The organism is Bifidobacterium choerinum (assembly GCF_002761235.1).
Taxonomy (GTDB): domain Bacteria; phylum Actinomycetota; class Actinomycetes; order Actinomycetales; family Bifidobacteriaceae; genus Bifidobacterium; species Bifidobacterium choerinum.
Genome location: NZ_CP018044.1, coordinates 288,357 through 346,027, shown reverse-complemented (window position 1 = coordinate 346,027; position 57,671 = coordinate 288,357). Strand labels below are relative to the sequence as shown.

The following is a 57,671-nucleotide window of genomic DNA, read 5'->3' as shown; positions in this document are numbered from 1 at the left end:
GATGATGCGCCCGACGCGACGACCAAGGATGGGTCGGCAGACAGGGACGGCGAGACGTCCGCCGACGCGCAGAACAAGGAGAACGACTGATGACACGACGTGCACTGACCGCAGCCACGGCTGTCGCGCTCGCGTTCGGCATGACGTGCGCGCTCGGCGCATGCGAGGGAACGGTGCCGACGGTGAACGCGCCCACATCGGCCGCGTCCGCGACACCCGACCTGACCGAGGCACAGGAGCAGCGCATCCGCGCCGACCTGCTCGCCACGATCAAGGAATGCAACGACACGAAGGATCCGACGAATCTCGCGCAGGCGATGAGCGGGCCGGAACTGCAGATCCGCACGAGCGAACTCAAGGTCGCGCAGAAGAACGGCAAGCTCGATCCGAAGACGACGATCCCGGACGACCTGACGCAAACCGTCATCCCGACCGACAACGGCTGGCCGCGCGCCGTCTTCTCGATCACGACGACGACCGAGGACCAGCAGTCGGAGCGTCTGCTCGTGTTCACGCAGGGCGACGCGCGCGAGAACTACCGCCTGTGGGCCGTCACGCGCCTGTTCCAAGGCGCGAAGATGCCGAAGTTCACGGTGCCGTCAATCGGCTCGCAGATGGGCCATGAGGACGACGGCAACCTCGTCATGACGCCGAAGGAGGCTGTGACGCGCTACGCCGACGTGTTGCAGAACGGCACGAAGAGCCAATACGCGAGCGATTTCGGCGACGACTACTTCCGCGACAACCTGGCGCAGCTGTCCGCGACGGTGCAGCAGGGCATGGAACGCAACAAGGGCACGCAGCGGCAGACCTTCACGCCGGTCGACGGACAGATGCAGATCATGCGCTCGTCGGATGGCGGCGACCTCGTCGTCGCGCAGATCGATTCGGTGTGGACGCGCGCCGCCGGCGAAGGCCGCGAATCGCAGCCGGCCTCGGACGCCGAACGTGCGATCTTCGCGGACGGCAAGGCGACGAGCACGATGAAGGCGACCTACGTCAACGTCGTCGCCATCTACATCCCGCCGGCCAAATCGGGACAGAAGGTGCAGGCGGTCGGCGCCGAACGTCAGGTCGTCAAAGTCGAGGCCGTCTGACGTCCGTCATGGACGCGCGGTTACAGCAGGACATACGAAAAGAGGCAAACAATCATGGCACAGGATTTCAAGCCGGGCATCTCGCTCGCCGGGGCGGTCGACCTCGAAGGGCTCAAGCATCAGACGAAGGCGGAACCGGGACAGGCGGGCGGCGCGCCTGCGGCCGGCGGCTACGTCATCGATGTGACCGAGAACAACTTCCAGGCGATGGTCGAATCGTCGACGACGTTCCCGATCGTGCTGCTCATGTGGGTCGAGACGGACGACCGCTGCTTCCCGATGGCGCGCGCGCTCGGCGACGCGATCGACGGCATGAACGGCCAGCTGCAGCTTGCGCGCGTCGACGTCGCGAAGGATCCGGCGATCGCACAGGCCTTCGGCGTGCAGGGCGCACCGGCGCTGTTCGCGCTCATCGCGGGACGTCCGATGCCGATTCTGCAGGGCATACCGACCGACGAGGAGCTTCAGCAGATCACGACGCATGTGCTGCCGCAGCTCGTGCAGGTGGCCGCACAGGCCGGCGTGACCGGCACGGCCCCGCACATCGAGCCGGCCGCCGGTGCCGACGACGCGCTGCCGGCGAAGACGCAGGTGCCGCCGGCGCATGCCGAAGCGCACCGCCTTGCGCAGGAAGGCGACTACGCCGGCGCGGCGGCCGCCTACGAGCAGGTGCTCGAAGCCGACCCGTCCGACGAACTCGCGCGCCGTGAACGCGCGAAGGCGCTGCTGCTCGCCCGTTCCGCCGATGCCGACGTGCGCGCCGTGCGCCAGGCGGCCGCCGACGCCCCGGACGACCTCGAGGCGCAGCTCGCCGTCGCCGATGTCGACATGATCGGCGGACAGATCGACGACGCCTTCGGTCGCCTGCTCGACTTCGCCGCCGCGCACCGCGACCAGATGGACCCGGTGCGCGAACGACTGCTCGAATACTTCCTGATCCCCGACGCCGGCGACGAACGCGTCTCGCGTGCACGCCGCCGCCTCGCGACGATGATGTACTGAGTCGATATACGGAAAATCGCATTGCCTGCAGGCCGTCATTCCATCGTGTTCGTGCCGAACGACTGTTGGAACGACGGCCCGTTGCGTGCGAGCTCGTCTTCGTAATCGTCGGCCCATCGCGTGAACGGCCGCCATGAGAGCTCATCGTTGCTGAACCGCGGCTCGTCGGTGATCTCGGTGACGCAGAAGCGCGGGATGATCAGATTCGTCACTGGCGTGCTGCGTTGCGCGGCCGCGACGACGAGGGGTGCGTTCGCGCCGCCGAAGACGTCGATGTTCCAGCCGTCGGCGCCGATCCACGCCGTATAGCGGTTCTTGATGATGACGTCGCCACCGCGCAGCACGAGCGCAGCGGCGACCTGCGCGTCGATGTCTCGCGACGCCTCATAGCGTGTGCCGCCCACCGACGGCCCCTTGACGCCGATCGTGGCGGTGCGGAATATGTCGCGATGCTCGGCGAGCACGGTACGCGCATCGAGGTCGGCGGTCATCGGGATGCGCAATGCATGCGTCGTCAGGCGCACGCGCAGCGCGTAGCGGTCGGCATGCACGAAATAGCCTTGGATGATGAGTGCGGGTGCGTCGCCGTCGTCGAATTCCGTGGGCATGCTCCTGCAGAAGAATCGACGCTCGTACTGGTATTCATCGAGCATCGGCATGCCTTCCCTCGTCATATCCATAGTCCCAGTGTAGTGCGCGGCTCGGGAGGGCCCGGAGGCTGCGATGTTCCGCATGGGTGTATGGACACGTAACGAGGCAAGGATATGCGGTCGCACGGGATGCGTCGATGCGTCGATACGGGGATGCGTCGATACGGGGATGCGTGTATAGTGGAGAAAGTGCAAACGGGCTTGTAGCTCAGTGGATAGAGCGTTCGCCTCCGGAGCGAAAGGTCGTGGGTTCGAACCCCATTAAGCCCACCAACGACCCCGTCCTGACCGGTTCAGGGCGGGGTCTTCTGCTGTTTCCGCGCCGGTTGCGATCGCCAGGGGGACGATGCGCGACGTTCGTGATCGCAGGAGTTCCGATTGGCGAACATGGCGGTCGTATGCTGCACCGGTCATGTTCGCGGACATGTCGCTTTGCGAACATGACCGGTGCGAATGCGGCAGGACGTGTTCGCAACCGGCCCGGTTCGCGAACGTATCGGGGAGTTCTGCGGCGTTCGCGTTCGCAAAGCCGGAGTCTTATGGCCTGCCGTGGCTGCCCACAACGTGGCCGTCGTGGGTTGTTGCGCCAGCGGCATCGTTATCATGCCGGAAGAGGTCCATATGCCGCGACGGGCGGCGATATGGCACATTTCCAGCTGATGCATCGATGAAAGGAAGCGTCATGTACGAAAATCTCAAGGCGATCGCGACGACGGAGGCTCCGGCGGCGCTCGGCGCCTACAGCCAGGCCGTGCAGGCGAACGGATTCGTCTTCGTCTCCGGTCAGCTCGGCATCGATCCGGCCACCGGTGAACTTGATGGCGTCGAAGCCGCCGACCAGGCCGCCCGCGCGCTCAAGAACATCACGAACATCCTCGCTGCGGCCGGCTGCGGCCTCGAGCATGTCTGCCGTGCGACGATCTATCTGCGCAACGTCGAGGACTTCGCCGCCGTCGACGCCGTCTACGCGAAGGCCTTCACCGGCACCGTCAAGCCGGCGCGCGTCGCGTTCGGCAACAACATGATCCCGAAGGGAGCCCTCGTCGAGATCGACGTCATCGCCGTCAGCCCCAAGACCGACGCCGCGGACTGAGCCGACTCCTCCCGCATCGAGGTCGGCGACCGTCGCCGCGTTCACCGAATATCCGCTGAGCGCACTGCATCGTCCGCGCATCCGCCGCGCGCTACAGTGTGCTCATGCGCATGTTCACGAGCTATGCCAACGCCGACGACACCGTGCTCGCCGCTGCGCTGCGCGAGCTCCCGCCGACCGAGTTCCTGCTGTCTGATGCCTCGGACGGCCGTGTCGGCGGCGATGGCCACGACAGCCGCGGAGGTCATGACGATCACGAAGAGACGCAGCCGATGCCCACGCTGACGATCTTCCCGTCCCGTCCGCGACAGCGCATCGACGGCTTCGGCGCTTCGCTCACGCAGGCCTCGGCCGCATTGCTCGCCCGACTCCCTGCCTCTGTCCGGCGTGCCGTGATGACCGAGCTGTTCAGCGTCGATGACGGCATCGGCATCTCGATGCTGCGCCAACCAATCGGCCCATCCGACCATGTGACGCGCCCGTACCGTTTCACGCGACATCGCGCCGATCCGCGGCTCGGTTCCCTTGATTTCTCGCCCGAGACGCGGATGATCATCCCGTGGCTCAAGGCCGCGCAGTCGATCCGCATGGCGAGCGACCCGTCGGCCGCGCCGCTCGCGATCATCGTCTCGCCGTGGAGCGCGCCGGCATGGATGAAGACGAACCGCTCCGTCCTCGGCAGACGCCCGATCATGCAACTGACCGGTTACCTGCGCCCGCGCATGTACGCCGTCTACGCCGAATACCTCGCGCGATTCATCGGACACTACCGCGACGCAGGTCTGCACGTCTTCGGCGTCACGCCGACGAATGAACCCGACTATCCGCAGTCGCGCTGGCCGTCGATGGCGATGACGCCGGCGCAGCAGGCGCGCTTCATCGCCGATTTCCTCGCGCCCCGCCTGCATGCCCACGGCCTGGACGACGTGCGCATCATCTGCTGGGACCACAACTATTCGACCGACCATTACCCCGATGGCCGTTTCGTACGCGAACTGTATGCATGGCCGTGCGCATTGCGGGCCGTCGCCGGTTCGGCATGGCACTACTACGGCGGCGCGTCGCGCACGATGAGCGACATCCATCGCATCTGGCCGGACAAGGGCATCTGGGTGACCGAAGCCTCGGGCGGCGATTGGGGACCACGCAACTGGGACGCCGCGCTCGTTGGGACCTCGGCGCGCGTCATCGCGATGCTGAACAACTGGGCGCAGTCGGTCGTGCTGTGGAACATCGCGCTTGACGAGCGAGGTGGCCCTGACTACTACTATCTGCGTCACGACCATCGGCATTCGCAAAACCGCGGTCTGCTGACGATCGACATGCGCAACCATGCGATCACGCGCAACGCCGACTACTACATCCTCGCGCATTGCGCGAAATTCATGCAGCCCAGCTCGTTCGTGCTCGAGCACCGGCTGGCGCACGCCGACGGCCTGCACGCGGCCGCGTTCCGCACGGCCGACGGCGCAATCGCCGCCGTTGTCACGAACGAACGCACAACACCGACGCCGCTGCGCATCGGAACCTCGACCGTGCAGCTGCCGCCGCGTTCGCTGACGACGCTCACAGGCCTACAGCCCGCCATCCGCACGCCATGAGGCGTCTACGACGGACGTATCTGCGTTGAGGGGGAGCATCTTCCGCCATATCGGCGGGTATGCCCCCCAGGAAGCGCGTCATTCCAAGGCCGTAAACCCCCGATACTTGAGGATTTACGGGAAGTTGCTCTCCCTCAGCGCAGATATGCTTCCACGGACGGCATTCGGCCGGGCGGAGGCCCCCATCGCGCAGTCGATTGCGCCGATGGCTGCGCGGTTTCGCCTCTTCGGGCAGCAGTTCCGCTCTCTCGGGCAGCAGTTCCGCCCTCTTGGGCAGCGGATTCGCCCGTCCGGGCAGCGGAGCCGTCCGTCCGGCCGCCGATTCTGTCTGCTTGGACGGTAGACTTGGTGGAATGAGTCCTGAAGCGTTAAGTGAACTTATCTATGACATCGCCCAGCAGCTTGTTGCCGACGGCCAAGCGGGCGACCTGACCGTCGATCTGATCCCCGACGAATCCAAATTCGCGGTCATGCGTCCAAAGGACCGCGCACACGGCGACTGGGCCTCGAACGCGGCGATGCAGCTCGCGAAGAAGGCCGGCATGAAGCCCCGTGATCTCGCCGAGCGCTTCGCCGCGCGTCTTGCCGACGCCGACGGCATCGAAACCGTCGAGGTTGCCGGCCCCGGTTTCATCAACATCACACTCGACTCGGCCTCGGCCGCGCAGGTCGTCGATCAGGCCCTTGCCGAAGGCGCCGATTTCGGCCGCAATGACCATCTGAGCGGCCGTACGCTCAACCTCGAGTTCGTTTCGGCGAATCCGACCGGTCCGATCCACATCGGCGGCACGCGCTGGGCGGCCGTCGGCGATTCGATGGCCCGTGTGCTCGAGGCGAACGGCGCCGACGTCGTTCGCGAATACTACTTCAACGACCACGGCGAGCAGATCAACCGCTTCGCCAAGTCGCTCGTCGCCGCTGCGCATGAGGAGCCGACGCCGATTGACGGCTACAAAGGCGCCTACATCGACGAGATCGCGCGCCGAGTCATCGCCGAGGCGGATGCCGACGGCGTCGACATCCTCAACCTGCCGCGCGTCGACGGCGGCACCGACGACAACGGCGAACCGCTTGGCGAAGGCGACTCCGCGCAGCGCGAGGAGTTCCGCAAGCGCGCCGTGCCGATGATGTTCGAGGAGATCCAGCAGTCGATGAAGGAGTTCCGCGTCCATTTCGATGTCTGGTTCCACGAGAACAGCCTGTACGAGGACGGCGAGGTCGAGAAGGCGATCGACGATCTGCGCGCACGCGGCGACATCTACGAGAAGGACGGCGCCACCTGGTTCGCGTCGACGAAACACGGTGACGACAAGGACCGCGTCATCATCAAGTCCGACGGGAACTACGCGTACTTCGCCGCCGACATCGCCTACTACCGCAACAAGCGCCACCGCAAGGACCATCCGGCCGACGTCGCGATCTACATGCTCGGCGCCGACCATCACGGCTACATCGGCCGCATGATGGCGATGTGCGCGGCCTTCGGCGACAAGCCGGGGGAGAACATGCAGATCCTCATCGGCCAGCTCGTCAACGTCATGAAGGACGGCAAGGCCGTGCGTATGAGCAAGCGTGCCGGCAACGTCGTGACGATCGACGACCTCATCGACGCGATCGGCGTGGACGCCTCCCGTTATTCGCTCGCCCGCACCGACTACAACTCGCCGGTCGACATCGACCTCAACCTGCTCGCATCGCATTCGAACGACAACCCGGTCTACTACGTGCAGTACGCGCATGCGCGTTCCTGCAACGTCGACCGCAATGCCGCCGCCGCGGGCATCACGCGCGACGGCGCCGACATGGCGCTGCTCGACACCGAAGCCGACGGCGAGGTCATCGCGATGCTCGCCCAGTGGCCGTCCGTGCTCGCCCAGGCCGGCGACCTGCGCGCGCCGCACCGCATCGCGCACTATCTCGAGGACCTTGCTGCCGCCTACCACAAGTGGTACAACGTCGAACGCGTCGTGCCGATGGCGCTCACCGAGGCCGAGGAACGCGCCGACGAGTCGAGCCGCGAGTCGACGCGCATCGCGAAATGCCCGGAGCCGGCGCGCGCCGCCGCACGACTGCGGCTCAACGACGCCGTGCAGATCGTCATCGCAAGCGGCCTTGACCTGCTCGGAGTCCACGCCCCCGACAAGATGTGACCTTCCGTGCGCCGATGTCCGCCCTCACGGTGGCGTCGGCGCACCGCATAAAGCCGCCGCGCACCTTGCTTGCCGTACCCGGCATGGGGATTTCCGCGCCCGGTGCGCGGCGGCGGCATGAGAAGACATGATGAGATGAAAGGAACGACGATGGCCATCAGCCCGATCTGGCCGCAGGACACGGCGCGCGACGCCGCAGGCGAACTGACTTTCCACGGCATCACGGCGAGCGCGCTCGCCGACGAATACGGCACACCGCTCTACATCTACGACCTCGACGAGGTGCGCGCCCGTGCACGCCATTTCGTCAACGCGGCTGCGGCGGCGTTCTCCAACAACACAACGCATGTCAGCTACGCGGCGAAGGCCTTCCTGAGCAAGGAGATGGCGCGCATCGTCACCGAAGAGGGCATGTACGTGGACACCTGCACGCTCGGCGAGATGAAGATCGCGCTCGCGGCCGGCGTGCCCGGACGTCGGCTCGTGCTGCACGGCAACAACAAAAGCGACGAGGAGATCGAGCTGGCGATCACCGAGGGATTTTCGAAGATCGTCATCGATGCGCCCGACGAGCCGGCGCGCATCGCCGCGATCGCCAAGCGGCTCGGCAAACGCGCCCGTGTCATGCTGCGCGTGACCTCCGGCATCCATGCCGGCGGCCATGAATTTGTTTCGACGGCGCATGAGGACCAGAAGTTCGGCGTCGCGCTGCTGCCTGTCGGCGCGGATACGACGATCGTCGACGGCATCGACGCGCTCGAGGACGTCACGCCGGCGGCCGCGAACGCGCTGATGGAGGAGAACGCGCTCAAGGAATCCGGCGAGACGAAGGCGCAGGCCGATCGCCGGCTGCGCTACGATGTGCGCTACCCGTACGACCTCAACGCGGCCGATGTGACCGAAGGCGACCGTCGCCTCGCCGCGGCGATGGAGCTCGTCGCGAACGGCCCGGCCATCGCCGTGCTGCGCGAGATCATGCGCCACGCCGATCTTGAACTCGTCGGCATCCATTCGCATATCGGCTCGAACATCCATGACGCCGAGGCCTTCATCCAAGCCGGCCGCCGTATGATGCTGCTGCGCAAGACCTTCTATGCGACGAACGGATACACGTTGCCCGAAGTCGATCTCGGCGGCGGTTATTCGGTCGCCTACACCGATGACGAGGACCGCATGGATGTGGACCAGGAGCTCAGGCGCCTTGCCGACGCCGTCACGAAGACGAACCGTCTGCTCGGCATGCCCGCGCCGATCATCTCCTTCGAACCGGGCCGTTGGGTCGTCGCACCCGCCGGTGTCACGTTGTATACGGTCGGCGCCGTCAAGACCGTCCAACTGGGGGACGGCTTTACGAACCATGCCGGCGAACCGATCGACGCACGCAGCTATGTGGCCGTCGACGGCGGCATGAGCGACAACATCCGTCCGGCGCTCTATGGCGCGCAGTACACGGCGGTTCTCGCCAACCGCGTCTCGGATGAGCCGGCGCGTCTGTCGCGCGTCGTCGGCATTCACTGCGAATCCGGCGACATCGTCGTCGACGAGGTCGAGCTGCCGGCCGACGTGCACCGCGGCGACCTGCTCGCCGTGCCGGTGACCGGAGCCTATGGCCGCGCAATGGCGAGCAACTACAACATGGCGCTCTTCCCGGCCGTCGTCGGCGTCGACGCGTACGGCGCGCATCTGATGATGCGTCGCGAGACGGTCGACGATCTGCTCTCCTACGATGTGAGCGAGTGATGTTCCGGCGATTCCATATAGGGGAAGCGTGGGCGCCACGCTCACGTCTTGCCCGTACAATATGGCGGGTAGTGACCGCCGCAAAGAAAGGAACGGACAGTGGCAGAACAGAACGCACCGATTCGAGTCGGTCTGCTTGGCGCAGGAACGGTGGGCTCGCAGACCGCGCGCCTGCTTGTCGAACAGAAGGATGAGCTCGCGCAGCGCATCGGGCGTCCGATCGAGCTGTCCGGCATCGCCTGCCTCGATCCGGAGGAGGTCGACTTCCCGTGGATCGACAGGTCGCTGCTGACGAGCGACACGATGAGCGTCGTGAAGAACGCGGACATCGTCGTCGAGCTCATCGGCGGCACCGGCGTCGCGCGCACCTTCGTGCTTGAGGCGATGAAGAACGGCGCGTCCGTCGTCACTGCGAACAAGGCGCTGCTTGCGAAGTACGGTCCGGAACTGTACAAGGCAGCCGAGGACAACGACGTCGACATCTACTTCGAGGCGGCCGTCGGCGGCGCGATTCCGATTGTGCGTCCGCTGCGCGAGTCGCTTGTCGGCGATCAGGTCAAGGATATGCTCGGCATCGTCAACGGCACGACGAACTACATCCTCGATGAGATGACGACGAAGGGCCTCGACTTCGACGTGGCGCTCAAGGACGCGCAGGCAAAGGGCTATGCCGAAGCCGATCCGACCGGTGACATCGAAGGCTATGACGCGGCGAACAAGGCCGCGATCATGGCGACGCTCGGCTTCCACACGGAAGTCGGCATCGACGACGTGACCGTCGAGGGCATCACCCATATCACGGCCGATGACATCGCCGCCGCGACCGCCGAAGGCAAGGTCGTCAAGCTGCTCGCCGTCGTCGGCAAGGACGAGCATGGCGTCTCCGCGCGCGTCTACCCGGCGCTCATCCGCAACGAGCATCCGCTCGCCTCGGTGCGCGGCTCCTTCAACGCCGTCTTCGTGCGCGCCGAATACGCCGACGATCTGATGTTCTACGGCCGCGGCGCCGGCGGCGCGCCGACCGCGTCCGCCGTCGTCGGCGATATCGTGACCGTCGCCCGCCACATCGCCGCCGGATGCACCGGCCCGGCGATCCGCATGTACAACGACTATCCGATTGCGCCGCTGAGCACCTCGAAGGCCGCTTTCGCCGTACGTTTCCTCATCCACGACAATCCGGGCGTCCTCGCGAAGATCTCGACGATCTTCGCGAAGAACGGCGTCTCGATCAACGGCGTCAACCAGGATCTCAAGCCGACGCTCAAGGATCCGGGATACGACGGCGAAATCCAGCAGCTGCGTCTCGTCACGCATATGACCGACGAGATGACGCTGCGCGCGACCGTCGCCGAGGTCTGCGAACTCGACTGCGTGACCGGCGACCCGTCGATCATCCGCGTGCTCGACTGATTCCGGAGCCCGGCCCGGCGATGGAAGGCTGGACGCGCCTGATGGCGCGACCAGCCTTCTGTGTATCATGAACCGTGATTCGCCGTCCGCGCCGTTGGGTGGGGCGGTAGTCCGTGCGCCGCCCGTGGCGACGGACAGGGAGAGACGAAGTAAGGCAGGACATATCCGATGGATCCGGTAACGCGTAAGGTGCACGTCCGTGTGCCCGCGACGAGCGCGAATCTCGGCTCCGGTTTCGACACCGTGGGGCTCGCGCTGGACTATCACGACGAACTGGAGTTCACGCTGAGCTCCGATCCGCTCAATATGGCGGCCCAGGTACTCATCGACGGCGAAGGTGAGGACACGCTGCCACGCGACGAATCCCACCTCGTCGTCTCCGCGTTTCGCCGCGCATGCTCGCGTTTCGGCCTGAGCAAGACCGGTTTCATCCTCGAGGCGCACAACAATATCCCGCAGGCGCGTGGCATGGGATCGTCGGCCGAAGCAATCGTCGCCGGCATCAGTGCGGCCTACGCGTTCAGCCATGAGGGCGAACTCGACCGCGACGCGATTTTCGCGCTCGCCGCCGAGCTCGAGGGCCATCCAGACAACGTGGCGCCTGCCGTCTACGGTGGCATGACCGTGTCGTGGACCGATGAAGGGGCCCTTCAGACGCTTGAGCATGGCGTCGTCACCGATGCCGGCTACCGCACTGTCAACTACATCGTCGATCCGACGATCACGACGTCGGTGTTCATCCCCGATTTCGAACTGTCGACGAGCAAGGCGCGCGAGGCGCTTCCTCCGCTCGTGCCGTTCAAGGACGCCGTCTTCAATGTGTCCCGTGCGGCGCTGCTCATCGGCGCGATGAACCCGGGCGCGCTCACCGGCGCGCATGACGTCAACGCGCTGCTGATGGAGGCGACCGAGGACAGGCTGCACCAGCGGTACCGCGGTCCGTTGATGCAGCCTTCCGCCGATCTTATCGCGAAGCTGCGCCTGAACGGCTATGCGGCGATGGTCTCCGGCGCAGGCCCCTGCGTGCTCGTGCTCCATGCCGGTGACGCCGCCGACATGATCGATGCCGTCGCCTCCGCCGAGCTCGCATCCGGTCATTGGCGTGTGCTGCACCTCGGCGTCGACACGCTCGGCGTGCAGGTGGCACGCCTGTAGCCGCGTCGAGCGCAACAGATACGATGACTATGCTGATTTTTGGGACTGACCGAGTCCGGTGTCCCGTGCTGGGGACGGTGTACGGCACGATTGGTCTCGACGCTTAGATGGGAATACACCTCGATGGCTGAAAACACAACGCAACAGCAGGCGTATGGACTTGCCAATACCAACGCGAAAGCGGGGGGCGATGGCATGACGTTGTCCGCGCTGTTCGGCATTCTGCGCAAACACATCATCACGATTATCGTCACCTTCGCGGTTGTCCTCGGCGCCGCCATCGGACTGACCGCGATGTCCCCGGTGAAGTATTCGACGACGTCCCAGCTGTTCGCGACCTACAACGATTCCTCGGACGGCACCGCGAATTCCTCCGAGCAGAACAGCGGCAGCTCGTACATCATGAGCCAGATCAAGTCGTATCCGGCCCTGACGACGACGCAGTCGGTGCTGCAGCCGGTCATCGAAGAGCTTGGATTGCATACCACGGTCGGTCAGCTCAAAGGCGAGATCAGCGTGACGAATCCCACGAACACCGCGTTCGTCAATATCACCGTTACCGATGGCGATCCGGCACAGGCCGCCGATATCGCGAATTCGGTCGCGAAATCGTTGAGCTCTGTCGTTGAGAACACGCTGTACGCGTCCGGTTCGCGTTCATCGGTCAAGCTCTCGATCGTGCAGCCGGCCACGGCGCCGAGCTCGCCGAGTTCGCCGAAGTGGAAGCTTAACATCCTCATCGGTATCGTTGGCGGCCTGATTCTCGGCGTCTTCGCCGCATTGCTCAAGGACGTGCTGTCCAAGCGCGTGCAGGATGATGATGAGGTCGGCGAATACCTGGATGCGCCGATCGTCGGCCGCATTCCCGAAGAGGAGATTCTCAAGGGCACGAAGCCGGCTGTCGTCAGCGAGCCGGGAAGCCCGGTCGCCGAGGATTTTCGCCGCGTGCGCACGAACCTGACCTTCATGGCGCCGGTGGATGGCACGAACTGCCGTCTCATCGTCGTCACGTCGACCGGTGCGAGCGAAGGCAAGACGACGATGTCGGTCAACGTCGCCGCCGCGCTCGCCGAGAATGGCGCGAAGGTCCTGCTCATCGACGCCGATCTGCGTCATCCGTCGGTCGCGAAGAAACTCGACCTTGACGGTTCGGCGGGTCTGACCCATGTGTTGTCCGGCCAGGCTTCGGTCAAGGACGTCGTGCAGCGCTACTGGAAGCCGAACCTGCACGTCATGCCGGCCGGTCCGAAACCGCCGAACGCGTCGACGCTGCTCAACTCGCCGATCATGGAGGAGCTGCTCAACAACGCGATGGAACAGTACGACTACGTGCTCATCGATACAGCGCCGATGATCGTCGCGAACGACGCCGTCATCTTCGTGCGCCGTGGCGGTTCGCTGATCATGGTCTGCCGACGCGACCAGACGCTCAAGCGCGATCTGCGCGACATTTCGGAGGAACTTACGACGCTCGACCTGTCGACGACCGGCGTCATCTTCAACTGCGCGCGCGATTCGAAGAAGTCGCTCGAACACACGAATTATTACTACTACTATTCGAGCCGCAGCACCGACCACCGCAAGAAGCGTCGTTTCTCGCTCAAGTGACCGATTCCGATTCGTCTCGCGGATTCCTGAATCTCAAGGAATCCGCGATTTTCATTCATTGGCCTAAGGAGCGTCATGTCGCACACGCACACGCAGCCACACCGTCATCATCACCATCATCATCGCCGCCGCCGGATCTGGCCGTGGATCGTCGGCGTACTGACGGTCCTCGTGCTCGCGCTCATCATGTGCGGCGTCGTCGGTCTGCAGCTGTTGCGTCAGGCGAAGCAGGTGCAGGCTCATGAATCGAAGGCCGTCTCGATGATGTCGCAGCTCGCGTCCTCCGACGCCGACAAGCTCGCCCAGGCCGGCGATGCATTGCCGCAGATCGCGCAGGAGACGAAGCAGGCTTCGGACATCGCCCATGGAGGATTGTGGAACTTCGCCGCGAAGATGCCCTTCGTCGGTGATGACATCGCCACCGTCCAGGGCATGACGAGCACGATCGATGGCATCGTCCAGGAATCGATGCCGCAGTTCGTCGACGTCATGAAGACACTCAGTGAGGCGCAGATCGCCAATGGGGACAACGGCGTCAACCTGCAGCCGATCATGGCCGCCGCCGAGCCGCTCGCCAAGGCGAACGACTCGTTCCAGCAGCAGGTGCGAAGCTATGACGAGCTCAAGGAACCGAGCATCGGCATGATCCGCACCGCCTATGACGATGGCGCGACGAAGCTCAACGCGCTCGCCGACCGGGTCGATGCGTTGACGAACACCTTCCGCATCCTGCCGGCGCTGCTCGGCGATGGCCAGTCACGTACTTACGCCGTCATGGCGATGACGCCTTCCGAGATGCGCTCATCGGGCGGCTTGATCGGTTCGGTTGGCGAACTGACGACCTCGGACGGCACCGTGCACATTGGCGACTTCCGCCCGAACGGCGACTACCTGTCCTACGGCATCGGCGACCATTCACAGGACATGGACCGCGTGTTTACGAAGGAAGGGCCGTTGCATATGTCCTTCGACATACGAGATCTAGCCGTGTTCCCAAACACCGCCGACTCGGCCGTCGCGATGCGCTCGATCTGGGATCGTACACCGTGGGGGAAGGAACAGCCGCTCGCCGGCATCGTCATGGTCGATCCGCTGTTCCTGCAGCAGCTCATCGCCATCAACGGCAACGTGACGTTGCCCGACGGCACCGTGCTCACCGGCGACAACACGGCCGAGTTCCTGATGAATACCGTCTATCAGCAATATCCGGAGAACGAGACCGATGCATTGTTCGGCGTCGTGGCGAGCAAGGCGATGGCATCGATGTTCTCCCATATGAGCATCGGCAAACTGTACCGGACCGGCGCAATGATGGGCACGATGGCGAAGGGCCGCCACTTCACGATGTACGCTTTCGACAAGCGGGTCGAACAGGGCATCGAGGCCGCAGGCTTCACCGGGCAGACGCCGAGCAGTGAGACCGAACCGTCCGTCGGCATCTATCTGACCGAGCAGAATCCGTCGAAGATGGGATGGTACATCAAGCGTGAGGCGAAGATTCAGCGCGTGAACTGCGACGACGGCGATCTCTACCATGTGGAGTTCACCGTGCGCAATACGATGACCGAGGACGAGGCGAAGACGCTGCCGATGTACATCACCGGCAACAATCGCGCCAACACCGGCAAGGCGATGGAGAAGATGCTGTTCTACGCGCCCAAAGGCGGTTCGATCAGCAACCTGATGCAACTTGGCGGCCCTGTCGACGCCGCCAAGGAGACGACCATCGACGGCGCCAAGGCCTATCAGACCTATGCGCAGATCAATCCGGGGCAACTTGTGACCTATACCTTCGACGTGCGCGTCTCCCCGAAGGCGGCGGCACCGCTGACGATCGACCAGACGCCGATGGGTTGGGCCGACGATGGCGTCACCTATCTCGCACCGAAGTGCGGCACAGGCGTCTCGCAGTGAGCGCGATGTCGTGAGCGCAGTCCGATGGATGAACCGGGGGAGTGGTGCCGGGGCATGTCAGCATGCCCCGGCACCACTCCCGTTTGTGATATGTTCATCGTTGGCGTGTCGGCACAACAGGCTCGCGTCATCACCGACTCAAACGCTTAAGTATCTGCAATCTGGATGAATTCAGCGTCGATATCTGGCAGCGGCATCCGCCATCTGGGTGACAGCGTTTGCGATATGGAAGATCTGTGTTGGTTCTGTGGAAGTTTCTGCATATAATAAACATCATGCGAACGGTTGCACAGTGATTGTGCCGACCGAAGTGTTCGTTCACTCAGAGAGCATGGTTCATGTTCATGGCGAACAGGCATGTGCAGCATCATCCGGCTGTGTGGACGAATGAGCATAAGGAAAGAAAGCCCTCTATTCTAGAGAAGAAAAGGAGACAGCGGTATGATTCCTCTGTCTGAAACCGAGCAGCAGCTCGGCAAGAGCAAGCGTTCGGGAAGGCATGGGTTCGTCGCCAAGACGGTTGCCAGCCTCTCGGCATTCGCGACGCTTGCCGGCGGCATGGCGCTTGGCATGGTCGCCGCCCCGGCGGCGAGCGCGGCGAATGTGCCGACGACCAGCTATGATCGCACGCTTGGCAATGCGCAGTTCGAGGCCGCTCGCGAATCGTATGGCCTGTCCAAGGAAATGGACTATGGTGCGATTCTGCATGCATGGATGTGGTCGGCCAACACGATCAAGGCGCATATGGATGAGATCGCCGACGCCGGCTATACCTCGATCCAGACCGTGCCGATTTCCAACATCGTCGGTCCGAACCGCGGCGGCGTCTTCACCGAGAACTGGTACTACGTCTACCAGCCTTCCGGCACCGGCATCGGCAACAAGGTGATCGGCACCGAGCAGGAAATCAAGGACATGACCGCCGAAGCGCACAAGCACGGCATTCGTGTCATCGCCGACGCTGTCATCAACCACTTCACCGCGGATTGGAACGGCATCAACTCCGACTGGAAGAACTCCAGCCTGTTCCACACGCGTTCCGAAGGCGGCTGCGGGGACAACGGCACCGCCATCAACTACAGCAACCGCTGGCAGGTCACGCACTGCCATCTGCTGAGCCTGTGGGATCTCAACACCGAGAACCAAGAAGTCGGCAACCGCATGCACGACTATCTGACCCGCGCTGTCGCGGACGGCATTGATGGCTTCCGCTATGACGCCGCGAAGCATATCGAGCTTCCGGACGAGTTCCAGACGCATTCGCCGTATTATGACACGATTCTGCCGAATGGCGCCCAGTATCAGTACGGTGAGGTGCTGCAGGGCGATCCCGGCCTGAACGCACCGGCATACCCGGCGCTGTTCGATAAGTATTCGACCAACGGCGGCGGCAACACGGCTTCGAACTATGGCCGTGAGATCCGCAGCGCAATGCAGGACAAGAACATCAGCGCCGGCCGTCTGAACAGCCTGCAGGGCACCGGCGTCCGCGACAACCAGCTCGTCACCTGGGTCGAGTCCCATGACACCTATGCGAACACCAACGAATACTCCTCGCAGCTGTCCGCATGGCAGATCCGCATGGGCTGGGGCATCGTCGCATCCCGTGCCGGCGGCGCGCCGCTGTTCTTCAACCGTCCGCAGGGTTCCGGCGGCTCGAATCCGCGTTTCGCTGAGGTCTCTCAGCTCGGTGACGCGGGCGACGACGAGTGGAAGCATCCCGAGGTCAAGTGGGTCAACAAGTTCCGCAACGCGATGGAAGGCAACGCCGAATACCTGCGCAACTGCAACGGCAACAACAACTGCCTGATGATCGAGCGGTACAAGACCGATGGCAACAACAACAACGACGGCATGACCGTCGTGAACATGGATGGCGACAAGAGCCTCGCCGGCATGGACACGACGCTCGATGACGGCGAATACGTCGATCAGGTCTACGGTGGCAAGCTCACTGTCTCCGGCAAGAAGATCACGTCCGGCAATGTGAAGAGCGGCAAGATCCATGTGTTCTATAACGCCTCGAACACGCCGCGAGCCTCGCTCGCCGCGACCGGTGCGAAGTCCTTCAAGACCGATACGACGCAGGTGACGCTGACCGCGCGCAATGTCAACAACGCGCGCTACAGCACCTCCGAAGGCGATTCCGGCTCGTTCACCGACGGCCAGAAGATCACGATCGGCGCCAAGTCCGCCGTGAACACGCAGATCACCGTCACGCTGACCGGCACCGATCAGGACGGCAACGCCGTCAAGGCTGAAGAGACCTTCACGAAGAAGGACCCGAACGCGGTCGTCTCCTACACGGCTTACGCGAAGAAGCCTGCGGCATGGAGCAAGATCTACGCCTATGTCTATGTGGACAACAACGCCGCGGCGGGTTCCGTCATCCAGAACGCCGCTTGGCCGGGCGAACTGATGACCGCCGAATCCGGCGCCTGTGACGGCACCGCCGATCAGGTCTACGAGATTCCGGAGGACATCATCGATCAGGCCGGTGACGACCCGATCCGCGTCATCTTCAACAACGGTGGCGCCGGCGAAATCCCGGGCAACAAGTTCCCGGCCGACTCGGCGACCACCGATCCGGACGACCATGTGGACGCCGCGGGCCTGCTCATCGACGGCTCCTACGTCTGGGATGGCAATATCACGGGTGGTACCTGGGAAGAGGCTTCCTGCCTCGCCGTGACCGTCGACTCGGTCACGATCAGCCCGGCCGGCACGATCGACCTTGACCTCGCCACCGGTGCCACCGCCCAGCTGACCGCCACTGTGGCCCCGGCCGCGGCCTCCGGCAAGCCGGTCAAGTGGACCTCGTCGAACGAAAAGGTCGCCGCCGTCAAGAACGGCCTCGTGCAGGGTCTGTCCAAGGGCACCGCGACGATCACCGCCTCCGTCGGTGGCAAGTCGGACACCGTGACCGTCAACGTTACCGGTGAGGCGCCGGTTGTCCATGACACGACCGTCTACTATCCGGCCTCGAAGTTCGGCGCGAATTCCACCTATCTGCACTATCGTGTGAACAAGGGTGGTGTGGCCGGCACATGGACGACCGCGCCCGGCGTGAAGATGGACGCTGCCTGCGACGGCTACGTCAAGTACACGATCGCGGGCACCGAAGGCGACGAGGTCGAGTTCGTGTTCAACAACGGCTCGGGCACTTGGGACAACAATAGCAAGAAGAACTACAAGGCCAGCGGCGCGAACATCGTCGTTGAGAACGGCACGATTGGTTCGGTCGCTCCGTGTGTGACGGTCGTTCCGGTGACGTCGGTGTCGATTTCGGGTGGTGACTTCGAGCTTAAGGAAGGTGCTTCGAAGCAGCTGTCGGCGACGGTGGCTCCTGCGAACGCGACGGATCGTGCGGTGTCGTGGAAGTCGTCGAATACTTCGGTTGCGGCGGTGAACGCTTCGGGCAATGTGACGGCCGTGGCTGCCGGCACGGCGACGATCACGGCGACGGCGGGTGGCAAGTCGGCTACCGTGACCGTGACGGTGACTCCGGAGGTCGTGGACATCCCGGTGCAGTCGGTCGCGATCTCGGGCACGGGCGTGTCGGGCGGCAAGGCGACGATCAGCGTCGGCGCCGGCCTGAACCTCAACGCCGTCATCACCCCGTCGAACGCCACTGATCAGAACGTATCGTGGCTCTCCTCCGATGATTCGGTGGCCACGGTCTCCTCGACCGGCGCCGTTCGTGGCATCAAGGCCGGCATGGCCGTCATCATGGCAACCGTCGGCGGCAAGTCGGCTTCCGTCATCGTGACGGTGCAGGATGCAGGCCCGACGCTGCAGTCGATTCAGATCACCGGTTCGGGTGTTTCGGGCAACAAGCTGACGCTTGCGCAGAACAAAACCGTGCAGCTGTCGGTGAAGGCGACGCCGTCGAACGCGCAGATCGGTGCCGTGACGTGGGATTCCTCGGATTCCTCGATTGCGACGGTCGATGGCAACGGCAAGGTCACGGCGAAGAAGGAAGGCATGGTCGTCATCACGGCAACTGCCGGCGGCAAGCATTCCTCGATTGTGCTAACGGTCTCTAAGGGTGCGTCTACTGATCGGTTCTCTGATGTGCCGGCTGGTGTGGCGTTCCATGATGAGATTGAGTGGCTGGCGGCGCAGGGTATCACGAATGGGTATTCGGATGGTCGTTTCGGTTATGGTGATCATCTGAGCCGTCAGGATATGGCGATCTTCCTGTATCGTCTGGCGAAGGTGCATGGTGTGGCGGGTGCCGCGTCGTTCACGCCGTCGGCTGCGGATTACCAGCGGTTCTCTGATGTGAAGCAGGGGTCGTATGGTGCCAAGGAGATCCTGTGGCTGGCTCGTAATGGCATTTCGCAGGGGTCGAATGGCCGGTTCAAGGGTAATGACAAGTTGACGCGTCAGGATATGGCGGTGTTCCTGTATCGGTATGCGAAGCTTGCCGGTGTGCAGGGTGCGGCGTCGTTTGCGCCGTCGGCTGCGGATTACCGTCGGTTCTCTGATGTGAAGCAGGGTACGTTTGGTGCCAAGGAGATCCTGTGGTGCGCGAAGGTGGGTATTACGCTTGGCAATGCGAATGGCACGTTCGGTTATGGTGACAAGCTGACGCGTTCTGCGATGGCCGCGTTCCTGTACCGCCTCAACAAACTCATCTGAACCAAGACATGCGTCCCGTTTCCTGATCTGACGGAACGTTGAGCCAAGGCGGTTTCTCGGAAGACATCTTCCGGGAAACCGCCTGTTTCTATGCTTATCTGCAATAGATCGCATGGGCGTTGTGCTGGTTGGACGTCTAGTTTCATGTGTCGCTATCTGATGCGAACGTTCTCTATATGACTCGCTTGTGTTGATGTTGTGCAAGTATTTGGGTATACTAGATGGAATGCGAACGGTTGCACAATGATTGTGTTGACTGTCTCTATCCTTTTGCTGGCGGTGTATCCGGTGGCGGGAGGATATCGCATCAGGTTCCCGGCTGTGCTGGCGGGGTCGCAACACAAGGAAAGAAAGAATTATTCTAGAGAAGAAAAGGAGACAGTGGCATGACACCTCTGTCTGAAAAGCACGGAGTCGGCCCCGTCTCGGACAAGCGTCCTTCGGGTCGCAGGTTCGCGACGAAGGCAATCGCCGGCCTCGCGGCCGCGGCCACGCTTGTCGGCGGCATGGCGTTGGGAACCTCCACGGCCGTGGCGGCCGATCATGTGGGCCCGACGACGAGCTACGACCGCACGCTTGGCAACGCGACCTTCGAGGCCGCGCGCAAGCAGTACGGCCTCGCCCAGGAGATGAGCTACGGCGCAATCCTGCATGCATGGATGTGGTCGTTCAACACGATCAAGCAGAAGATGCCGGAGATCGCCGCCGCGGGTTACACGTCCATCCAGACCTCGCCGATCAGTGAGATCAAGGGGCCGGTCAACGGCATGCAGTTCGATGAGAACTGGTATTACGTCTACCAGCCGACCGGCACGAAGATCGGCAACAAGGTCGTCGGCACTGAGGACGAGCTCAAGGCGATGACCGCCGAAGCGCACAAATACGGCATCCGAGTAATCGTCGACGGCGTCATCAACCATTTCAGCTCCGATTGGAACGCCATTGATTCCGATTGGCGTTCGGAGGGCAACTTCCACCAAGCATGGGGCATCTGCGACAAGCAGGAAAGCACCAGCCACAACGGCGACCGCATCGATTACAGCAACCGTTGGAAGGTCACCCAGTGCCATCTGCTCGGCTTGTGGGATCTGAACACCCAGAGCCAAAGCGTTGCGGACCGAATGCATGATTATCTCGCCCGCGCCGTCGATGATGGTGTGGACGGCTTCCGCTACGATGCCGCGAAGCACATCGAGCTCCCGGATGAGTTCGATACGCATTCGCCGTATTTCGACACGATCCTGTCGAACGGCGCGCAGTACCAGTACGGTGAGGTGCTGCAGGGCGATTCCGGCCTGAACGCCGCGGCGTATCCGGCCCTCTTCGACAAGTATTCGAGCAATGGCGGCGGCAACACCGGTTCGAAGTACGGTGGCGCCGTACGTGCCGCGATCAACTCGGGAAGCATGAACGCCCAGTCGCTGCGCAATCTGCAGGGTGACGGCGTGCGTGACAACCAGCTCGTCACCTGGGTCGAATCGCATGACAACTATGCGAACAAGGAAGTCGATACGGAAATCGGCAAAGTGGGCGTCTCGACGCGCATTTCGGCCGACAAGATCCGCAAGGGATGGGCGATCATCGCGTCCCGCGCCGGCGGCGCGCCGCTGTTCTTCAACCGTCCGGTCGGTTCCGGCGGCACGAACAATAACCAGTTCTCCGAGCGTACGACGCTTGGCATGGCTGGCGATGACGAGTGGAAGCATCCCGAGGTCACCTGGGTCAACAAGTTCCGCAATGCGATGGAGGGCTCGCCCGAAAACATGCAGAACTGCCAGGGCGACAACTCCTGCCTGATGATCGAGCGCGGCATCGATGACGGTTCGCCGGACAACAACGGTGTCGTCGTGGTCAACTCCGGTGGAGACAAGGACCTCAGCGGCATCTCGACGACGCTCGATGACGGCCAGTACAAGGATCAGGTCAACGGCGGCCAGATCACCGTCTCCGGCGGCAAGATCACGTCCGGCCGCGCTCCGGGTGGCAAGGTCGCGGTGTTCTGGAACAACAAGGGCGGCACGACGATCGATGCCGAGACGATCAGCGCCGCGCCGATCAACACGACCTTCACCGGTTCTGGCATCGAAGTCACCGTGCGCGCGCAGAACGCGACGAACCTCAAGTGGTCGACCTCCGACGGCAAGTCCGGCACCTTCGTCTCCGGCGACAAGATTACCGTCGGCGCCAATGCCGAAGTCGGCGATGTCATCACGCTGACGCTCACCGGCAAGGGCACCGGTGCGACCGGCAAGGACCTCAAAGTCGAATACACCTATGAGAAGGTCGAACGCAGCCAGCAGCAGCTCGCCAAGTACTATTCGACGAATACGGCCGGCCAGAAGAAAAAGAAGACGATTTCGGTCGATGGCTCCGCCAGCGATTGGGACAGCTCCATGCTCATCGCGCAGGGTACCGCGAATGATGATCCCCGCGTCTACCGTCCGAATTCGATGTATGAGATGCCCATCGATCTGTATGCCCTCTATGGCACCTATGACGATGACAATCTCTATCTGATGTGGGAGATGACCAACGTCCAGGATGTCGTTGATCCCGGTGACAACTTCCCGCTCAATCGTCCGGTCCATACCGAAAAGGGACCTGCCGCGTGGATTGCGCTTGACACCGGACGCTCCGATAACCGCGTCGGCAAGAACGCCAATCTGCAGACCGGCGGCACGATCTGGGATTCGCGCATCTCATGGGAGCAGAATGTCAACAATGTCATCGGGCTTGCCTTGAAGAAGGGCGAGAATGGTCCCTGGATGTACGGCGGCGATGAGACCGGTCTGAACGCGAACGCGATCTATGGTCCGGGCGCGGCTCCGGCTGTCGGTACGCAGAAGACCAAGATGCAGTATGCGGCTGGAACCGGTCTGCTCAGCAATGAGGTCTGGGGTCTTGACAATGCTTGGGGCGCCAGCAATGGGCGTGTGCCGGGCGATGTGAAGAACGACAACGGCAACTGGGTCAACTTCAAGTCCAAGGGACACAACCCGGGCGCCCAGGATTCGATCTGCGAGCTGGCCATTCCGCTCGAAGAGCTTGGCATCACGGCGGCCGACGTCGAGAAGACCGGCGTCGGTGTGCAGATTGTCGCCACCTATGGCCTGTCGGGCATGGACTCGCTGCCGTACGACCTCGCCGCGAACGACAACGCCGATCTCCCGGATACGCAGTCGCAGGAGAACAACTCCTACGAGAAGTCCGATGACGACTCGTACTCCGCTCCGCTCGCTCGCATCGGCGCCGCCGGTGGTGTCATCGAAACGATTCCTGTCGAATCGGTGACGATCAACGAAGGCTCCTCGATGTCGATCGACCTCGGCACCTCGCGCACGGCGAAGCTGAGCGCGACCGTCGCCCCGTCGAATGCCTCGAGCAAGAAGGTCACGTGGAGCTCGTCCAACGAGCAGATCGCGACCGTCGACTCGAAGGGCAACGTCAAGGCGAACAAGGCCGGCACTGTGACGATCACGGCCAAAGCCGGAGACAAGACCGACACGATCACGATCACCGTGACCGGTGAGCTCATCATTCCGACGACGACAACCGTCTACTATCCGACGAGCGCCTACGGCGCGGACTCCACCTACCTGCACTACCGTGTGAACAAGGGTGGTGCGGCCGGCACGTGGACGACCGCGCCCGGCGTGAAGATGGACGCTGCCTGCGATGGCTACGTCAAGTACACGATCGACAACCCCGATCAGGACGAAGTCGAGTTCGTGTTCAACAACGGCTCCGGTCAGTGGGACAACAATGGCGAAGCCAACTACAAGGGCACCGGCGAGTCGCTGCTCGTCAAGAGCGGCCAGCTCACCGTTGACAATCCTCCGTGCACGGTGACCGTTCCGGTGACTTCGGTGTCGATTTCGGGTGGCGATTTCGAGCTGACAACCGGCGCGACGCGGAAGCTCACGGCGAGCGTGGCTCCTGCGAACGCGACGGATCGCGCGGTGTCGTGGAAGTCGTCGAACACTTCGGTGGCGACGGTGGACGCGTCGGGCACGGTGAAAGCTGTCTCGACGGGCACCGCGACGATCACGGCGACGGCCGGTGGCAAGTCGGCCTCGATTAAGGTGACGGTTGCTTCCGATTACATTGCGGTCAATTCGGTCGCAATCTCGGGTACTGGCGTCTCGAGCGGCAAGGCGACGATCAACGTTGGCGCTGGCCTCAACCTCAACGCGACCGTGCTGCCGAACAACGCGACGGACCGCACCGTCACGTGGAGCACGTCGAACGCGGAGGTGGCCACCGTCAGCAACGGCACGGTGCGCGGCATCAAGGCTGGCAACGCGGTCATCACCGCTACCGCCGGCAACAAGTCCGCATCGATTATCGTGACGGTCCAGAACAACGGAGCGGTTCTGCAGTCGATCTCAATCTCGGGCAGCGGCGTCTCGGGCGGCAAGCTCACGCTTGCGCAGAACAAGAGCGTCCAGCTTTCCGTGAAGGCGAACCCGTCGAACGCGACGGTCGGTGCGGCCTACTGGTCGTCCTCTGACACGTCGGTCGCGACGGTCGACGGCAACGGCAAGGTCACGGCGAAGAAGGAAGGCGTTACGGCAATCACCGTGACGGCCTCCGGCAAGTCCGCCGCGATTGTGCTGACGGTGTCGAAGAATGGTGGTTCGTCTGATCGGTTCTCTGATGTGCCGGCTGGTGTGGCGTTCCATGATGAGATTGAGTGGCTGGCGGCGCAGGGTATCACGAATGGGTATTCGGATGGTCGTTTCGGTTATGGTGATCATCTGAGCCGTCAGGATATGGCGATCTTCCTGTATCGTCTGGCGAAGGTGCATGGTGTGGCGGGTGCCGCGTCGTTCACGCCGTCGGATGCGGATTATGCGCGGTTCTCTGATGTGAATCGTGGTTCGTATGGCGCCAAGGAGATCCTGTGGCTGGCGAAGAACGGCATTTCGCAGGGTTCGAATGGCCGGTTCAAGGGTAATGACAAGTTGACGCGTCAGGATATGGCGGTGTTCCTGTATCGGTATGCGAAGCTTGCCGGTGTGCAGGGTGCGGCGTCGTTTGCGCCGTCGGCTGCGGATTACCGTCGGTTCTCTGATGTGAAGCAGGGTACGTTTGGTGCCAAGGAGATCCTGTGGTGCGCGAAGGTGGGTATTACGCTTGGCAATGCGAATGGCACGTTCGGTTATGGTGACAAGCTGACGCGTTCGGCGATGGCCGCGTTCCTGTACCGCCTCAACAAACTCATCTGAGCACACCTCAACAAGTGAGTGGAGATTCGGTGGGCATCATGCGATTCCAAGCCGATGACCACTGCACCGTGACACATCATTGATGCAGCAGGGGGCTTAGGTACGACCTTGTGCCTGAGCCCCCTTTTTGCCATCCATCTGGAGGGCATACACAAGACAAGTTATTCAGGGAAGGGTAACTTCAATTATGGTATTGACGGGTCGCCTTGCAGGCATTCGTAAAAAGACCGTCGCCGGACTCGTCGCCGCAGCAACGCTGCTCGGCGGATTGAGCCTCGGTATGGCAACGACGCAGACCGCTTCCGCGGCGCCGCTGCGCGACAGCTATGCGCAGACGGTGGGCAACGCCTCCTTTGAGGCCGCGCGCAACAAGTACGGTCTGACGAAGAACATGAGGGACGGCGCCACGCTGCATACCTTCATGTGGTCGTTCGAGACAATCAAGGAGCATATGGAGGAGATCGCCCAAGCCGGCTACACCTCCATCCAGATCAACAACGTGTCCGCCGTCAAGGACAACAGCGAGCTCGGCAAGGGCAACTGGTATCTCAACTGGTATTACATCTACCAGCCGATCAACACGACGATTGGCAACTACATCCTCGGCTCCGAGGACGAGTTCCGGCAGATGTGCAACATCGCGCATCAGTACGGCGTGCGTGTCATCGTCGACGCCGTCGCAAACCACTTCACCTCCGACTGGGACGTCATCGACCCGTCGTGGCAGAACGAAGACTACTTCCACCCTGCCAGGAAGATCAATGATTACAACGACCGCGAGGACTGCACGCAGGGCCAGCTTTCGGGACTCTGGGACCTCAACACCCAGAACTCCGAGGTAGCCAACCGCATGGCAGAGTTCTACAAGAAGGTCGTCGCCGACGGAGCCGACGGCTTCCGCTACGATGCCGCCAAGCACATCGAGCTCACCAACGAGGTCGGCAGTTCCCAGTATTGGAACACGATCCTGCCGAACGGCGCCCAGTACCAGTACGGCGAGGTCCTTCAGGACAAGAACGTGCGTGAAGCCGACTACGCCAACATGTTCGGCTCATCCTCCGTCGGAGGGGGCGGCATCACCGGCTCGAACTACGGTCAGGAGATGCGCAACTCGATGAACGACCGCAGCGTCGCCTCGCGATTCTTCACGGATCTGCGCAGCGGCACCTCCGCGGACAAGACGGTGACATGGATCGAGTCGCACGACAACTACTGCGATCGTCAGTCCGAAAAGTACACCGCGGACCAGGTGCGCGCCTCGTGGGCAGTGATGAACGCGATGGGACAGGGCATGACTTTGTTCTTCAACCGTCCGTATGCTTCCGGCGGTCAACAGGAATGGTTCTCCGAGAAGTCGAAGATCGGCGACGTCGGCGCCGATGACTGGAAGCATCCGGGCGTCGTGGCCTCGAATCACTTCCGCAATGCCATGGTGGGCACGGACATGAACATCACCAATTGCGGCGGAGACAACTGCGCGATGGTGGAGCGTTACAAGTCGGACGGCAACCCGTCGAACGACGGCGTGCTCGTCTCCACGACGGAACGCGGCGGCGCCAACCTCTCCGGCCTGAGCACGAAGCTAGACAACGGCACCTATAAGGACGAGGTCTCCGGTTCGACGATCACCGTCTCCGGTGGCAAGATTACGTCCGGCTCCGTGGAAGCCAACACCGTGGCCGCGTTCTACAACGCCAAGGTGGACACGACGCCGATTTCTTCGGCCGAGGCGATGCCGAACAAGGGCAGCTTCGAGGATACGAAGGACATCACGCTGCGCTCGTTCAATATGGCGAACGTCTCCTACGCGACCTCCGAAGGCGCCTCGGGCTCCTTCAAGGACGGTGATATCATCACGATCGGCGCGGCCTCTGCCGGCGGCAAGGACGTGACGGTCACAGTGACCGGCACCGGCAACAACGGTAAGTCGGTAAGCCACACCTACACCTATCACAAGGGTGCACAGACACCGGTCGAATCGGTGACGATCTCCGGCGACGGCGTGAACAACGGCCGCCTGAACATGGATCTGAACTCGACGACGAGTGCGCAGCTCACGGCAACCGTTACGCCGTCGGACGCGACCGTGCGCAATGTGGCATGGAGCTCCTCCGACCCGTCTGTCGCGACCGTATCCTCGAGCGGTCTCGTGCGTGGCAAGAAGGCGGGTACGACGACGATCACGGCGACGGCAGGTGGCGTTTCCGCGTCGATCACGGTGACGGTGACCGGCGAGATCGTGACGCCGCAGGGCACGACCGTCTACTATCCGGCCGATAAGTTCGGCGTCGACTCCACCTACATCCACTACCGCGTCGGCACCGGCGCGTGGACGACCGCGCCCGGTGCGAAGATGGAGGAGGCCTGCGATGGCTACGTCTCCTTCACGATCGACAATCCCGACCAGCAGCCGGTCGAGCTGACGTTCAACAACGGCTCGGGCAACTGGGACAGCAACGGCGGCCAGAATTACAAGGGCAGCGGCGAGGACATCCTCGTCGAGAACGGCAAGCTCACCGAAGGCGCCGCGCCGTGCGCGGTCATCCCGGTCGTGCCGGTGACCTCCGTCGCCATCAACAGCAACGACTTCTTCTCGATCCAGGAAGGCGCTTCGAAGAAGCTTGCGGCGACCGTGCTGCCGGCGAACGCGACGAACCCGACCGTGACGTGGACGTCTTCGGACACCGCGGTCGCAACCGTCTCCTCGGACGGCACCGTCCGCGGCGTTAAGTCCGGCATCGCGAAGATCACGGCGACGGCCGACGGCAAGTCCGCCTCGGTGACCGTCACCGTGCCCCAGGGCGGCGATCCGGTGGTTCCGGTTGAGTCGGTGTCGGTGTCGGGTATTGGTGTGTCGGGTGGTGCGACGTCGATCAATGTCGGTGCTGGCCTGAATCTCAATGCGACGGTGCTGCCGAGCAATGCGACGGATCATGCGGTGTCGTGGAGCACATCGGACGCGTCGGTGGCGACGGTGTCGTCGACGGGTGCGGTGCGTGGCGTCAAGGCCGGTATCGCGACGATCACGGCGACGGCCGGCGGCAAGTCGGCATCGGTTCAGGTGACGATCAAGGATAACGGCTCTGTCATACTGCCGGAGTCGATTACGATCACAGGCGACGGTATTTCCGGTGCCGAACTGTCGCTGGTGCAGAACAAGTCGGTGCAGCTGTCGGTGAAGGCGAACCCGTCGAATGCGACGCTTGGCGCCGTATCATGGTCGTCGTCGGATACCGCGGTGGCCACGATTGATGGCAATGGCAAGCTGACGGCGAAGTCTGAAGGCATCACCGCCGTCACCGCCACCGCAAGCGGTAAGTCGGCGGCTCTGCTGGTGACGGTGTCGAAGAATGGTGGTTCGTCTGATCGGTTCTCTGATGTGCCGGCTGGTGTGGCGTTCCATGATGAGATTGAGTGGCTGGCGGCGCAGGGTATCACGAATGGGTATTCGGATGGTCGTTTCGGTTATGGTGATCATCTGAGCCGTCAGGATATGGCGATCTTCCTGTATCGTCTGGCGAAGGTGCATGGTGTGGCGGGTGCCGCGTCGTTCACGCCGTCGGATGCGGATTATGCGCGGTTCTCTGATGTGAATCGTGGTTCGTATGGCGCCAAGGAGATCCTGTGGCTGGCGAAGAACGGCATTTCGCAGGGTTCGAATGGCCGGTTCAAGGGTAATGACAAGTTGACGCGTCAGGATATGGCGGTGTTCCTGTATCGGTATGCGAAGCTTGCGGGTGTGGCCGGTGCGGCGTCGTTTGCGCCGTCGGCTGCGGATTACCGTCGGTTCTCTGATGTGAAGCAGGGTACGTTTGGTGCCAAGGAGATCCTGTGGTGCGCGAATGCGGGTATTACGCTGGGTAATTCGGATAGTTCGTTCGGGTATGGCAGCAAGCTGACGCGTTCTGCGATGGCCGCGTTCCTGTACCGCCTCAACAAACTCGTCTGATCGACGAGGCACGGTCCGCGACTATGCAAAAGCCGTGGATGCGATGTGATGGGAACCATCACGCCGCATCCACGGCTTTTCGCTGCTTTTTGGAAAGAATCACAGCATGCGCCCGCTGCGCCGTTGGGACGCAATGTCCATGATTGGCACGCAGTGCAGATATACGGCGAGTGATTTGACCTTGTTCGTATTCGTCATGTTGCGGATGCCCAATGCCTTGATGCGGGCGGTGACGAGTTTCTTCGTGGATTTCACGAAGGCCTTGTACTCACCGGGCTTGAAGCGCTTGCGCGATTCATAAGCCCAGATGATCGCGCCGGTCAGATAGCGGATCGACCAGTTGAGCTCTTCGGTGCGCAGCTGCGGATAATAATGGGACTGAGCGAAACGGTCGATGATCTGGATGAAATGCACGGTTCCCTCACACATCGCCTGGCTCTTCACGCCAAGGATTGAATTGGGGCGCACACGGTAGTTGTACAGCGGCTCAGGCAGGAAATAGACGGCGTTCGCCGCGTCATAAAGCAGATACGCCGTGCCCATGTCCTCCATCAGATAGCCTTTAGGGAACCGGATGCCCGTGTCGTAGACGTTTCGGTGCACAAGGTAGGACCATGCGAAGTTCTGCACCTTGTCGTCCCACAGCAGCTTGAGCGCCTGCTCGGAGCTGCGCCGGCCCTCGGAAGGGAACTTCTGCACGTCGTCGGAGGGCCTCACGACGCTGCCGTCGTCGCTTGCGCTGTTGTATTCGAAGACGACGAGGTCGGAATCGGTGTCAAGCGCGACGTCGAGCGCACGTTCGACGAGGTTCGGCTGGATCCAATCGTCGGAATCCACGCAGTAGACGTACTCGCCGTGCGCACGGTCGATGCCGTAGTTCCTCGCGTCCGAAAGTCCTCCATTCGGCTTGTGTAACGCAGTGATACGTGCATCCTTTTCGGCCCATGCATCACAGATCGCGCCGCAGCCGTCCGGCGATCCGTCATCCACCAGAAGAATCTCCAGATTGGTGTAGGTCTGGTCGACGATCGATTGCACGCAATCGTCGAGATAATGTTCCACATTGTAGATCGGCACGATGATGCTCACCAATGGCCGCTGGCTCTTTGGCACGGTATCCTCTCCTCAGATGCGCTTTCCCGATTCTCCCTACGCATACTACAGCAATGGCATGAGGGGCCTCGCCGGCGTCGAAGGACGTTCCGATGTACATCAGGTGAAGAACGGAACGCTTCGCGCCGGCAATCGGCCATGCTGGTTATACTAATCAAGGTGCAAAAGGGTCCGGTCTTGATGGCGTGCAGGCAACACCGGCGAGCCTAGGAGGAAAGAGCGGAACGATGCGACGGTACCATGCGTGGATCGGTGATGGGGGGAACTTCCAGAAATGATGCTGTATGGAATCGTATTCGCAGTGGCTGTCTTCTTCGCGTTCTGCGCGGATCTGTGCCGACGTGAGGCCATGCCGGTTTTCGGGGACACCCTCGCGCCGCGCATGCCGCATGCGGAGTTGCAGACAAGCCGACGGCTGGATCTGGCTGGAGCCCGGACCTTGCGCAGGGTGTTCATTGCGCTGTCCGCGCTTGCGTTGATCCTGCTCGCCGGTTTGCGGTACGACACCGGCATCGATTACATGTATTCGTATGTGCCTTCGCTGGAGGAGACGCGCGTCGGATACACGCCGCATTACGATGCGCTGTTCAATTTCATCATCTGGATCTTCGCCCAGTTCGAAAGCAACCAGTGGTTCTTCTTCGCGATGGCCGTATACACAGTGGCGATGATGTACTACGCGATCTGCAAGCAGTCGCGGTTCATCGCACTGCCGGTGACGTTGTACATCGTGAGCTTCCACTACCTGCGTTCGTTCTGCTTCGTGGCCCAGTACGTCTCCATCGTCACGTTCCTCGTAGGCACCGTGTTCCTGCTGCAGGGCCGGTACATCAAGGCGTTCGCGCTGGTGGCGCTGAGCTGCTTCCTGCATCTGAGCGGCATCGTCGTCATCCCGTTCTGCCTGCTGTTCTTCCTGCCGAACCGCGCGATGGCCGTTGTGTCCATGATCCTTCCCTGCTGCGCCTACATGGGGCAGTCGGTGGTGCGCGTGTTCGCCGAACGCTTCAGCATGAATACGAGATTCGACTACTACATCACCGGCCAATACGACACCGCGTACTCGGACACGCGTCTGACGATGATCAATCTGGCCGTATTCCTGATTTTCGTGGCGATCTACTTGTTGGGCACCAACGGCGTACGTCAGGACAATAAGGCGAACTGGTATCTGCTGGCGCAGAGCTTCACGCTCTCCTTCTGCTTCCTGCAGGCCGTATTGCCGGTCGGATACCGCTTCGTCTGGTATTTCATGATCATCCAATGCGTATCCATTCCGTATATGCTGCGTTTCGTCTTGCGCGGCACGGCCTATTATCTCGCTGTGTCGCTCATTATCGTGTGCTTCGCGGCATGGATGGTGGTGTATCAGGTGCACGGGTCCTCCGAAGTGCTGCCATACACCTTTGTCTTCGACACTTCGACCGTATACTGGTAGCAGGTATGCATTCGTTCGCATTGGCGTTGAGAGCAACTGAGGGAAACGAGTAAATCCGACATGGATGACAGAATTCGCGTGGCCCAGGTGATGGGCCGTATGAACAAGGGCGGCGTTGAAGCCACCATCATGAACCTGTTCAGATACACGGATCATTCCCGTTTTCGCTTCGATTTCATCGTGCAGGAGGACTCGAACTACATTCCGCGCGAAGAGATCGAGGCGTTGGGCGGCGCCGTTCACACGGTGGCGCCGTACAAGCATCTGGGACGCTACGTCCGGGAGCTTTCTCAGGTTCTTGCACGGATACGGCCGGATATTGTGCATGCCAACGTCAATGCGCTCAGTGCTATCCCGCTTGCTGTTGCCCAGCATGAAAACGTTGGCATCCGGGTGGTGCACAGCCACAGCACGGCTCATTCCAGCGAAATAGCCAAAACGGCGGTGAAGAACGTGCTGCGTCCGTTCTCCCGATGGAAGGCGACCGATCTTGCGGCCTGCGGCGAGCTGTCCGCCCGTTGGCTCTACGGGGACCGTGCCGTGGACGCCGGTCGCGTGCATTACATTCGCAACGCCATCGAGCTCGATGCCTATGCCCGGCAACCGGATGTGCAGGGCAAGAAACGTGAGCTCGGTCTGGGCGACGGACTCGTCGTCGGTCAGGTGGGACGCTTGTGCGTGCAGAAGAACCAAGCATTCACACTCAGGGCATTTGCGTCGCTGCTGCATGAGCGGCCGGACGCGACGCTGCTGCTTGTCGGCGCCGGCTCCGGGCGGAGCACGCGTAAATTGGAACAGGAGGCGCATAGGCTCGGCATCGGCGACCATGTGCGTTTTCTGGGGGCGAGGAACGACGTCGCCGAACTCTACCATGTCTTCGATGTCATGGTGTTCCCGTCGAAGTATGAAGGCTTGCCGCTGAGCCTCATCGAAGCGCAGGCGGCGGCCTGCCCGACGCTCGTGTCCGATGAGGTCACACGGGAGGTCGGCATCGTCCCCGGCCTGATCGACTACCTGTCATTGTCCGCTTCGACACGCCAGTGGGCCGAACGGCTGCTGGGATTGGCAGGGCGTGACCCGATGAGGGAGGAGCAGCGCCAGGGCAACGTACGGATGCTCGCCGAAGCCGGGTACGACATCAGGGAGAGCGCCCGGCAGGTGAACGCCTGGTATGAGACGCTCCTCGATGAACGGCATGCGGGAAAGGATCGCCCATGAACGGGAATTCCAAGCCCTCGGTCCTCGTCTCGGAGATTAGCGGCAACTGGGGAGGTATCGAGGCGTTCATCGAGAACGAGGTGGCGCCGCTGCAGGATGAGTTCGACGTATATTGCATCGCCCAGAACGACGATCCGGCGATTCGCGCGCGCCTGTCGATTCCGGATGATCATGTGCTCACCGTCCCCGAACGGTATGGCTCGTTGGCGTACCGACGTCATATGAAGGTGATCTACGGCCGCGGGTTCGACATCATCCATCTCAACAAGAATTCGCTTGTCAAATATCTGCCGCTCACATTGGCGCGCAAGGTCTCGCCGCGCAGCAGATGCATCCTGCATTCGCACAACACGAGTCCGTCGTCGAAATCACCGCTCGCGTCCCTGCATTATCTGATCCGCCCCTTCATGGTCAGGCGTGCGCACTGCCTGCTCGCCTGTTCGCAGACCGCCGCCTCCTATCTGTTCGGTTCATACGCGCAGGACTCCACGATCGTTCGCAACGGCGTCAACGTGCGACGTTTCGCCTTCGACGAGCGCAAGCGGCTTGAGGTGCGCGAAGCCTGGCATATCCCGGCCGACGCGACGGTGCTCATCAATGTGGCGCGTCTGAGCGACCAGAAGAACCAGACGCGCCTTGTCGAGATGTTCGATGAATACCGTAAAGGCGACCCTGCGGCGTTCCTGCTGCTCGTCGGGGAAGGGGAGCGCCGACAGCAGATCGAGAGGACCGTCGCGCATCTGGGATTGGAACCGTATGTGAAGCTCACCGGTCGTCAGCGGGACATCGGAGCCTATTACAGTGCCGCTGATTTGGCCGTGTTCCCGTCGCTGTTCGAAGGATTGCCGGTCGCGTTCATCGAGGCGCAGGCGAACGGCATCCCGGTATTGGCTTCGGACACCGTCACGAAGGACGCGGATGTGTTTGGATCGATGTGCTTCGAATCCTTGTCCGCATCGGATGCCGTCTGGGCGGACCATATCGCGGCGTTGTCCGTTCCGGGACGCGCATTGGACGAGGATGCTCGGCCGCGTGCGGCTGAGCGGATGGAGCAGGCCGGATACGACGCGAAGAACGCCAGCGAGACGTTGCGGCGCATCTACCGTCGTCTGCTGGCGTCCTGAGGAACGCTTACCGCGTCACTTCGCGAGATGGTTGTGAATCCGGTACAGGAATGCCGCCATGGCCTCGCGCGAAAGCTTCGAGTTGCCTCCGAAGGTGCCGTCGGAGTTGCCGAGCGTGATGCGTTCGCTGGCGAGCCATAGAATCTCCTTGGCCGCGAACGACCCTTGCTTCACGTCCTTGAATTTGGCGTAGTCTTCCTCGGTCGGTGTGAAGTCCGTCGCGGATTTCGATCCGGCGAGCTTGGCGAAGCGGTACAGGAAGATCGCCATGTCCTGGCGGGTCAGCTGCGCTGTGCCGTTGAACCTGCCGTTCGACCCCTGCGAGATACCGGTCTTGGCGAGCCATAGGATCTCCTTGGCCGCGAACGAACCCTGTTCCACATCGGCAAAGCGTTTGTAATCTGACTCTGTGGGTATGAACGACTCTGCGCCCTCGATCTTCTCGAGCTTCGCCATGCGGTACAGGAAGATTGCCATGTCCTGACGCGACAGCGTCTTGCCATAGCCGTAGGTGCCGTCGCTGTTGCCTTGGGAGATCTTGTTTGCGGCGAGCCATTCGATTTCGTCATGGAATGCCTTGCCGTTGGGTACATCGGAGAAGCGGTCGGGAATCGTCAGCGTGACGCTCGCGTTCTTACCGCCGGCGCTCGCGGTGATCGTCGCCGTGCCGACTTTGTTCGCCGTGACCTTGCCTTCGCCGTCCACCGAGGCGATGTAATTGGACGACGACGACCAGCTGACCGTCTTCTTCGTCGCATCGTCCGGCTTGACGGTGGCCTTCAGCGTGACGGTGTCGCCGGTACGCAGTGTGATTGCGCCGTCCTTGAGGCCGTCGCCGCTGATGGCGACCGATTCAACGGCGATCGTGGGCGCTTCGCCGCGCACGGTGACCGTCGTGGAGACATCGCGTCCACGCACCTTGCCGTGGACGGTGAAGGTGTTGCCCGGCGTCGCATACAGCTTCGGGTCGATCTTGTCCCAGACGACGCCTTCGCCGGTCACGTTGCCGTCGCTCCAGGTGGCCTCCGCGTAGTTGCCCATGTCCGGCGCGACTCCCGGATCGGTCCATTTCGGCCACACTTTGATCGAGGAGATCGTGGCCGTCGTGACCGTGACCTTGCGGCCGCTCCAGCTGCCGTTGTGCGCGGAATCCTCTACGTAGTAGCGCACGCGGTACGTGCCTTCCTTGTTGATGTCCACCTCGTTGAGCGGCACGGTGATGCGGTTGGTGATGTCGCCATCCACGTCGTCGTGCGCTTGCACGCCGAAGAGCGGGTCATAAGGTTCGCCGAGCGTGCTGTAGGTGGGGAAGACTCCGCTGATTTCCGGCGGCGTCTTGTCCGCATGCTCGACAGTGACGTTGCGGTAGACGATGCCGCTGTACAGGTAGTCCCGGTCATCCGATTCGCTGAACTTGACCGAATAGACGCCGCTGTCCGAGACATCCTTCCAAGTGACGGTGCCGGTCGCGGCATCGTAGACGCCGCCTTCCGGAGAGATCTTCTTCGGGCGCAGATAGCCTCCCGCACGGCCCTTCGCCGTGGAGACCGTGATCGCCGCCGGCGTCGACGGTGACGTCGCCCATGTTGATGCCCTGATTGTCGTTCATCGAATACTGCTTGGGGGAGAAGTCGGCGAACGGAGACATGTCGCTGATCGCGTTGTTCTCGAGTTGCAGGCGGTCGAGCCATGTGGCCCTCGCCAGCGGAGAAACGTCGGTGAAGGGATTGCCGGACAGCCAGATGGAGCCGCAGTTCGGCCATTGTTCGATAAAGGAGACGTCCTCGATGAGATTCGAATAGATGTCCGCCCAGCCGAGTTTGGGAACGTTCGTCATCGTGGAGAAGTCCTTGATGAAGTTGTTGCCCAGTCCGATGCCCCACAGTTCCGTCTTGTTCGCCAATGGGGAGACGTCGCTGACCGAGGCATTGTAGAGACGCACGTCGTAGAGGTGCTCACAGTCACGCAGCGGCGTGAGATCGCTGATCTGGTTATCTGAAAGATGGACCGTCTTGAGGTTCTTCAGATGTTCGACGCCGGAGAGCGTTGTGATGCCGGCGTTGTTCGCATCGATCTCGGTGATGGCATCGAGTTCGTCGACTGTGATGACATGTGCGACGTCGGTCTCGAGCTGCTTGGCGATGACCTGTGCGAGCATCTTGTCCGGGAAACAGTCGGCGATCGTCGTCGTGCCATCGCATGTCGTCGCGACGGCCTGCGTGATCGCTTGTTCGTGCTTGCGCGGCTGCGCGGGCACGCCGGTGTCCGTCGTCATGTCCTCTTCGTTCTCGAAAACCACTTTGACGCTGATGCGGCCGGAGAATGGGCGGCACTGGATTTGCCGCCGCCCTGCGATTCATAGCGCGCGATGAAGGTGATGCCGCTATACATGTCCGTTGTCGTCTGCCAAGACACCAAACCAGTGGAGGTGTCGAAGACGCCGTTGTTGTCGATGCCCATCGGCGTGATGGGTTTGCCGTCATAGCCAATCGGCGTGATGGGTTTGCCGTCATAGCCAATCGGCATCGCAGCTGTGACGATGTCGCCATGTTTGACCGTCACGGCCGTCTTGATTACCTGTCCCGTCATGACGAGGTATTCCTCGGGGTCGGATGTGATGTTCGCGGCACTGAGTACGCCGTTCGTGCTCAGGTCGCCGCCTTTGAGCGCCGTAAGCTTGTTGACGACGTCCGCGTTGGAGATTTCGTTGCCGGACGCCCATAGATATTCGAGGCTCGTCATGTTTCCAAGCGCATCGATTGACGTGATGCCGTTATGTGAAAGGTTGAGCGTCACAAGCGATGTGAGCGGCGCGAGTGGTGTGACGTCGGTGAGCTCGTTGTCGCCAAGGCCGAGCTTCGTCAAGGCGGTGAGCGCAGAGAGCGGCGTGAGATCGGCGATGAGGTTGCCGTAGAGCTCCAGCTCGGTAAGCTTCGTCAGCGCCGACAGTGGGGCGAGCGAGACGATGTCGTTGTTGGACAGCTGCACGGTGGTGAGATTCGTAAACGTGTCCAGACCGGTGAGGTCCTTGATACCGGCGTGGCGCGCGTTGAGCGAGGTAAGGGATTCAATCGCGTCCGTCGTGATGACGGCGTCCGCGTCGGCGTTCGCCGTGGTCGCCACGGCTTTGGCGAGAGATGCGTCCGGAAGGCATTGTTCGTAGGTGTTCGTCCCCGCCACGTATGCTGATGCGCTTTGCGTCGCCTCCTGCGCGGTGGCGCCAAGCGCGGTGAACGGCACCATGGCAAAGGTCAGTAGGATGCCAGTTGTTTTCCGGCGCAACGATGCAAGATTCATGATGCCCTCCATCCCTGTCGTAGGTTCTTCTCTCCATCGAGGAAACATGCGGACGAACGTTATATCGACCGGCGAAGGGAGGTGTCAATCGTCGCGGGGAAGGGGAGGCGCATGGTCGTAGTTGTTCGGCTGCTGTTCTTCGCTGCTCACCGGTATCATGGGATGGTTTGCAGGGAGATGGGTTGTGAGGAGGACGGTGGTATGGATATCGGATGTCATACGCGCAAAATAAGCGTGATTATTCCTGTATACAATGTTGAGCAATATCTGTCCCGATGCTGCGACAGCGTGCTTGGCCAAACTTATCGGAACATCGAGGTCGTGCTGGTGGATGACGGTTCTACGGACGGCACACCGGCGTTGTGCGATCGTTATGCGCATGCGGATGACCGGGTGAGGGTCGTGCATCAGGCCAATGCTGGTGCGGGGGCCGCGCGCAACGCGGGACTTGCGGCGGCGGCCGGCGACTGGGTGATGTGGGTGGATGGCGACGACTGGATCGAGGATGATTGGATCGAAGGGTTCGTCAGGCAGCTGGAGGCCCATCCGGATGCGGACGCCGTCATCACGGGCACCGCCGTCGGCGTCTATGCCCATCCGGAGCCGTTGCGGCAGTTTTTGCTGGACCGGATGGTGCACACGTTGTGGACGAGCTGCGTTCGCCGATCGGTCTACGAAGGATTGGCGTTCACCGATCAGAAGATCGGCGAGGACGTGCTTATGCTGATCCGGGTGATGTGGAAGGCGGAGCATGTGGCCGTGATTCCGCGCTCGCGGGGGTACCACTACGAGGACAACGCCGCGTCGGTCACACGTACCGGAAGCCTGCATACACGGCTTGGATGGCCGACGCGTGCGGACCTTGAGCTGACCTTCGTCAGGGACGTCGCTCCGACGATGCTCGATTGTGCGCGCTTTGATGTCATGCGTGGCGCCGGTGTCATCATCGAATCGGTCAAGCGACTGGAGGTTCCCGCTGGGGAACATGAGCAGAAGAAGGCGTTGCTCAAACGGCTGCGTGGCTATGTGTGGGATGGTCTGTTCCATCTACCGTTGCGTTTGATGCGTCGCAAGGAGTATGCCACGGCGGTGGGCAGTCTGAGAAAGGCGTTGTGATGACGACGGAGAACGACGAGGAGAACATGAGGGGACGCCACCGTAGCGCGCAGCATACGGTCACACGACGCAATTCCAGTGTGGAATTGCTGCGACTTGTGTCGATGCTGATGGTCGTCGGATACCACTACGTCTATGTGGGTGGCGGCGGATGGTTGGCGCAGCAGCCGATGTCCGTCGCGAAGTTCGTCTATCAGTTCGTTTATATGGGTGGCGGCTGGGTCGCCAATTTCATGTTCTTTGCGATGTCCGTGTGGTTCCTGATGGACCGTGAGCATACGCTGACGAGCGGCCTGCGTCGCGTCTGGATCCTCGAACGGCAGCTGCTGTTCTGGAGCATCACATTGTTGGCCGTCACGTTGGTGCTGCATCATGGAGGCGTCTATGTGGGCGATGGCTTGCCGATGACGGCGGTGCGCAGCGTGTTTCCGCTGAGCACGAATCTGTGGTGGTACGCGTCCGCCTACGCGTTGTTCCTCGTGCTGCTGCCGTTCCTCAACGACGGTCTGCGGCGGCTGTCGAAGCGCCGGCACGGGCAGCTCGCCGCCGTCTGCCTCGTCGTGTGGGGCGTCGGGGGATTGGTGCCTCACGTGGAGTTCGGCCTGATCGACGCGAATGTCTTCGTGTTCATCTACTGGTATGTGCTCATCAGCTACTACCGCTGGCATATGCGGGAACTGGACGTGCGCTCATGCTGGGCGCTGATCGGCGCTGGCATCGTCATCGAACTGGTGTATCTGCTGGCGGCCAACGCCATATTCATGGCCACGGGACGGATGGCCGGCATGCAGATGTTCATCTTCGACCACTGGCGGCTGCCGTCGATGATGATCGGCGCCGGCATCATGCTGCTGGCGCTGCGCCGCCGATTCCACAGCGTATTCGTCAACGTCCTCGCCGCCTCGGCGTTCGGCGTGTATCTGATCCATTTCTATCCGCCGATCTTCCGGTGCTGGACGACATATCTGCCGCTGCAGAAGGTCTATGGCTCCGCGCACCCGATCATCGCCGGCGCATTGGTCATCCTGATGGTGTTCACGGTGTGTCTGGCGCTGGATCTGCTGCGTCAGGGCCTGTTCCGCCTCACCGTGGACCGACGTCGGGGTGCTTGGTTCGATCGTCTGGCGGCGGCCGTGCGGGGCCGTCGCGTGCGTCGCACAGCGCCAGAGGGCGGCACTGTGGATTCGACGGAGTGAAGGGGAATCGTCAGGCCGACTGCGAGCGACCTTGGCGCATTCTTGCGTAGAGTTCCTTCGCCGTGGGCGTCAAGTCGATCGCCTGGATGATCGCGATGGCGACGAAGATGACCGCCGACCACAGCATGTAGGAGGCGGGCTGCGTCGTCATGACGACCGCCTGTGCGATCATCAGCAGCATCGACGGCAGCACCGTCACCCAATGCACCTGCACGACGATGAGCCGTTTCGCGAAGATCATGCGCAGCACAAGCACGATGAAGTTACCGAGCGCCATCGCGACGCATGCGCCCATCAGACCCATCGGAGGGATGAGGAAATAGGTGCCGGCCACGATCGTCAGCGCGCCGCAGATCGTCGTCGTGAACAATGTCGTCGTATGCATGCTCGACGTGTACACGGTGCCGTAGAACGCGTTCTGCGTATTGAAATAGAACGCCACGAGCAGAGCGGGAACGAGCGTCCACGCCGTATAGAACTCCTTCTGCAGCATGAAGCCGGCGATCCACGGGGTGATCAGGATGATGCCGGAGGAGGCGAGGACCATGCCGGACTGGAAGATGCGGTAGATCTTCGTAAAGAACGACGAGATGTCGGTGCGCTTGTACTCCTGGAACGCGGACAGCGTCCACGCCTGCTGGAAGACGCCGCAGACGAGATTGAGCAGCGTCGGGATCTTGGTGCCCACGGCGAACAGGCCGGAGGCGGCGATGCCGAGCATCGACGTGATGAAGAAACGATTGATGCTCGTGCCGGCCCACCAGAACAGCGCGTTCGGGATGAGCGGCAGCGAATAGCGCAGCATCACCTGAAGATTCGCCTTGATCCGTGCGAAGGTGATGAACGAGACGAAACGGTACAGCCTTGCGCCGAACAGATAGAACAGGATGCCCAGCGCATTGCCGATGATCATCGACCAGAAATAGCCGACGACACCGCCATGCACGACGCCGATGAACAGCCACGCGCACAGGCCGGTGGACAACGCGGTGACGACGGAGGCGACGGGGATGATCTTGATTTCGTTCACGGCGCGCGCCACATTGTTGAGCAGCATCTGGAAGGCGTTCGTGACATAGGAGATGAAGAAGAACCACTGGTAATGGTCCAGGCCGCCGAAGATCTGCAGCCTGAGCAGCGGCAGGCAGCACAGCACGATGAGGCAGCTGAACGACACCATCATGAAGCCCACCGTGATGTAGCTCTTGCTGTGCTCCTCGTCATTGAGCGCGAAACGCATCGTGGCTTCCGAGATCGACAACGTGGCCAACGGCATGACGAGGCTGATCACCGTCGTCGACATGTCCGTGACGCCGAACTCGCCGGAAGTCATGTAATACGTGTACAGCGGCACCAGCAGGAAGGCGATCAGCTTCGTCGCGACCGTATTGAGCGCGAACAGGCCGATGTTGAGCAGCAGATTCTTGTACTTGTTCGCCGGATTCGTCGACTCCGGCTTCGTCAGCCGCTCCATGACCTCATGGCCGTCCTTGCGCCCTGCCATATCCGGCACGTCGCCTTTCACCGCCGTGTCGTTTCCCCTCTCGCTCACCGCAGCACCTCGATGAGCGGTCGGAAATGTTCAAGCATCCGTTCGCGCGGATAGGCGGCCGGCGCTTCCATGACGGCGTTGAGCGCGTCGGGAAGCTCATCCACGTCGTCGACGAAACGGATGTACGGCAGATCCTTGATCCACTGGTAGACGCCCTGGATTTTATGGTTGTTGTTCGCGAACACGACGCATGGCGTCTCGGTGATCGCCGCGAACACCATGCCATGCAGACGGTCGGTGACGACGGCCTGCGACGACGCGAAGGTCGTGAGCATGCCGCCGAGAATGCGCCTGCGGTCGTCAGCCGTCAGATGGTTGGCGCTGCTCGCCGTATCGGTATGGGACACCTGCATCCCGCGGGCCCTGACGATATCCTCGATGCGGGCGCGCGCCTGATCGTCGAGGCTGCGCTCGCGGTCGGAGCGCAGAATGACGGTGATGCCGTCACGGATCGGCGACCCCTCGATGAACGAGGACGGGTCGAGCGTGAGCACGATGTCCGGCACAAGCTCCACGTCCGCATGCGGATAGGTGCGCTTCATCAGTTCCTCGGAACGGCGCTCGCGGGCGAAGATATGCAGGTCGGTGCAGCGCGCGTAGACCTTCTGCGAGTAGCGCAGCAGCGGTGAACGCCAATCCCTGTAGTGGATTGTCTGCGGCATGATGACGCTGCGGATGTGCGGGAAGGTGGCGAGCGCCTCGCAGCGTTCATATTCGAACCATGGGTACAGGTCGTTCATGTTGCCGCCGCCCTGGAAGCACAGCACGTCGCGACGAGTCAGATGCCGCTCGAGCGCGCGGCGGTATTCGAGGAAACGCATGCCGATGATGTCGATGACGGTACCGGGGAAATGGTCGTGCAGGAACGCCAGCTGCGCTTCGGAGATCGCGATGTCGCCGATGTTGCCGTAGTCGGCCGAACCGACCAGAACGCAGACGCGAGTGTCGGGCAGGGTCAGGAACTCATGGTGGTGCATCTTCAATCCGTCATGATATCTACGAAGATGCTTGAGTTTATGGACTCGATTAAAGCCGATGGCGTGCACGATCCGGTCGTAAAAGCGCATGTGTCGATGATAAGCTGATTAAGCGACAGCTAGCAGGAAGGTCAATGGATGCAGAAGGGTGCAGATCCCGCAGTTTCGGTCATTGTTCCGATGCATGACGTGGCGCAATATCTCCCTGATTTTCTCACATGCATGGCGAAGCAAAGTTATGGGGATTACGAGATCGTCGCATGGGACGACGGATCCGACGACGACACGTCCGCGATCTGCGCGCGGGTGGCCGCGAAGGATCCGCGCATCCGTCTGTTCAGCGCCGAGAACCAGGGCGTCGCGGGGGCGCGTCGCTCCGCGCTCGCGAAGGCGAGGGGGACGCTCATCACCTTCGCCGATCCGGACGATATGCTGGACGCCGCGTATCTTGAGCGCCTTGTGCGAGCGGTGACGGAACACGACGCGGACATGGCCGTCTGCCGGGCTCAGAACTTCGAGGACGGCTCCGAACCGCCGGCTTCCGCGCCGGACAGCATGCTCGAAGAGGTCATCGGGCGTCGGGAGGCCGCTTCGAGGCTCTGCGACCGTTTCTTCGTCGACGACGACCATTCGATACGGCCGGAACTGTGGGGCAAGATGTTCACACGTGCCACGATGGAGTCGATGACGATCCCGCAGCTGCGCACCTGCTCGGATTATCCCGCCGTCACCGATGCAATCTGCACGTCGAATCGCGTAGCCGTCGTGCACGCGCCGTTGTATTTCTACCGTATGGCCCGTGCGGGCAGTCTGCAGACGAAGCTCTCGCAGAGCAAGCTCAACGACATCTGGACGGTGCACGAGTATGCGACCGACGCCTGCCAGGCATTAGCGCATGTGGAGCCTGTGCATCTGTATCGGGAGACGGTCGGCACGGTGTTCTACCTCAACGAGAAGATTATGGCCTCGGCCGGGGCGATGCCGCTTGCCGAGGTGCGCGCGAACTATTGCCGTTATCGTGCATATCTGCGTGCCGCCGGCGTGCATCGTGGACTGAATCCCAAAGGGTATCTCAAGCTCATGCTCTACCGCGGCGCCTTCGCGCCGGCGCGGTGGGCCTTCGACCATCTGGGCTGAACGGGGGGCGGCATCATGCGTCACGCATATCTCATCATGGCCTACAACAATTTCGATCAACTCGGCACATTGCTGAGGCTGCTCGACGACGATCGCAACGACCTGTATCTGCATATCGACGCGAAGACGCCGCGCGCCGCGGTACCCGATCTGAGGCGTTATATGCACAGATCCACACTCACGATCGTGGAGCCGATTCCAGTGGCATGGGGTGGTTACAGTCAGGTGCGCTGCGAGATGAGGCTCATCCATGCGGCGTTGGAATCCGGCGAGCCATACGGTTATCTGCATCTGCTGTCCGGCGCCGACCTGCCGATCAAGACCAACGACGAGATCTGTCGCTTCCTACAGCAGCATGACGGCAAGGAATTTATCGCTTTTGTCTACCGCAGCGTCAATGACGGGCACATGGATGCCATCAAGGAGCGCATCGCCATCCATCATCCATGGCAGGAGCGCACGGGTAGGGAGGACGATTTTCCGACGCGGGTGCTGAGCAAGGCACAGAAGCTGCTGCATGTGGACCGGCTCAAAGGCTCGGGGTTCAAGGAGATTGGTAAAGGAAGCCAATGGTTCAGCATCACGGCGGAGTTCGGCCGCTATTTGATTGAGCAGGAGCCGCTGGTGGAGCGCACGTTCCGATCGAGCTACTGCTCGGACGAGCTGTTCATCCAGACGATGGCACTCAATTCGCCGTTTGCGGAGCGCCTGTACGATCCGAACGGCGACGGCCGTGGCGACAATCTTCGGTACATCGACTGGAAGCGTGGTGCGCCCTACGTGTTCCATGCGCAGGATTTTGATGAGCTTATGGCGTCACCGCAGCTGTTCGCGCGCAAATTCGACGAGCAGGTGGATGCCGAGATCATCCGAAGGATCGCCGATACATTGCTCGCACATTGATCGATCAGCCTGCGTGTGCGCCTTTGGCCGGTTCGAGCGCGGCGGCGATCGTCGCGAAGGCTTCGCCGATCTGTTGGTGCGCGGTTTCGAAGGCGGGGAAGTCCTTGCGGTAGGGGTCGTCGATGTCATGGACCGGCGGCAGCATCGGGCGTACGAGCGACGCGTTCGCGAGCACCGAATCGAGACGCTCCTCGAGCGTGTCGCCCTCGATCAGGCCATTCTTCGCGCAGTAGTCGCACAGGTCGGCGAAGTCGGTCAGCAGGAAGGTATGGCTGCGTATGCGTGGGGCGAGTTCGACGATCTTCGCGCGTTGGTGTTCGGTGAAGCACAGGATGAGATCGCTGCCCATCGCGAGTTGGGGTGTGAGGCGTTTGGAGCGGAATGCGGAAGGGTCGATGCCGTCCGCCCGCATGAGTCGCGCGCTGGATGGGTCGATAGGGCTGTCGACGAGGCCCTGGACGCCGGCGCTGTCCGTGACAATCGAGTCGTCGTGGAAGAACAGCGGGAACATGAGTTCGCCCATCGGAGAGCGGCAGATGTTGCCGGTGCACACGAACAGTACCTTCATACGGAGTGTCCTTTCGGGCTGTGGCGCCAGTCGACAGACCGGAATTGGTCATAGACAAGATTACCGGCCAATCCGGATATCCGGATCGGCCGGTATGTGCTGGTCCGAGGTGTGGATGCGGCATGTTCAGAAGCTGGCCACATAGCGCTTATTGAAGAACTTCGCCTGCACGGAGCTCGTGCCCTTTCTCCACCAGTTTTCCACCAGTTGACGCGTTCCATGAACGTCGTGGACAGCTTGCCGGCGGCGATGTCGTTCTTCATGCTCCATATGTTGAGCAGCATCTCGCTGATGCGTCCAGGATAGCGAGCATGGAACGCACCGTATTGTTTTGGATTGAGGCGATCGGTGATCTCGAACAGGATGGGGAACAGCCATTCGTAGTATGCATCGAAGTGTGCGCGATCCATGATCATCACGTTGAAGATATGCACGCTCCGTTTGTTAATCAGCGTATGCCACTGGGGAAGATAGGATGGAGCCAGGTCGCGGAGAACCTCTTCCGTCGTCGTCAGCTGCTGCGCATACATCGTGTGCACATAGTGTGATCTGATCGTTTCAATGATGTAATGGTGCTTCTTCGGCAACAGAACCGTGATCTCACCGCTTCCCCGCATACACCTCCCCATCGATGACTTCCTTGAACGCCTCGTTCACTTTCGGTCTGACGACCTTGAGCGACGGTGTCAGGCAGTCGTTGTCCTGGGTGAGCCGCACCGGCAGTACGGCGAATTTCCTGACCGATTCGGCGCGTGAGACGTCGGCGTTCGCGAGGTCGACGTAGCGCTGGATCTCGGCGGCCGTCTCCGGCAGTGCGGCGACCTCGTCGGTCGTCAGGTCGGTGGACAGCTTCTGCGTCGGCAGCCAGCTCGCCACGCCCTCCGGGTCGAGCGTGATGAGTGCGGAGACGAATGGACGGCCGTCGCCGATGACGACGGCGTGTTCAACGATCGGGCATGTGCCGATCTGCTGTTCCATCGGAATCGGGGAGACGTTCTTGCCACCGGCCGTGATGATGATGTCCTTCGCGCGGCCGGTGATCGTGATGTGGCCTTCGTCGTCGATCCGTGCGAGGTCGCCGGTGCGCAGCCATCCGTCTTCAGTGAGCGCCTCGGCCGTCTTCTCTGGAAGGTTGTGGTAGCCGCGGAACACATTCTGACCGCGCACTTCGAGTTCGCCGTCCGGGGAGATGCGCACCGACGAGCCGGGCACCGGCTGGCCGACCGAACCGATCGCGAGGTCCTCGACGCGCGTGAACGCGAACGGGGCCGCCGTTTCGGTCATGCCGTAGCCCTGGATCATCGGAATGCCGATACCGTTGAAGAAATGCAGTAGGTCGTCGCTGATCGGCGCGCCGCCCGACGCGAGATACTTGATTCGGGGGCCGAAGGCCGAACGGATCGTGCGGTAGACGGCCGTCTCATACTTCGCATGTTCGGCGCGCTGCCTGAGCGTCGACTTGACGCCGTCCTGCTCCATCTTCGACCAATCGATCGCCGCGGCCGCCGCCTTGAGGAACATGCGGCCTTTCCAACCGGTACCGGCTTTGCGCGATGCCGCGTTGTACACCTTCTCGAACACGCGCGGCACGGCGAGCACGAAGGTCGGCTGGAAGACCTGCATGTCCTTGGGCAGCGTCTTCGTGTCGCCCAGATAGCCGACGACGCCTTCGTCGGACGCGATCGTGAAGTACTGGATCATGCGCGCGAAGCAATGCGCGAGCGGCAGGAACAGCAGCAGCCGTGCCTCGCCTTCGATGACCTTCGGCATGCACTGCTGTGCCGAACGCGTGATGCTCGTGAAATTCCTATGCGTCAGCTCGACGCCCTTCGGCGTGCCGGTGGATCCCGACGTGTAGACGATCGTCGCCAGGTCGTCGGCGCGTACGGCGGCGATGCGTTCGTCGAGCTCCTCGTCGGAGACCATGACGCCGAGGCCCTCAAGCGCTTCAAGCGCCTTCGCGTCGAGCATCAGGATGCGTTCGAGCGTCGGGCAGGCGTCGATCACCGAATCGAGCGCGTCGAAACGCTGCTGGTTGTCGGCGACCGCGAGCTTCACGTCGGCGTCGTTGAGGATGCGCTGCGCCTGCGCGGGGGAGTCGGTGTCGTAGATCGGCACCGTCACGGCGCCGATTGCGGCGAGCGCGAAATCCAACAGCCCCCATTCGATGCGTGTCGCCGAGAAGATCGTGACGGCGTCTCCCTTCGCGATGCCGAACTGGATCAGTCCCTTCGCGATCGCGCGGACGCGATCATTGAAATCGCCGACCGTCATCGTCGTCCATGCGCCGTCGGTGTTCTTATGCTCCACGAGCGGAAGGTCGGGGCCGGTCGCGGCGATGCGGTCGGTGAGCATCGAGTAGACGGTCGCGGAATCGGAGACGGTGAGCGCCGCACCGGGCGTCGTGTATTCGGTAAGCATGGAGGGTCCTGTCCTGAAAACGTTCGCGTAAGCTACGCCATCGTAACCTGCATGCACGCGGCGCGGCATTGTACGAAGAAACAAGAATCGCGAGAACCACTTTGTGTGAATGGACAAGCGATGCGCGGTGCCCCGAACGTGGCCGGCCTCACGAAAAAGCCGCCAAGCACCTCTGTTCAGCACGGCGCGATGCTGCTAGATTGGCGAATGGTCTCGCATCGCGCACCGATGAACGAACAATCGAAGCTCAGGAGGAACGATGGTCGACAAGCGGCTCTTCACGCTCGTACCGGGAGTCAGGAAACTCGTCGTAGGCAAGATCGTCTTCCTGTGGATCGGGCTGCTCGCGGACATCGCGCTCGCGGCGAGCATCGTCGGCATCGTCGCGCCACTCGTCCGCTACGCGGGCAACGACCTTGCGTTCGCGGCGGACGTCACGGAGTTCTGGCTATCGGTCGTCGTGTTCCTCGTCATCGCCGTCGTGCGCTTCGTCGCGCATAGGCTCGCGACGAAACTCGGCACGTTGGCGGCCGAGCGCGTCAAACTCGGCCTGCGCTCGCAGCTGTACAGGAAGATGCTGTCGCTCGGACCGTCGTATGCGCAGCATGTGCGCACGTCGGACGTCGTGCAGCTCACCGGCGAAGGCGTCGATCAGGTGCAGAGCTTCTTCGAACTGTTCCTGCCGCAGCTCGGCTTCGCGATCCTCGCGCCGCTGACGCTGTTCACCGTCATCGCGCCGGTCAACATGCCGACTGCCGTCACCTTGCTCGTCTGCGCGCCGCTCATCGTCATCATCGTCGGCCTCATCGCGATGCGCACGGCGAAGACCTTCCGCAAATACTGGGGCAAATACACGGACATGGGCGCCGTGTTCCTCGACGACCTGCAGGGGCTCGAGACGCTCAAGACCTTCGACGCGGACGGCCGCGCGGCCGAAAAAATGAACCGCGAGGCGGAGGAGTTCCGCGTCATGACGATGCGCGTGCTGCAGATCCAGCTGCGCTCGCTGACGGCTATGGACGTCGTCGCCTACGGCGGCGCGGCGGCCGGCATCTTCGTGGCCGTCTGGCAGTTCATGCACGGCGGCAATCAGGCCTTCGGCGACCTGCTCGTCTCGGAGCCACGCCTCGCCGATCCGCTGCTCGGCCTGTCCGGCGTCCTCTTCGTCATCCTGATGGCCGTCGACTTCTTCCTGCCGCTGCGCCAGCTCGGTTCGTACTTCCATGTCGCGATGAACGGCATGACCTCCAGTAAACGCATCTTCGCGCTGCTCGACGTACCCGGGCCGACCTATGGCACGCAGACATTGCCGGCCGACACCGATCTCGGCGTACGCGCCGAAGCGCTCGGATTTGCCTACGGCAGCGACGACACCGCCAAGTCGGCGCTGCATGACGTCACATTGACGATGGCGGCGCGCTCGCTGACGGCGATCGTCGGCGCATCGGGATCGGGAAAATCGACATTGGCGGCGCTCATCGCCGGCGAACTCGAAGGGTACAGCGGCTCGCTGCGCTTCGTCGCCGGCGATACGACGGTCGAACTGCGCGACTGCAGCGAGGACGCGCTGATGCATGCGGTGTCGATCGTCGGCGCCCGCAGCCATCTGTTCGCCGGCACGCTGCGCGACAACCTGCTGATGGCGAAACCGGACGCGACCGACGACGAACTGCGGCGTGCGCTCGCCGACGCCCACATCCTCGACCTCATCGACGCGCAACCCGACGGATTGGACATGCGGATCGAACAGGACGCGGCGAATCTCTCCGGCGGCCAGCGCCAGCGCGTCGCCGTGGCGCGCGCATTGCTGCGCGATACGCCGATCATGATCTTCGATGAGGCGACGAGTTCGGTGGACGCGGACAGCGAACGGCTCATCATGGAGACGGTGCACAAGCTCGCGGCGCATAAGACGGTGCTGCTCGTCACGCATCGTCTCGCCGACGCCGTCGCCGCCGACGACATCGCCGTATTCGCCGACGGCGGCTGCGTGGAGACCGGCACCCACGACGAACTTCTCGCCGCCGACGGCACGTACGCGACGATGTTCCGCGCGCAGACGGACGTCGAACGGGTCGGCAAGCGCACAGGACACGCGGGAATCCGGTATGCGCAAAGCGTGGCGGCGCAGCCGACGGAACAGACTCGTGTCACGAAGGGCGCCGGTCCTGCCTCGTCGGCAATCGCGTCGACGTCAACGTCGGATAAGTCGGCAAAGAAGGATACGCCGCGCGAGATGTCGACGATGCGGCTCGTCGCGCGGCTGCTCGGTCAGGTCGGTTCGCTGCGACCGCTGATGATCGTCGCATGCGTCTTCGGCACACTCGGCCACGTCGCCGCGACCTTCCTGCCGGTCTTCGGCACAATGGCGCTGTTCACGGCTTTCGGCAAACCGGTGTGGGGGATGAGCGCCGGCTGGGCGCTTGCGCTGATGATCGTCTGCGCACTCGTTCGCGGCGCGATGCGCTATGGCGAACAGTACATGAACCACAATCTGGCGTTCCGGCTGCTCGCGTTGTTCCGCGCGAAGATGTTCGCGGCGCTGCGCAGGCTCGCGCCGGCGAAGCTCGCCGGCAAAGGCAAGGGCGACCTCGTCTCGATGGTCACGACCGACGTGGAGCTGCTCGAGATCTTCTTCGCGCATACGATCTCGCCGACCGTCATCGCAATCTCCACGACTCTCATCTACACGGTCGCGCTGCTGTTCCTCAGCCCGTGGTTCGCGCTGCTGCTCGTCGTGGCGCATCTGTTCATCGGAGTCGTCGTGCCGAAATTGTTCGCCGATGCACTGCACGGCGTCGGAGGCCGCATCCGCAAGGAATCGGCTCGATTGGACGACATCGTGCTCGACGACATGCATGGCCTGGAGCAGATCATCCGCTTCGGACGGGGCGAGGCGCGGCTGTCTCGGATCGAGCGCAGTTCGCGTGCGCTGTGGGCGCAGCGCGTCGAGCTCAGCGCACGCAACGCGACCTACGGCGGACTCGACCACGTCATCATCGTGCTCGTCTCGGCATGCGCGGCGTTCCTGACGCTCGCGCTGGCGTTGACGACGAACGCCGACATGGCGTCCGCGGTGACGGCGCTCGTGCTCGTCGTCAGTTCGTTCGGGCCGACGCTCGCATTGAGCGCGTTGCCGGCGAGCCTGACGCAGACCTTCGCGTCGGCGCGGCGTCTGTTCGCGTTGATGGATGAGACGCCCGCGGTCGTCGAACATGGCACGCTCGCGCCGCAGTACGACGGCATGCGGATGGACGACGTGACCTTCGCCTACGCCGACGGTGCGCCGGTGCTCGACGACGTGACGCTCGACGTGCCGGTGTCGGGCATCCTCGGTCTGCAAGGGCCGAGCGGGCGCGGCAAGTCGACGATGCTCAAGCTGCTGATGCGGTACTGGGATCCGCAATCGGGCGTTATCACGCTCTCCGGGGACGCATTGCCGTCGGTGGATGCGCATACGCGCCGCAGACTGCAGACGATGATGAGTCAGGAGACGTATCTGTTCGACGGATCGATCGCGAACAACCTGCGCATCGCGAAGCCGGATGCGGACGATGATGAGATTCGCGAGGCGCTGCGCAAGGCGTCGGCGCTGCAGCTCGTCGAGAGTCTGCCACAGGGCGTCGAGACTTCGGTCGGCGAACTCGGCGGCCGGCTTTCGGAGGGTGAGCGTCAACGCATCGGTCTGGCGCGGATGTTCCTGCGCGATGCGCGGCTCTATCTGTTCGACGAGCCGACGAGTCGCCTCGATTCGCTCAACGAGGCCTATATCCTGCAGTCGATCAACGGTCTGGTCGAGGAAAGCGGCGCCGCCGTCGTGCTCGTCTCGCACCGGGAATCAACGATGAAGATCGCCGACGAAGTGCGCGTGGTGTGAGGACGTGCCTCACCGAACGGTGAAAAGCGCTGAGGGCGGTTCATACAATGCGCGAACCACCCTCAGTCGTTCGTAGTTCTTGAAATCACAGACTCAGGAAATACTCGTGGATGCGGGTGTCGTCGGTGATCTCCGGATGGAAGGCGGTCGCGAGGATGTTGCCTTGCTGCAATGCGACGGCGTTGCCGCCGGTGCTCGCCATGACATGGGCCTTCGGGCCGACTTCGGCCACGAAGGGGCCGCGGATGAACACGAGCGGGAAATCACTGATGACGCCGCTCGGGTCGCCGTAGGCGTCGAAGGTCCGCACACCCTCGGTCGTAGCGAACGAGCCGAGCTGACGGCCGTACGCGTTGCGGCGGACGGTCGCGTCGAGCGCGCCGAAATAGACGTTCGGGTCGTTGTCGAGCCGTTCGGCGAGCAGGATCATGCCGGCGCAGGTGCCGAAGGTCGGCTTGCCGGCCGCGATGTGCGCGGCGATCGGGTCGAACAGGCCGGTGGAACGTAGCAGCTTGCCCTGCGTCGTGCTTTCGCCGCCGGGAAGGATGACGCGGTCGATGGAACCGTCGAAATCCTCGGCCGCGCGCAGCAGCTTCCACGGCGCGCTGAGACGGTCGAGCATCGCGGCGTGTTCGGCGAAGGCGCCCTGCACGGCGAGGATGCCGGTGACGCCATGCGCCGCGGCATCGACGCCGTCGGAATGCTCTTTGGAGATGTAGGAAACGTCAACAACCATGGGTGCTGTCCGTCACTCGCCGCGGGCGGCCATGATCGTTTCGATCTCGTCCTCGTTGATGCCCACCATCGCCTCGCCGAGGTTCTCGGACAGGCGGGCGAGCAGGTCGGCGTCCTGCCAGTTTGCGGTCGCCTGCACGATCGCGGCGGCGCGCTTCGCCGGGTCGCCGGACTTGAAGATGCCGGAGCCGACGAAGACGCCTTCGGCGCCGAGTTCCATCATCAACGCGGCGTCCGCAGGGGTCGCGACGCCGCCGGCGGCGAAGTTGACGACCGGCAGGCGGCCGTTGTCATGCACGAACTTCGCGAGCTCATACGGCACGGCGAGCTGCTTGGCGAACTCATAGACCTCGTCGTCGCGCAGCGAGACGAGCTCGCGGATCTGTTTGTTCATCGTGCGCATGTGGCGGACGGCTTGGATGACGTCGCCGGTGCCCGGTTCGCCCTTCGTGCGGATCATCGAGGCGCCCTCCTCGATGCGGCGCAGCGCCTCGCCGAGGTTCTTCGCGCCGCAGACGAAGGGGACGGCGAACTCGTTCTTGTCGATGTGATAGACATCGTCGGCAGGGGAGAGGACCTCGGACTCGTCGATGTAGTCGATCTCGATGGCCTGCAGGATGCGCGCCTCGGCGATGTGGCCGATGCGGACCTTCGCCATGACCGGGATCGAGACGGCCTCCTGGATGCCCTTGATCATCGCCGGGTCGCTCATGCGGCTGACGCCGCCGGCAGCGCGGATGTCGGCCGGGATGCGCTCAAGCGCCATGACGGCGCATGCGCCGGCGTCCTCGGCGATGCGCGCCTGCTCGGGCGTCGTGACGTCCATGATGACGCCGCCCTTGAGCATCTGTGCGAGGTTCTTGTTGAGTTCGTTTCTCGTGGTTTCCATCGATGACCTTCTTGGGTTGTAGATGCATGGTACGCCGTCGAAGGTGCGCGGATGTGCGCGGACTACGGCGTGGGAATCCTCTTCGGCGTGCGCTGGCGCGCGGCCTCCCTCGAGAGATAGCACATGAATGTGCATGAGTCGGGGGCGGTGTTCAGCAGATGAACGCTTTGGGTGTGTGGGTGTGTGTGGGGGGCATAACTCGATATTTCGAGTGAAATATCGAGTTATGCATTGGAGAGGGAGAGAGAGTCGCATAGGAGATGATCGGAAATAAGTAATTATGTAAGAAATTGGTTTATTTGATAAGGCTCGTGTTCGCAAATGTGCGGATTGGTCAAGTCGGCATGACTGATTGACGTATCCATGACGGAGCGCGGACGCATAGGTCGAGAATACGGGTCCATTCTTGAGTTATGCGGAGAGGTCGGTGATAGGTGGGGAGGAGGAAGGAAGGGGAGTGGGAGGGAATCCATTGTGGGGACTGTGAGTCAATCGGGAATGAGGAGCATCTTCTGAGCTGTGCGGGTATCCACAGCATTGTGCACAGGCGGTGAGGAAATCGGCAGAGGAATCCACATTTCCCCAGAAGTGCGAAATCGGTTTGTGTGAGGGAATCTCCGGTCGTATGGTGGGCACACCCGTACGGGCAGGAAATCCTTGAAAGGGGAGTGCATGGGAATCACTACATTCGGCGCCAATGGGGAGTATACGGATGATGAATATCCGTGGGACGCCGTGCCCGTGGATGCACCGATGGACGAAGGTCTTGTGCAGCGCGGATATGGGAATCAGCGTTCGTATCCGATGCTGCGCGCCAATCTGCGGGAGCGTACGGCGCAGATGATGCGCCGTTGCAGGGATGCCAATCTTCCATACGTGTATTGCAAATCGACGGCGCTGAGATTGCTTGGAGTGGAAACGCCTGAAGATCTGGCGGTACCGGGCAATGCATGGGATAACGCGGTGCCGCGCAAGCCGGGGAGGAAATCGAAACGGACGTCGAATGCGGAAGCGCTGCACGTCGTGGTTCGCACAGCTGCGGAACGGCATGCATCGTCAGATGTGCGCATGCATGTGTGGAACGGATTGACCGACGATTGCGTGCAGCAGCTCGCGAACGGCATATGTTGTCTGAAGCCGGCGGCCGCGTGGACATCGATTGCGATGGACGCGACGATGCTGCAGCTCGTCCAGATCGCGGAATCGATGGAGCGTTACGGTTTGGCGACGCTCGATGAGCTGCGCACATTCGTGGAAGCGCGTCGTTTCCATGGCAAGCATCGATGCCGGATTGCGCTCGCGATCGCGGAACCAGGCAGCGCCTCCGTCAAGGAGACCGAGCTGCGGGTGCGGTTGGAATTGCGCGGTCTTCCGGAGTTCGCGATCAATTTCGCGGTGCCGGGCGCTGCTTATGATTCACGGGCAGAGCAGACGGTTGATCTCGCGATTGAACGGTATCGGGTGGGATTGGAATATCAGGGGGATCAGCATCGTTCGGACTACAGGCAGTATCGGCGTGACCGCGACAAGCTCGGCGCGCTGGCCGCGCTGGGTTGGCAGGTACTCGAGGTGACGCAGCAGGATCTGAACTCCGAGGAGGCGGTGGATCGACTCGCGATGCGCGTCATGTGCATAATCGCACGGCACACCGGCGAACAGCCGAGAATCATGCGCTTGACCTATGCGCGGCTCGCGGATCCGCGGCGCGCGGGGAGAGAGGGCTGAGTGCAGGACTAGGGGAGAGGTGCATATCTCAATATTTTGGGTGAAACATTGAGGTATGCACAGAGTGGGATGGAGAAATGGGTTGCGGGGGTCTTGGTTAAGGAAAGAATCGCACAAATAGACACAAAATGAGTGCAGGAATTACCTGAGATGCATCACCGTTGCTCATAAATCCTTGGGATGACGTGGACGAGAGGGTGCGTCCATTGCATATATCGAGATTGTGAAGGGAATATCGAGTTATGCGGCGAGGGAAGTGGGGCTAAGAGTTGAGGCTGGTGCAAAGCTCGCAAATATGGGTGAAATATTGAGTTATGCGAAGTGCGAGTGAAGAGAATTAATATGTGAGAGAGATGGAGATGCGCATAATTCGAGATTGGGCGTGAAATATTGAGTTATGCGAAATGAAGAGAAGGCGGGGTATGGGAATGGGATGGTCAGGGCCGCGCATGGCTTGGGATCAGGTTGGAGGTGTTGAGGTGTGCGGGGAGGGAGACGCAAGGCATGGGTGTGGGGCCGCGCATGGCTTGGGATTAGGTTGGAAGTGTTGAGTTATGCGGGGAGATGCGCCATGTGCAGTAAGGTGGACTGCATGAGCATTCCGTTGATTCTCGCTTCCAAGTCCCAGCCGCGCCGCGATGTGCTGTTCAACGCCGGCATCTGTCCGACGATCCGCGTGTCGCATGTCGACGAGGACGCCGTGCTTGAGCGCAGGGCGCGGGAGCAGGGCGTGAGCGTGGACGAGCTGCCGATCGCCGACAAAGTGTGCACGTTGTCCCGTGCGAAGGCGATGGCCGTCTATGAGATCTACCGCAACGTCGTGCGCACAGCCTCGGAGGCCACCGGCGAACGCGTCATCGGCCGTCCGCTCGAAGTGGCCGCGGAGCAGATGGTGACCGACGCGGGGTCGCCGGCCGCCGAATACACGGCCGAAGCCATCGCGTCGGCGCAGACGCGCGATTTCTCCGGCGTCGACATCCCGACCGAATGCGAACCGATCGATACGACCGGCGGTCTCGCCGACCGCAAGGTCGGCCCGTTGATCCTCGGCTGCGACTCGATGTTCCTGCTCGACGGCCACGCGTACGGCAAGCCGCACACCGAGGCCGTCGCGCGCGAACGCCTGCGGGCGATGAGCGGCGCGACCGGCGAACTGTGGACCGGGCACACATTGATTGACTTCGCCACCGGGCGTGTCGAAACCGCGGCGAGCATGGCGACGCTGGCGTTCTGCGAGTTCACCGAAACGATGATCGACCGCTACATCGCCTCTGGCGAGCCGCTCGAAGTGGCCGGCTCCTTCACACTGGACGGTCTCGGCGGCGCGTTCATCGATTCGATCACCGGCGCGCCGAGCGGCATTATCGGACTGAGTCTGCCGTTGGCGCGCGAACTCGTCGAACGCATGGGCGTCGAATGGACCGATTTGTGGAACGTGACACGAGACGAGCGATTCCAGGAATCCTCGGCGAAGGCGCCGAAGACGAACGTGCGCCAACCGGGCGACGGCTGGGTCGAATGCGCATGCGGCCGCAGGCATTGGGGACTCAACGGCGCCGCCGGCGTGCTGCTCGCGCGCCGTGATGGGACGACCGGCAACGTCACGCACATCGTCATGCAGCACCGCGCCGAATGGAGCGCTGAAGGCGGCACCTGGGGCATCCCGGGCGGCGCGATCGCCGACGGCGAATCGACGTTGGAGGGCGCGTTGCGCGAAGCCAACGAGGAGGCGAACATCACGCCTGAGGACATCGAGGTCGTCGGCTCCTACTGCGAGGACCACGGCCCGTGGTCCTACACGACGGTCTTCGCGTTCGAAAAGCCGGGACACGTCGTGCATCCGAAGGCGAACGACGACGAAAGCATGGAGATCGAATGGGTCGCGATCGACGAAGTCCCCGGCCATAAGCTGCTTACGGCGATGCGCACCGACTGGCCGCGCTTCCGCACGCGGCTCGATGCACTCGCCGAAGAATACCAAGGACGCTGATGACGACGCGTGCACGGGCGAAACGGCCGTCGATCTTCGACGTGGCGAAACTCGCCGGCGTGAGTCACCAGACGGTTTCGCGCGTCATCAACGATTCACCGAATGTCGCCGACGCGACGCGCGCGAAGGTCAACGCCGCCATCGCCGAACTCGGCTACCGGCCAAGCAATTCGGCACGCGCCCTCGCCTCCCACCGTTCGCGCACGATCGGGCTCATCGCAGGGGGGCAGCGCTTCTACGGCGCCGTCAGGGCGATGTCGGCGATCGAAACGGTCGCTCGCGCCCACGGCATATTCATCTCGGTCGCGCTCGTGCACGAGGCCGCATGCACGCAGCGGGAGTTCGACGAACTGTGCGCCGGTTTCGAACAGCAGGACGTCGACGCTTTCCTGATGCTCACGCCGACCGATGGCATGTTCGAGGCGGCATGCCGAGCCCGCGTGCGCCAGCCGCGCGTCATCGTCACGTCGACGCACGGCGCGGTCAGCGTCCAGGAGGGATTGCGGCTGCCGGGCGTGCGCGAACGGCGGCGCATCTCGATCGCCGGCGTCGACCAATGGGGCGGCATGGCGTCGGTGATCGAGCTCATCCGCAACTACGGGCACCGCAACGTGCTGTTCTTCGCCGGCGACACCGACTGGCGCGACGCGGCGACTCGGCTCGCCGCATGGAACAAGCTGTGCGTCGCCCGCGCCGTCAACTCGATCACCGTGCAGTGCGGGGCATGGGAGTCGGCTGCGGCGTACCGGCGGATGAACCACATCCTCGACAACATCGGCTCGAACGGCGGACGCTTGCCGACCTGCGTCGTATGCTCGAACGACGTGATGGCGATCGGCGTCATGCGCGCGTTGTACGAGCATGGCCTGCGCGTGCCGCACGACGTGAGCGTGACCGGCTTCGACGACATGCCCGGCGTGGACAACCTCTACCCGCCGTTGACGACGGTGCGGCCGGACTTCGACGATCTGGGCACGATGGCGATGAAGGAGATCCTGTATCTGCTCGGCGAACGCGACGAGCCGGGGTACGCGATCTCCAGACACGGCGTCGGGCTCGCGCCGGCCGATCTGATCGTGCGGCAGTCGGTGCGCGCGGCCGCGCGGCGATGACGGGGCCGGCGATTTGCGTTCGCAGACGGGAACGCGTAGACGTAA

At 62.3% G+C, this 57,671-nt stretch carries 37 protein-coding genes and 1 tRNA gene (1 of these 38 only partly in view); 26 read left to right on the top strand and 12 right to left on the bottom strand.

The window, feature by feature from the left end:
• The 3 genes in view from BcFMB_RS01295 to BcFMB_RS01285 are tightly spaced (at most 54 nt apart) and all read left to right on the top strand, a layout consistent with a single transcriptional unit that may run on beyond the window.
• Positions 1–90 carry the end of a GTPase gene (locus BcFMB_RS01295; RefSeq protein ID WP_232513830.1) on the top strand. 1,269 nt of this gene lie to the left of the window's left edge, so the window shows 90 of its 1,359 coding nt (coding positions 1,270–1,359); the start codon falls outside the window, past its left edge; it ends in the stop codon at positions 88–90.
• Positions 90–1,097 carry a DUF8094 domain-containing protein gene (locus tag BcFMB_RS01290; protein ID WP_099720825.1) on the top strand — a complete coding sequence of 336 codons (1,008 nt, stop codon included), beginning with the start codon at positions 90–92 and terminating at the stop codon, positions 1,095–1,097. The genes BcFMB_RS01295 and BcFMB_RS01290 overlap by 1 nt, the downstream gene beginning before the upstream one ends.
• Before the next feature lie 54 nt (positions 1,098–1,151).
• Positions 1,152–2,099, top strand: coding sequence for a tetratricopeptide repeat protein (locus BcFMB_RS01285; protein ID WP_099720824.1), 948 nt, complete (start codon positions 1,152–1,154; stop codon positions 2,097–2,099).
• Positions 2,100–2,134: 35 nt separating this feature from the next.
• On the opposite strand, the gene BcFMB_RS01280 is transcribed toward BcFMB_RS01285, so the two are convergent.
• Complete coding sequence (locus BcFMB_RS01280; RefSeq protein ID WP_232513896.1) at positions 2,135–2,773, bottom strand: CYTH domain-containing protein; 639 nt, start codon at positions 2,771–2,773, stop codon at positions 2,135–2,137.
• Positions 2,774–2,946: 173 nt separating this feature from the next.
• Here BcFMB_RS01280 and BcFMB_RS01275 point away from each other — a divergent pair.
• The 12 genes from BcFMB_RS01275 (at position 2,947) to BcFMB_RS01215 (ending at position 29,241) form a co-directional block, all read left to right on the top strand.
• A tRNA-Arg gene (locus tag BcFMB_RS01275) sits at positions 2,947–3,022 on the top strand.
• Positions 3,023–3,431: 409 nt separating this feature from the next.
• Positions 3,432–3,842: a Rid family detoxifying hydrolase gene (locus BcFMB_RS01270; protein ID WP_024540266.1), complete on the top strand. Its 411-nt coding sequence runs from the start codon at positions 3,432–3,434 to the stop codon at positions 3,840–3,842.
• A gap of 110 nt (positions 3,843–3,952) precedes the next feature.
• Positions 3,953–5,443, top strand: coding sequence for a glycoside hydrolase family 30 protein (locus tag BcFMB_RS01265; protein ID WP_198405429.1), 1,491 nt, complete (start codon positions 3,953–3,955; stop codon positions 5,441–5,443).
• Positions 5,444–5,796: 353 nt separating this feature from the next.
• Positions 5,797–7,593: an arginine--tRNA ligase gene (gene argS, locus BcFMB_RS01255; RefSeq protein WP_099720821.1), complete on the top strand. Its 1,797-nt coding sequence runs from the start codon at positions 5,797–5,799 to the stop codon at positions 7,591–7,593.
• Between the two features lie 150 nt (positions 7,594–7,743).
• Positions 7,744–9,333: a diaminopimelate decarboxylase family protein gene (locus BcFMB_RS01250; protein ID WP_099720820.1), complete on the top strand. Its 1,590-nt coding sequence runs from the start codon at positions 7,744–7,746 to the stop codon at positions 9,331–9,333.
• Positions 9,334–9,432: 99 nt separating this feature from the next.
• Complete coding sequence (locus BcFMB_RS01245; protein WP_099720819.1) at positions 9,433–10,743, top strand: homoserine dehydrogenase; 1,311 nt, start codon at positions 9,433–9,435, stop codon at positions 10,741–10,743.
• A gap of 168 nt (positions 10,744–10,911) precedes the next feature.
• Positions 10,912–11,898, top strand: a complete 987-nt coding sequence (gene thrB, locus BcFMB_RS01240) for a homoserine kinase (RefSeq protein ID WP_024540272.1) — start codon at positions 10,912–10,914, stop codon at positions 11,896–11,898.
• Between the two features lie 123 nt (positions 11,899–12,021).
• Positions 12,022–13,506, top strand: coding sequence for a tyrosine-protein kinase domain-containing protein (locus tag BcFMB_RS01235; RefSeq protein ID WP_099720818.1), 1,485 nt, complete (start codon positions 12,022–12,024; stop codon positions 13,504–13,506).
• Between the two features lie 75 nt (positions 13,507–13,581).
• Positions 13,582–15,420 carry a DUF4012 domain-containing protein gene (locus BcFMB_RS01230; RefSeq protein WP_232513828.1) on the top strand — a complete coding sequence of 613 codons (1,839 nt, stop codon included), beginning with the start codon at positions 13,582–13,584 and terminating at the stop codon, positions 15,418–15,420.
• A gap of 441 nt (positions 15,421–15,861) precedes the next feature.
• Positions 15,862–20,064, top strand: a complete 4,203-nt coding sequence (locus tag BcFMB_RS01225) for an Ig-like domain-containing protein (RefSeq protein WP_099720817.1) — start codon at positions 15,862–15,864, stop codon at positions 20,062–20,064.
• Positions 20,065–20,450: 386 nt separating this feature from the next.
• The gene (locus BcFMB_RS01220; protein WP_099720816.1) at positions 20,451–25,292 is read left to right on the top strand and encodes an Ig-like domain-containing protein; all 4,842 of its coding nucleotides are present in this window, start codon (positions 20,451–20,453) and stop codon (positions 25,290–25,292) included.
• A 280-nt stretch (positions 25,293–25,572) separates the two neighbouring features.
• On the top strand, positions 25,573–29,241 hold the full coding sequence (locus tag BcFMB_RS01215; RefSeq protein WP_198405428.1) for an Ig-like domain-containing protein: 3,669 nt from the start codon (positions 25,573–25,575) through the stop codon (positions 29,239–29,241).
• Positions 29,242–29,340: 99 nt separating this feature from the next.
• Here the strand turns inward: BcFMB_RS01215 and BcFMB_RS01210 are convergent, their stop codons facing one another.
• Positions 29,341–30,354 carry a glycosyltransferase family 2 protein gene (locus BcFMB_RS01210; RefSeq protein WP_099720814.1) on the bottom strand — a complete coding sequence of 338 codons (1,014 nt, stop codon included), beginning with the start codon at positions 30,352–30,354 and terminating at the stop codon, positions 29,341–29,343.
• A gap of 448 nt (positions 30,355–30,802) precedes the next feature.
• Here BcFMB_RS01210 and BcFMB_RS01205 point away from each other — a divergent pair, with 448 nt between their 5' ends.
• Genes BcFMB_RS01205 through BcFMB_RS01195 form a run of 3 tightly spaced genes read left to right on the top strand, consistent with a single transcriptional unit; the run spans position 30,803 to position 34,131 of the window.
• Positions 30,803–31,789 carry an EpsG family protein gene (locus BcFMB_RS01205; RefSeq protein ID WP_232513895.1) on the top strand — a complete coding sequence of 329 codons (987 nt, stop codon included), beginning with the start codon at positions 30,803–30,805 and terminating at the stop codon, positions 31,787–31,789.
• Positions 31,790–31,849: 60 nt separating this feature from the next.
• Positions 31,850–33,007, top strand: coding sequence for a glycosyltransferase (locus BcFMB_RS01200; protein ID WP_099720812.1), 1,158 nt, complete (start codon positions 31,850–31,852; stop codon positions 33,005–33,007).
• Positions 33,004–34,131: a glycosyltransferase gene (locus tag BcFMB_RS01195; RefSeq protein WP_099720811.1), complete on the top strand. Its 1,128-nt coding sequence runs from the start codon at positions 33,004–33,006 to the stop codon at positions 34,129–34,131. The genes BcFMB_RS01200 and BcFMB_RS01195 overlap by 4 nt, the downstream gene beginning before the upstream one ends.
• A 15-nt stretch (positions 34,132–34,146) precedes the next feature.
• Here BcFMB_RS01195 and BcFMB_RS01190 read toward each other — a convergent pair whose 3' ends face one another.
• From BcFMB_RS01190 to BcFMB_RS01180, 3 genes are all read right to left on the bottom strand, one after another.
• Positions 34,147–35,454: an S-layer homology domain-containing protein gene (locus BcFMB_RS01190; RefSeq protein ID WP_257790238.1), complete on the bottom strand. Its 1,308-nt coding sequence runs from the start codon at positions 35,452–35,454 to the stop codon at positions 34,147–34,149.
• A gap of 73 nt (positions 35,455–35,527) precedes the next feature.
• The gene (locus tag BcFMB_RS01185) at positions 35,528–36,406 is read right to left on the bottom strand and encodes a leucine-rich repeat domain-containing protein (RefSeq protein ID WP_099720809.1); all 879 of its coding nucleotides are present in this window, start codon (positions 36,404–36,406) and stop codon (positions 35,528–35,530) included.
• Positions 36,403–37,374 carry a leucine-rich repeat domain-containing protein gene (locus tag BcFMB_RS01180; RefSeq protein WP_198405427.1) on the bottom strand — a complete coding sequence of 324 codons (972 nt, stop codon included), beginning with the start codon at positions 37,372–37,374 and terminating at the stop codon, positions 36,403–36,405. The genes BcFMB_RS01185 and BcFMB_RS01180 overlap by 4 nt, the downstream gene beginning before the upstream one ends.
• Positions 37,375–37,539: 165 nt before the next feature.
• Between BcFMB_RS01180 and BcFMB_RS01175 the strand changes: the two genes are divergently transcribed.
• The gene (locus BcFMB_RS01175) at positions 37,540–38,544 is read left to right on the top strand and encodes a glycosyltransferase family 2 protein (RefSeq protein WP_198405426.1); all 1,005 of its coding nucleotides are present in this window, start codon (positions 37,540–37,542) and stop codon (positions 38,542–38,544) included.
• Entirely contained in the window at positions 38,544–39,740 is a 1,197-nt protein-coding gene (locus BcFMB_RS01170) for an acyltransferase family protein (RefSeq protein WP_099720807.1), read from the top strand. The genes BcFMB_RS01175 and BcFMB_RS01170 overlap by 1 nt, the downstream gene beginning before the upstream one ends.
• 10 nt (positions 39,741–39,750) lie before the next feature.
• Here the strand turns inward: BcFMB_RS01170 and BcFMB_RS01165 are convergent, their stop codons facing one another.
• On the bottom strand, positions 39,751–41,292 hold the full coding sequence (locus tag BcFMB_RS01165; RefSeq protein WP_157775001.1) for a lipopolysaccharide biosynthesis protein: 1,542 nt from the start codon (positions 41,290–41,292) through the stop codon (positions 39,751–39,753).
• Positions 41,289–42,269, bottom strand: a complete 981-nt coding sequence (locus tag BcFMB_RS01160) for a polysaccharide pyruvyl transferase family protein (RefSeq protein WP_232513894.1) — start codon at positions 42,267–42,269, stop codon at positions 41,289–41,291. The genes BcFMB_RS01165 and BcFMB_RS01160 overlap by 4 nt, the downstream gene beginning before the upstream one ends.
• A 138-nt stretch (positions 42,270–42,407) precedes the next feature.
• Between BcFMB_RS01160 and BcFMB_RS01155 the strand changes: the two genes are divergently transcribed.
• Complete coding sequence (locus BcFMB_RS01155) at positions 42,408–43,406, top strand: glycosyltransferase family 2 protein (RefSeq protein WP_099720804.1); 999 nt, start codon at positions 42,408–42,410, stop codon at positions 43,404–43,406.
• Between the two features lie 36 nt (positions 43,407–43,442).
• The gene (locus BcFMB_RS01150) at positions 43,443–44,309 is read left to right on the top strand and encodes a beta-1,6-N-acetylglucosaminyltransferase (protein ID WP_157774995.1); all 867 of its coding nucleotides are present in this window, start codon (positions 43,443–43,445) and stop codon (positions 44,307–44,309) included.
• 4 nt (positions 44,310–44,313) lie between these two features.
• On the opposite strand, the gene BcFMB_RS01145 is transcribed toward BcFMB_RS01150, so the two are convergent.
• Genes BcFMB_RS01145 through BcFMB_RS01135 form a run of 3 tightly spaced genes read right to left on the bottom strand, consistent with a single transcriptional unit; the run spans position 44,314 to position 47,298 of the window.
• Entirely contained in the window at positions 44,314–44,877 is a 564-nt protein-coding gene (locus BcFMB_RS01145) for an arsenate reductase/protein-tyrosine-phosphatase family protein (RefSeq protein ID WP_099720802.1), read from the bottom strand.
• Positions 44,874–45,464 carry a DUF4422 domain-containing protein gene (locus BcFMB_RS01140; RefSeq protein WP_198405425.1) on the bottom strand — a complete coding sequence of 197 codons (591 nt, stop codon included), beginning with the start codon at positions 45,462–45,464 and terminating at the stop codon, positions 44,874–44,876. Before BcFMB_RS01140 ends, BcFMB_RS01145 begins: the two co-directional genes overlap by 4 nt.
• Before the next feature lie 13 nt (positions 45,465–45,477).
• On the bottom strand, positions 45,478–47,298 hold the full coding sequence (locus tag BcFMB_RS01135; RefSeq protein WP_099720800.1) for an AMP-dependent synthetase/ligase: 1,821 nt from the start codon (positions 47,296–47,298) through the stop codon (positions 45,478–45,480).
• 259 nt (positions 47,299–47,557) lie between these two features.
• Here BcFMB_RS01135 and BcFMB_RS01130 point away from each other — a divergent pair, with 259 nt between their 5' ends.
• Complete coding sequence (locus BcFMB_RS01130) at positions 47,558–51,175, top strand: thiol reductant ABC exporter subunit CydD/CydC (RefSeq protein WP_099720799.1); 3,618 nt, start codon at positions 47,558–47,560, stop codon at positions 51,173–51,175.
• 85 nt (positions 51,176–51,260) lie between these two features.
• On the opposite strand, the gene pdxT is transcribed toward BcFMB_RS01130, so the two are convergent.
• Together pdxT and pdxS are read right to left on the bottom strand one after the other, a co-directional pair.
• Entirely contained in the window at positions 51,261–51,911 is a 651-nt protein-coding gene (gene pdxT / locus BcFMB_RS01125; protein WP_099720798.1) for a pyridoxal 5'-phosphate synthase glutaminase subunit PdxT, read from the bottom strand.
• 12 nt (positions 51,912–51,923) lie between these two features.
• Entirely contained in the window at positions 51,924–52,799 is an 876-nt protein-coding gene (gene pdxS, locus BcFMB_RS01120; protein ID WP_099720797.1) for a pyridoxal 5'-phosphate synthase lyase subunit PdxS, read from the bottom strand.
• Between the two features lie 672 nt (positions 52,800–53,471).
• Between pdxS and BcFMB_RS09450 the strand changes: the two genes are divergently transcribed.
• From BcFMB_RS09450 to BcFMB_RS01105, 3 genes are all read left to right on the top strand, one after another.
• Complete coding sequence (locus tag BcFMB_RS09450; RefSeq protein ID WP_157774991.1) at positions 53,472–54,524, top strand: hypothetical protein; 1,053 nt, start codon at positions 53,472–53,474, stop codon at positions 54,522–54,524.
• Positions 54,525–55,116: 592 nt separating this feature from the next.
• On the top strand, positions 55,117–56,514 hold the full coding sequence (locus tag BcFMB_RS01110; RefSeq protein WP_099720795.1) for a Maf family protein: 1,398 nt from the start codon (positions 55,117–55,119) through the stop codon (positions 56,512–56,514).
• The gene (locus BcFMB_RS01105) at positions 56,514–57,626 is read left to right on the top strand and encodes a LacI family DNA-binding transcriptional regulator (protein WP_099720794.1); all 1,113 of its coding nucleotides are present in this window, start codon (positions 56,514–56,516) and stop codon (positions 57,624–57,626) included. The genes BcFMB_RS01110 and BcFMB_RS01105 overlap by 1 nt, the downstream gene beginning before the upstream one ends.
• Positions 57,627–57,671 lie beyond the last annotated feature (45 nt).

Excerpts from the sequence above, each read along its gene's own strand:
- BcFMB_RS01150 (WP_157774995.1), top strand. The coding sequence starts at position 43,443 with ATGGCCTACAACAATTTCGATCAACTCGGCACATTGCTGAGGCTGCTC.
- BcFMB_RS01130 (WP_099720799.1), top strand. The coding sequence starts at position 47,558 with ATGGTCGACAAGCGGCTCTTCACGCTCGTACCGGGAGTCAGGAAACTC.
- BcFMB_RS01265 (WP_198405429.1), top strand. The coding sequence starts at position 3,953 with ATGTTCACGAGCTATGCCAACGCCGACGACACCGTGCTCGCCGCTGCG.
- BcFMB_RS01285 (WP_099720824.1), top strand. The coding sequence starts at position 1,152 with ATGGCACAGGATTTCAAGCCGGGCATCTCGCTCGCCGGGGCGGTCGAC.
- BcFMB_RS01175 (WP_198405426.1), top strand. The coding sequence starts at position 37,540 with ATGGTCGTAGTTGTTCGGCTGCTGTTCTTCGCTGCTCACCGGTATCAT.
- argS (WP_099720821.1), top strand. The coding sequence starts at position 5,797 with ATGAGTCCTGAAGCGTTAAGTGAACTTATCTATGACATCGCCCAGCAG.
- BcFMB_RS01155 (WP_099720804.1), top strand. The coding sequence starts at position 42,408 with ATGCAGAAGGGTGCAGATCCCGCAGTTTCGGTCATTGTTCCGATGCAT.
- BcFMB_RS01280 (WP_232513896.1), bottom strand. The coding sequence starts at position 2,773 with ATGACGAGGGAAGGCATGCCGATGCTCGATGAATACCAGTACGAGCGT.
- pdxT (WP_099720798.1), bottom strand. The coding sequence starts at position 51,911 with ATGGTTGTTGACGTTTCCTACATCTCCAAAGAGCATTCCGACGGCGTC.
- BcFMB_RS01230 (WP_232513828.1), top strand. The coding sequence starts at position 13,582 with ATGTCGCACACGCACACGCAGCCACACCGTCATCATCACCATCATCAT.
- BcFMB_RS01135 (WP_099720800.1), bottom strand. The coding sequence starts at position 47,298 with ATGCTTACCGAATACACGACGCCCGGTGCGGCGCTCACCGTCTCCGAT.
- BcFMB_RS01220 (WP_099720816.1), top strand. The coding sequence starts at position 20,451 with ATGACACCTCTGTCTGAAAAGCACGGAGTCGGCCCCGTCTCGGACAAG.
- BcFMB_RS01170 (WP_099720807.1), top strand. The coding sequence starts at position 38,544 with ATGACGACGGAGAACGACGAGGAGAACATGAGGGGACGCCACCGTAGC.
- BcFMB_RS01195 (WP_099720811.1), top strand. The coding sequence starts at position 33,004 with ATGAACGGGAATTCCAAGCCCTCGGTCCTCGTCTCGGAGATTAGCGGC.
- BcFMB_RS09450 (WP_157774991.1), top strand. The coding sequence starts at position 53,472 with ATGGGAATCACTACATTCGGCGCCAATGGGGAGTATACGGATGATGAA.
- BcFMB_RS01110 (WP_099720795.1), top strand. The coding sequence starts at position 55,117 with ATGAGCATTCCGTTGATTCTCGCTTCCAAGTCCCAGCCGCGCCGCGAT.
- BcFMB_RS01270 (WP_024540266.1), top strand. The coding sequence starts at position 3,432 with ATGTACGAAAATCTCAAGGCGATCGCGACGACGGAGGCTCCGGCGGCG.
- BcFMB_RS01215 (WP_198405428.1), top strand. The coding sequence starts at position 25,573 with ATGGCAACGACGCAGACCGCTTCCGCGGCGCCGCTGCGCGACAGCTAT.
- BcFMB_RS01225 (WP_099720817.1), top strand. The coding sequence starts at position 15,862 with ATGATTCCTCTGTCTGAAACCGAGCAGCAGCTCGGCAAGAGCAAGCGT.
- thrB (WP_024540272.1), top strand. The coding sequence starts at position 10,912 with ATGGATCCGGTAACGCGTAAGGTGCACGTCCGTGTGCCCGCGACGAGC.
- BcFMB_RS01185 (WP_099720809.1), bottom strand. The coding sequence starts at position 36,406 with ATGACGACGGACACCGGCGTGCCCGCGCAGCCGCGCAAGCACGAACAA.
- BcFMB_RS01235 (WP_099720818.1), top strand. The coding sequence starts at position 12,022 with ATGGCTGAAAACACAACGCAACAGCAGGCGTATGGACTTGCCAATACC.
- BcFMB_RS01180 (WP_198405427.1), bottom strand. The coding sequence starts at position 37,374 with ATGGTGCCGTTCACCGCGCTTGGCGCCACCGCGCAGGAGGCGACGCAA.
- BcFMB_RS01105 (WP_099720794.1), top strand. The coding sequence starts at position 56,514 with ATGACGACGCGTGCACGGGCGAAACGGCCGTCGATCTTCGACGTGGCG.
- BcFMB_RS01250 (WP_099720820.1), top strand. The coding sequence starts at position 7,744 with ATGGCCATCAGCCCGATCTGGCCGCAGGACACGGCGCGCGACGCCGCA.
- BcFMB_RS01160 (WP_232513894.1), bottom strand. The coding sequence starts at position 42,269 with ATGCACCACCATGAGTTCCTGACCCTGCCCGACACTCGCGTCTGCGTT.
- BcFMB_RS01290 (WP_099720825.1), top strand. The coding sequence starts at position 90 with ATGACACGACGTGCACTGACCGCAGCCACGGCTGTCGCGCTCGCGTTC.
- BcFMB_RS01145 (WP_099720802.1), bottom strand. The coding sequence starts at position 44,877 with ATGAAGGTACTGTTCGTGTGCACCGGCAACATCTGCCGCTCTCCGATG.
- BcFMB_RS01200 (WP_099720812.1), top strand. The coding sequence starts at position 31,850 with ATGGATGACAGAATTCGCGTGGCCCAGGTGATGGGCCGTATGAACAAG.
- pdxS (WP_099720797.1), bottom strand. The coding sequence starts at position 52,799 with ATGGAAACCACGAGAAACGAACTCAACAAGAACCTCGCACAGATGCTC.